The organism is Pantoea sp. y20, assembly GCF_054903455.1.
The window spans coordinates 3,336,962-3,394,632 of sequence record NZ_CM142816.1 but is presented as its reverse complement, the minus strand read 5'-3'; the positions used below and the strand labels follow the sequence as shown (position 1 = coordinate 3,394,632).

The window sequence follows — 57,671 nt, the reverse complement described above, 5'->3', positions numbered from 1 at the left end:
CTGAATCCTCAATGACAATACATTTGGCAGGATTTATTCTTTCTCCAGTCATATCATCAATGATTGAATGCCAATCTGTCGTAGACATCGTTATGTCAGAGAAGAGGCAATCCTTGCCTATGGTGATTGATGCGCCTTCAGTAGCAACAATAAGTACATGACGATTCATTGCTGTTTGATCTCCGATTTCAATTTTAGATCCAGCACCAATAAAGTAACGTCCGCGAATGTAGGTTTTTTTACCAACTTTCCATTCACCGTTACCATTTTCCATATTAATAGATACATTATTTAATATGCATCCTTCGCTGAAAGTAATGCTGGAGTTCTTACCTGATTGAAAATTTAGACTGAAATCACCTAAAACTTTTTCGGGTTTACCTATAACAACATTTCCTGCTGCAATGAAGCTTGCAATCTGTTTCTCATAACTATCATTCATAACAACGTTGATCCTATTCATTTTAAGTGTTTTTCGATTGCAATCACTATAAAGAAGCTTTGTCATTCTTTTTACGTCATGACTTTACGAGATGAAAAATGATGATAGAAATTCATTTAATCTTTCACTGTAACCATCATGATTAAATTCATTAGAGCTAAAGTCATTCGCACAAAATGAATGTGGGAGATTATTGTCTTTTTTGCCATTAATAAGCGCTCGATAGAAACTGCCTGATGCAGGAGAACGGATATTAAAATAAAAACAGATGTCCAGATTCGGCGCGGATTTACCCAGAATATATTGATGATATGGAACGAGGAAGGTAGCAACATTTAAGTCATTCTTCGCTCTGAATTTGTTTTTGGAAAATGCAGCGATTTCATGTTGAAACATAGACGTACTTTCTTCAAAAACAGATTTAATCAAAGGGACATACGTATGAGTCAGTGTATTCTCAAATCGAGCAGCAAATTTTGATTCCAAAATACCGTTACAATTTTGACATGCTGATAACGTTGCTGTTGTTCTTTCTTTACCTGGAGAATATGAAGTACTTTTGTTACTGACAAATAAACTCGCTATCCCATTTGACTTGAAGAAATGCTCAGGGGTATTTTTTTGAGCGACAAAGAAGTCATCATTAAAGTAAATAAAGTGTTCTGATAATCCCTTAATTTTGTGTAGGTAAGCTTCAATTACATGTGAGTTAAATGTGGGCAGATATTGTTGTGGAATGATTTCGGAATGATCAACTAACACCACTCTATCCTTGAGGCTATCTGGAATTAATGGTGTTTGATGGTCAGTGACTATAAATATCCTGTTTACCCACGGTATATTTTTTTCAATACTGAGTAGGGAGTAATAGAGTTCATTATGGTTACTGAATCTTGATTCTTCAGTTGCATAAAGTGCATATGATATATTTGCATTGCTGTGCAGCCTTTTTTTTTGCAACCATGCTGAATCATTTGCATCGACCCAGGTGTATACAACATCGATTTTGAAGTTAGGTTTGAAGGAAGATATTGAGTTTTGTAAAGCACTAACAATAATACCTTCTGTTGCATTGATTATATTGTTATGATTTAAGATTAAAGGGTGTCGTTTTAGTAGGTAGTCTCTCAAAAAGAGTATTGGTGCTCTTTTGAATTTCCTGATTTTTCTAAGAGAAATAGTTAGCATCTTATTGGGTTTCATTTTTAAAATTAATCCACCCTGTAAATTTTGAGAATGGACTAATTTATTTTTTTTATTTCAATGACTCAATTCCTGCTTCACGGATAAATAGTGTTCGTCACGTGAAACATGAGGAACAATCGTATCTAAAAACATAGCATAGTCATCGTTTTTATCATTCATCTTGTTGAATGTTACGGCGAGAGGACATCGTTTCGAGCCATGCACAGATTGTATCCAGATGAATTTTTCTTCATATCCTCTATCAAGCAGGGCAAACTGAATGGGTGATTTAATTATACTTTGCTCTCCCTTAGTCATAGTGTTAGAAATGGGTAAGAACTCGAATAAGTAATCGTGTGGGTTACTGACAGACTCAAGTATGTTGTTGTAATGACAAAGTTGCATATTATCAACGCAACAGAATTTTTCAGCGGGTGAAAAATTATAATCAAATTCACAGAAGTGTTCTGCGAAGGTGTTTTTTACTCGGTCGATGTTTCTTTTTTTATTCTTAATAAAAGTATAAGGAATACCCGTTGGAGATATAAAATCTTTATTCGTAACCTTCTTAAGGAATAGAAAGTTCAAATCTATAAATATAAATAATTCTCGTTTTGGACTGATGTTTCTTATCTTATTTTTGAAAGCCTCACTGTAGTTTTTAAAAACACTTATGTCACTGTTGTTGCTTATTATACTTTGGCTAATGTATGAGAGACTTTTAAAATTAGTGTACTTAATAATACTACGATACTGATACCTTACTAAGCTTTCTTTGAATTTTATTTTATCACTTATAGTGTCGATGACTATTAAATGAATGTTTAATTTTTCATTATCATATTTTAGTAATGGAGGCTCAGTGATTGTTTCAACCGTTGGCGTTGTGTTTACTGCATTAATTATTTCTTTTGATCTTCCACCCAGAATATTCTTAAAAGCATCCTTAACGAAAAGACCGGGGGTATTTAATAATTTTGATGTTTTAGTCATCATTCACACTCCTTTAATAGCTTATCCATAACTTTAGATATTTCGTATTTTTCAAGATAGGTTTTTCGACTGTTCTCTCCAAGTTGAATTAGTAAGTTCTCATCAGCCATAAGTCTTTCCATGTTCATGGCAAAGTGTTGTGTATCAAAACAGGGAGAAACTAAAGCGTTATATTCATTCACCAGGAAATCTTTAGGACCATAGCCTATATCATAACTAACCACAGGTTTGCTCATGCTAAAGCTTTCAATATAGACCATCCCAAAAGCTTCTTTAGCAGATGTGAGTGCGCAGAATGCACTATTGTAGATCTCTTCATAAACTAATGATGTCGGTGGATGAATGGTAACTTGCGATGTTAAACCTAGCGTTGAAATCTGATTGATAAGGTTTTCTTTTTCATCACCGTCACCAAAAATGTCTAAAATCCAATCTGGGAATTTTTTTGCTATTTTTGCAAAAGATTCTATTAATAAATTGAATTGTTTTAGCTCAACCAAACGACCAAAAGAAACAATTCTTTTCTTCTGGATATCCCTACCCGATTGTGAAATTAGTGGAAACTTATCTTCGAGTCCATTTGGAATGGGAGTAACCTTACTAATTCCTTGAGCATTGTACTCTTCTTTTTGAAAAGAGGTGAGAGTAAGTACCTTATAAGCTTTAGGATAGTTTCTTAACAAAGTTATCTGTATTTCTTTAGAGTGTGAGCTAAATTCACGATGTTCTTGAACAATGACTTTATTCGACTTATGGGCATGCTTGATGATATTCACACATAGGCCTGGGAATGTGCCTATAATTATTGCGTTCTTAATAGTTTTTAAAATGCTTACCAGTTTGAAGTCTGTCAACAAAGATAAGCCATTATAAAGATCTTCTGATTTTTTAAAAATCTTTGAAGAATATTGAGCGAGGTGATTATCCAGCTTTGTGCGGAACTTGCCATTGCTGCGTGCGTCATTGAGATATTCAATACGTACACTGGGATCAAGTTGTAGCTTAGGTGTATCACTGGTGCGCCGCATTGAGATAATGGATACCTGATAGCCAACAGAAACCAGATAATTTGTCTGGTTTATAACTGTTTGTACTGTTCCACCTACGCCATAGATATTATAACAGCAGTAAACAATGTGCTGTTGTTTATTGGCAATCACTTTATCCAGAAATTTATTGGTTTTATTGAAATTTTCATAATCACGGATGACTTTAAGGAAATCCTTTCTGGCTCGATGTTTGATCTTGAAATCAATGCTTTTGTCTGAAAATAGGTCTTCAAGTTCATCAATAGTACGCACGACTGAACCGTTGAATTCATAGGGGGATTTTAAAAAATGACCTCGTTCAAACTTGTAATTATCATAGTCAAATTGTAGGAAAATAACCGGTGTTTTTATCAGGTTAAATTCAAAGGCAATTGATGAGTAATCTGTTATGCAAACAGCAGTATCTTTTAATACTACTGAAAAGTCATCGTGCCCGACAAATGAAATAGCCCCATCAAAGAGTTTTTCTATCATTGGTTTAAGATGGAGTATTTTTTCATGCAAATAAAATGCAATGTTTAAATTTCTTTTATTTGCATAATCTATTATTCCTTGGCTGTTTTTAATCTGCTGGACTATGTCTAAAAATGGATTGTCATCGCCAGGTTTTGTCCACTCTTCACGCCAGGTAAAAAAGAATAATATGTTTTTTTCATTTTTCTTCTTCATTGGTAGTAGCTCATGTCGCGACAAGCCACTATTGATCACTCTTTTGTCGAGGAAACCAATATTCAGTATGAGTTTCTTTAGCGCCTGTAAATCATCTACCTCAACAGAATTTTTGTTAACGTAATATCGCTGGAGTAGCAAGATATAGAAATCTTCCAGGTTATTCCTGGAAAAAAAGTCATCGTAGTGTGGTATTTTGTATTTGATGGCTAATCTTTTTGTTTGGTTAATATCTTTTTGTGTTTGTAGTGTATTGATAACGATATTTTTCTCTGACTTCAACGAAGTGCTAAAATATCTTATTCTACCGTTGTAGTGACCTTTAAATATGAATATTCTCTTGTAAGAGATGATTCCGTGTTGAAGGTATACGATGGGAGCCCAGCCCTTTTCTAATGGTTTTTTATTAAAAGAGGGGAAAGTATCAAGATATCCGTCATTAAGCAGGAGGTAGTCTGCATCATAAAATATCTTATGATGTTTTTTGCTATCCTTAAGTATGATGTTTTTATTAAAAGGTAAAAGTTTTTCTATGTCGACATTCTGTTTGCTATAAATGAAAAAAGTGTTTTTAAATCCTGACTTCATTCTATGCTGAAAATAACAAAAGCCATTATCACGGGCTTGCAGCCCTCCTTTTTCTCCAATGAGTATCAACAAATCTTGATGTTCGATTCCCTTCATTTCTCTTACCTAAAATAGATTGTTGTAAAATGATCAGCGGTGTTATTTATATTGGAATAGTATTTTTGTTATTTTCACTTCTTAAGTAAGCCTCAATAGCATCATTTACCGAGTCATAATAATTGACATGATTATCCCTACCAATGAAAATAGCTGCGTCACAATACTCTTTGAGCGTACTTAAGCTATGCGACACCATCAAAAAACTCGCACTTTTATGTCGTTCCTGGAACATCCTTGAGCATTTTTCTTTAAAGCGCGCATCACCTACCGCGGTGACCTCATCCACAAGATAATAATCAAAATCAAAAGCCATGCTTAAACCAAAACTTAATCTTGATTTCATTCCGGATGAATAAGTTTTGATCGGCATATTGAAGTATTTACCCAATTCAGCAAATGACTCAACAAAATCTATTTTCTCTTTCATCTCACTATGTTTGGCATATAAACGCGCGACGAATTTAACGTTTTCCCTACCGCTAAGACTGCCCTGAAAACCGCCAGTAAGGCCAACCGGCCAGGAAATCGTTTTATTGGTAGTGATTGCGCCGCTATCAGGCCGGTCAATACCACCAATCATGCGCAGTAATGTTGATTTACCTGCGCCATTTCGGCCAACCAACGCCACACTTTTTCCACCTGGCAGAGTGAGGTTCAAATCTTTAAACACGAAGTGCCGGCCTGATGAGGTGCGGTACGACTTTGTGAGATTTTCAATCTTAATCATGAGGTCAGCATTGCCTCTTCACGGGTGCGATAGATGGCAAGCCCCAAAAATAATGTCGTTAGTGTGAGAATGGCGAGATAAACGAGGCTGACGCCTTCGCTACTATAGCCCGGCATCACGGCTGCTCGGCTAAGTTCCACCACATGTAGAATGGGATTCCAGAGTAGAAATGGCCAGTAATCTTTCGGCACTGCGTGCAGTGGAAACATTATTCCCGAGATGAAATAGAGCGGTTTAAGGAGAATTGGCAAAAGCTTCTGCGTTTCTGTGTAGGTTTTACCTATCACCATAAAAATGAGTCCAGCGCCACATGAGAAAATAATCAAAAGACTCCATGCACCCACTAATTGCAGTAGATTTGCCACAGAAAAATACTCCCCGGCAGCCCAAACAATCAACATCAGAAATATATAGACAGTTACGTAGATAATCGTCTCTAACATCGCCCTTGCTAAAACAGTATCGATGGGTTTAACCGGTCGATAATTAAATAAGCCTTGGTTCGCGTCAATTGCTCCAAGTGATCGAGTAGAGATATTAGAAAAAATGAAAAAGGGAATGATCCCATTAAGTAAGAATACAGGGAAGGAAATGTCTGGCATTGTCCTATGCATGATGAAGCCAAAAATGGCCATCAATATTAATAAATGGGCTGATGGTTCTAGTATCGCCCAGAGATACCCCAAACGGAACTTACCGAATCTGGTTCTTATCTCTCTAAAAAACAATGCGTTAATCGTGGCGCTTTGTACATTTAATCCACTTCTTGCCATTTAAAACTCACAGTATTCTTGATTAATAGATATGCTACCGCCCTTGGCTTAACAGTTACCAATGCGCTGAAGATAAGATAATAGATAATAAGCAGACTCGAATGGTCGCGTTGATTTGCCATCTACAGTTAGCTGATTAAATGGGTTGTTATTTGATTTGTATCGTATTTGCTACTTTTCAATCGATGAAATTATTGCCTGCCTTCCTATGAAGATAATTGAGAAAAGGCTCAATTTTCCTTATTCACTTTGCTCAAAACATTCTTGATTAAATTATTATCGTTTGTGGTTTCAAGCTCTCTCCAGCCGAAATGATTGACCTTGATTTTTCTGGAGGCTTACCACGTCAAAGCATTGATTGCACCCAACTTCAATCTTCGTAATAATCACGCCCATCTATCCCTTCCTCGTAGTATTTACGTTGAGGGGATTTTTTTCATCTATACCTAAACAGACCTATCGACTTACGGATCTTAAGAGGACCAGTTATGCATAACACCTTGGGCAATCAGTATGATAACTCATTGGTTTCTAACGCTTTTGGTTTCATGCGCTTCCCCCTCAACTTCCAGCCTTACGACAGTGACGCTGAGTGGGTGATCACCGGTGTTCCTTTCGATGCCGCGACCTCCGGTCGTCCAGGCAGCCGTTTAGGTCCGGGGGCAATCCGCCAGATTTCCACCAACCTGGCGTGGGAAGGCTGTCGCTGGCCGTGGGATTTCGATTTGCGCCAGCGTTTGAACGTGGTGGATTGCGGCGATCTGGTTTATGCCTTTGGCGATTCACAAGACCTCTCGGACAAACTGCAGGCGCACGCCGAGAAACTGCTGGCGAACGGTAAGCGTATGCTGACCTTTGGCGGTGATCACTACGTCACGCTGCCGCTGCTTCGTGCACACGCTAAGCACTTCGGCAAAATGGCGCTGGTGCATTTCGATGCGCACACCGATACCTATTCCAATGGTCCTACTTTTGATCACGGCACCATGTTCTTCACCGCGCCAAAAGAGGGTTTGATCGATCCGCAGCACTCTGTACAGATCGGTATTCGTACCGAGTTCGATAAGAGCTTGGGCTTCAACGTGCTGGATGCCGCGCAGGTCAACGATCGCAGCGTTGATGACATTCTGGCGGAAGTGAAGCGTACCGTTGGCGATCTGCCGGTGTATCTGACCTTTGATATCGATTGTCTGGATCCCGCCCATGCACCGGGCACCGGCACGCCAGTGATTGGCGGCTTGAGCAGCGATAAAGCCACCAAGCTGATTCGCGGTTTGCAGGGCATGAATATCGTCGGTATGGATTTGGTGGAAGTGGCGCCGGGCTACGATCACGCCGATCTGACCTCGCTGGCCGCAGCCACACTGGCGCTGGACATGCTGCACGTGCAGGCGGCAAATAAAGGTTAATCCTTTCTCCTGCGGCTACACTTATTGGCGGTTAATTAATCTGCGGAGGCGACTATGGGTTTACTGGACGATTTAGTAGGATCGCTAGGAAACAGCAACGGAAGCGGGCAGGGCAACCAGATGCAACAGCTGATGGCTATCTGGAACTGGGTGCAGGAACAGGGCGGCGCTGAAGTGCTGCTGCAGAAGTTTCAACAGGGCGGACTCGGGCAGGTGCTGAATAGCTGGCTTGGCAGCGGCAGTAACATGTCGATTGATGGCGGCGAGATTCAAAATGCGCTTGGCAATGATCAGCTGCAGTCGCTGGCGGATAAGCTCGGCACCGATGTACAGGGTGCGTCCGGTACGCTGGCTGCCTTATTGCCGCAGGTGATTGATAAGCTATCGCCGCAGGGCCACATTAAGACGTCGAATACCCAGGATTTGGGTGCGATGGTGGATGGATTGTTTAAGCGTTGAAGGTTGTTTTTTTTGATCTTTGCTTACTGTCACCCATCCCGGCCTTCCCCCATTCATGGGGGAAGGAGACGCAGCTAAATGCAGCTTCCTCACTGACATGTGGCAGCATCTTCCTCCCCCATTCATGGGGGAGGACCGAGGAGGGGGACAGCAAGCACGATCTATTTCCCAGCCGCAATACGCTCACGAATATGCTGGGCGCGGGCTTCCGAATCCGGATGCGAGTCAAACATCGAACTCTGTCTTCCTTGCTCCAGTTTCGTTAGCTTCTCAAAGCTGGTCGCTAATCCCATCGGATCGATGCCGCGCTTTTTCAGCAGGTCGAACGAGTAGTCATCGGCTTGTGTTTCCTGAGTTTGCGAGAATTGCGCATTCACCAGCTTTTCGCCCATTTCACCCAATTGTGATTGTGACAGCGAGCCAATTACGCCGCCGACGGAAGCCGCAGCGGTGCGCGTTGCGGTGGTCGTCAGCGCCACCTGCATCGCTTTGCGCGTATGGCCCAGCGCGACGTGGCCCATTTCATGGCCCAGCACACCTTCGACTTCGTTATCGGTCATCATATCCATCAACCCGCTATAGACGCGGATACAACCGTTCGCCATCGCCCAGGCGTTAACGTCTTTGGTCTGATAAACCTTGTAGTTGGCAGGCACGCCGTTGATGTTGTCGCCTAGCGCCGCCGCGATTTTGTTCAGGCGCTGCTGGTATTCACTGTTAGCGGGCGCAACCTGATTGTCTTTATCCATCTGCGCACAGGATTGATCGCTCAACTCTTTTACCTGCGTATCGTTCAGCGCATAGGCCTGATAAGCCTGCGCACCCGATTGTAGCAGCGCATTGTTATCAAACCCCTCGCAGCCGCTCAGCAGCGAAGCCATTCCCAGAGCAACAATTGTGGCTCTCATTTTCATATCGGCATCCTTTGGGTAACAAGGTAAAGAAAACAAACACCTGAAACTGGCCCAGGTGTTTAAACGCTTTGGTTATAGCTCGCATGTTGTTCAATGACTAGCAGACAAGCCCGGAAATGCAAACGGTTACCCGTGATTTAGCACCCAGATGCATGTACTTTTGTCCTGATTTTCATGTACATTGATGTGCGACTTTTTTCTCGCTTCGCCTTATAACTGATTAATTACAATAAGTTAAGCGTGGCGGAGCATTAATCCGACCTGGAGTAGAAGATGCCCTCTCGTAAAGAGCTTGCCAACGCCATTCGCGCGTTAAGTATGGATGCAGTACAGAAAGCCAATTCGGGACATCCGGGTGCCCCAATGGGCATGGCGGACATTGCCGAAGTGCTGTGGCGTGACTTCCTGAACCATAACCCTACTAACCCGCTGTGGGCAGACCGCGACCGCTTTGTGCTGTCGAACGGTCACGGCTCAATGCTGATTTACAGCCTGCTGCACCTCACTGGCTACGATCTGCCAATGAGCGAGCTGCAGAACTTCCGTCAGCTGCACTCTAAAACTCCAGGCCACCCGGAATACGGCTACACCGCAGGCGTTGAAACCACCACCGGCCCGCTGGGTCAGGGCATCGCTAACGCAGTGGGTTTTGCCATTGCCGAGCGCACGCTGGCGGCGCAGTTTAACCGTCCGGGTCATGACATCGTAGACCATAACACCTACGTGTTTATGGGCGACGGCTGCATGATGGAAGGCATCTCACACGAAGTCTGCTCCATCGCCGGCACCCTGAAGCTGGGCAAACTGGTTGCCTTCTATGACGACAACGGCATCTCCATCGACGGTCACGTTGACGGCTGGTTCACCGACGACACCGCTAAACGTTTCGAAGCGTACGGCTGGCACGTGGTGCGCGGCGTGGACGGTCACGATGCGGACGCGATTAAGAAAGCGGTGGAAGAAGCCAAAGCGGTTTCCGACAAGCCTTCACTGCTGATGTGCAAAACCGTGATTGGCTTCGGTTCGCCAAACAAAGCCGGCACGCACGACTCGCACGGCGCGCCGCTGGGTGCCGACGAAATCGCGCTGACCCGCAAGCAGCTCGGCTGGAACCACGGTCCGTTTGAAATCCCTTCTGATATCTACGCGCAGTGGGATGCCAAAGAAGCCGGCCAGGCGAAAGAGTCGGCGTGGGACCAGAAGTTTGCCGCCTACGCCGCCGCGCATCCGGAACTGGCTGCCGAGTTCAAACGTCGCGTCAACAATGAGCTGCCGGCGAACTGGGCCAGCGAGTCGCAGAAGTTCATCGAGCAGCTGCAGGCCAGTCCGGCGAAAATCGCCAGCCGTAAAGCCTCGCAGAACGCCATCGAAGCCTTCGGCAAAATCCTGCCGGAATATCTGGGCGGCTCCGCTGACCTCGCGCCGAGCAACCTCACCATGTGGTCCGGCTCGAAGCCAATCAACGAAGATGCGGCGGGCAACTACATCCATTACGGCGTGCGCGAGTTCGGTATGACCGCGATCGCCAACGGTATCGCGCTGCATGGCGGTTTCCTGCCGTACACCGCCACCTTCCTGATGTTCGTCGAGTACGCGCGTAATGCCGCACGCATGGCCGCGCTGATGAAAATCCGTCAGATCATGGTGTACACCCACGACTCAATTGGTCTGGGCGAAGATGGCCCGACGCATCAGCCGGTTGAGCAGATGGCCAGCCTGCGCGTGACGCCAAACATGAGCCTGTGGCGCCCGTGCGACCAGGTTGAGTCAGCGGTAGCGTGGAAGTACGCGATTGAACGCGTGGACGGCCCGTCGGCGCTGATCTTCTCGCGTCAGAACCTGGCGCAGCAGGATCGTAGCGCTGAGCAGCTGGCTAACGTGGCGCGCGGCGGTTACGTGCTGAAGGACAGCGAAGGCACGCCTGAGCTGATCCTGATCGCCACCGGTTCAGAAGTGGAGCTGGCGGTGGCAGCGTTTGATCAGCTGACGGCGGAAGGCCGCAAGGTGCGCGTGGTGTCTATGCCATCCACCGACGCCTTCGACAAGCAGGACGCGGCTTACCGTGAATCCGTGCTGCCAAAAGCGGTTGCCGCACGCGTGGCGATTGAAGCGGGTATCGCGGATTACTGGTTCAAATACACCGGCCTGAACGGCGCGATCGTCGGTATGACCACCTTCGGTGAGTCGGCGCCTGCGGATCAGCTGTTCAGGGAGTTTGGCTTCACCGTTGAGAATGTGGTGAAAACGGCGAAATCGATTCTGTAACTTTGTGCAGTAAATTGCGCCGCTACCGGTTATGCATCGCCTGTAGCGGCGCGATTCATCGCGCACACCTGCAATGCAGGCGTATCTAACCTGAAACGGTTCAATTATTCCTGCAGTAATAATCCGCCAGAGCAAAATTTGTGACGTAGATCCAATATTCAGCCACTCACTTGATCGCAATCATTCCCGTTATTCCTCTCTTGCATTACTCTAGCTGAACCGTTTCAGTCGTGAGCGAAATCGTGCATCTCACTCGCGCGGGTAAGCAATAATTCCCTGTACAAACCGGTGTGAAACGCTCAGGCTAATCGGCACGTTTTTTCGGGTGTGGTTGAAGGTAGAGATGACCGTTCGCGTAGCAATAAATGGTTTTGGTCGTATCGGGCGTAATGTGTTGCGTGCCCTGTATGAAACCGGTCGCCGGGCTGAGATCACCGTGGTCGCCATTAATGAGTTGGCAGACGCCGCCGGTATGGCGCATCTGCTGAAGTACGACACCAGCCACGGCCGTTTTGCCTTTGATGTGCGCCAGGAGCGCGATCAGCTGTTTGTCGGTGACGACACCATTCGCATCCTGCATCTGGCCGAAATAGATGTGCTACCGTGGCGCGAGCTGAGTGTCGATATCGTGCTGGATTGTACCGGAGTGTACGGTAGCCGCGCTGATGGCGAAGCCCATTTACAGGCGGGCGCGAAGAAAGTGTTGTTCTCGCATCCGGGCGGCAACGATCTCGATGCCACTGTCGTGTTCGGTGTTAACGAACAAGCTCTTAAACAAACTGACCGCATTGTCTCCAACGCATCCTGCACCACCAACTGCATTATTCCGGTGATCAAGTTGCTGGATGACGCCTTTGGCATTGAGTCGGGCACCGTGACCACCATTCACTCGGCGATGCACGATCAGCAGGTGATCGACGCCTATCACAGCGATCTGCGTCGTACCCGCGCCGCCAGCCAATCGATCATTCCGGTAGATACGCGTCTCGCTGCTGGCATTACCCGTATTTTTCCGAAATTTAACGATCGCTTTGAGGCGATTGCCGTGCGCGTGCCCACCATCAACGTGACAGCCATTGATCTGAGCGTGTCGGTGCGCGAAGCGGTGAAGGCGTGTGAGGTCAACGCGTTGCTGCAAAACGCGTCAGAAGGGGCGTTTCGTGGTATAGTTGACTATACGGAATTACCGTTAGTCTCAGTAGATTTTAACCATGATCCGCACAGTGCCATAGTCGATGGCACGCAAACGCGGGTCAGTGGTCATCACCTTATCAAAACGCTGGTTTGGTGTGACAACGAATGGGGCTTTGCTAACCGCATGATCGACACCACGTTAGCAATGGCCGCAAGCGGTTTCAGGTAAGACGCGGACTGCGTCTGGCAAAACTTATGAGAATCAACGAGAGGGTTCACCATGTCTGTAATTAAGATGACCGATCTGGATCTTGCTGGTAAACGCGTTCTGATCCGTGCCGATCTCAACGTGCCAGTGAAAGAAGGGAAAGTGACGTCAGATGCACGTATTCGTGCTTCTCTGCCTACCATCGAAGCGGCGTTGAAACAGGGCGCGAAAGTGATGGTTACCTCTCACCTGGGTCGTCCGACCGAAGGTGAATACAACGAAGAGTTTTCCCTGCTGCCGGTTGTTAACTACCTGAAAGATAAACTGAACGGCACCAACGTTACCCTGGCAAAAGATTACCTCGACGGCGTTGAAGTCGGCGCGGGCGAATTGGTTGTGCTGGAAAACGTGCGCTTTAATAAAGGTGAGAAAAAAGACGAAGAAGGGCTGTCGAAGAAATATGCCGCACTGTGCGACGTGTTCGTGATGGATGCCTTCGGTACCGCGCACCGCGCACAGGCTTCTACCCACGGCGTGGGCAAATTTGCCCCAATCGCATGTGCCGGTCCGCTGCTGTCAGCTGAGCTGGAAGCGCTGGGCAAAGTGATGAGTAATCCAGAGCGTCCGCTGGTTGCTGTGGTTGGCGGTTCTAAAGTGTCGACCAAATTTGATGTGCTGCAGTCGCTGGTGAAGATTGCTGACACCGTGATTGTCGGCGGCGGTATCGCGAATACCTTCGTTGCTATCGATAACAACGTCGGTAAATCACTGTACGAGCCAGACTTCGTCGAAGCAGCAAAAGGTCTGCGTGATCAGTTTGGTATCCCAGTTCCTACTGATTCTCGCGTAGGCACGGAATTCTCTGAAACTGCCCCGGCAACCGTGAAAAAGGTTTCCGAAGTGGCGGATAACGAAGAGATTATGGACTTCGGCGACGAAACCGCACAGGCGATGGCCGCGATTCTGAAAGGCGCGAAAACCATTCTGTGGAACGGTCCGGTTGGCGTGTTCGAGTTCCCGAACTTCCGTAAAGGTACCGAAATCGTGGCAAATGCAATCGCCGATAGCGATGCATTCTCAGTGGCAGGCGGCGGCGATACGCTGGCTGCAATCGATCTGTTCGGTATCGAAGATAAGATCTCTTACATCTCAACCGGCGGCGGCGCATTCCTCGAGTTCGTGGAAGGTAAAAAACTGCCAGCAGTTGCTATGCTGGAAGAGCGCGCGAAGCAGTAACTCTTTGGGGGCGACGCTTGGGCGTCGCCTGAAGGCTAGCCCTTTATGGGGCACACAAATCGCAATCCCTTCGGGGATGAACGGTAACGAAACGGGACACAAACATGTCTAAAATTTTTGATTTCGTAAAACCCGGCGTTGTCACTGGTGACGACGTTCAGAAAATTTTCCAGGTAGCGAAAGAGAACAAATTCGCTCTGCCAGCAGTTAACTGCGTCGGCACGGATTCTATTAACGCGGTATTGGAAGCTGCGGCCAAAGTGAAAGCGCCGGTCATCGTTCAGTTCTCCAATGGTGGTGCTGCCTTCATCGCCGGTAAAGGTTTCAAAACCGACAAGCCGCAGGGCGCGGCTATCTTCGGCGCTATCGCGGGTGCATACCATGTGCATCTGATGGCTGAACAGTACGGTGTGCCAGTAATCCTGCATACCGACCACTGCGCCAAGAAACTGCTGCCGTGGATCGACGGTCTGCTGGACGCGGGTGAAGAGCACTTCAAGAAAACCGGTAAGCCGCTGTTCTCTTCTCACATGATCGACCTGTCTGAAGAGTCACTGGAAGAGAACATCGAGATTTCTTCTAAGTATCTGGCGCGCATGGCCAAACTGGATATGACCCTGGAAATCGAACTGGGTTGTACCGGTGGCGAAGAAGACGGCGTGGACAACAGCCACATGGACGCTTCTGCGCTGTACACTCAGCCAGCAGACGTTGATTACGCTTACACCGAGCTGAGCAAAATCAGCCCACGTTTCACCATCGCTGCTTCATTCGGTAACGTGCACGGCGTGTACAAGCCAGGCAACGTGAAACTGACGCCAACTATCCTGCGTGATTCTCAGGAATACGTGACTAAAAAACACAACTTGCCGCATAACGCGCTCGACTTCGTGTTCCACGGCGGTTCTGGTTCATCTCCAGAAGAAATCAAAGAATCAATTGGTTACGGCGTAATTAAAATGAACATCGATACCGATACCCAGTGGGCAACATGGGACGGTATTTTGAAGTTCTACAAAGAAAACGAAGCATATCTGCAAGGCCAATTGGGCAACCCTAAAGGCGTGGATAGCCCGAACAAGAAATACTATGATCCACGCGTATGGCTGCGCTCAGCACAGGCTTCCATGGTGACTCGCCTGGAGCAGGCTTTCAAAGAGCTTAACGCTGTCGACGTACTGTAATTTTTCCGTACAGTATAAAAAAGGCCCGCAAGGGCCTTTTTTTATGCGTCTCATCCAGAAAACCCCACGAATTCAGGCCATTTTTGGCGCTTCGCCTTATTTTTGTTTACCCTTGTATTCGGAGTGTCGGAGTCAATCTGGCAGTTTTTGGCAATTTCCCGCGGGAAACTCAACAACAGGGCTAACAAATGGAAGATTTACATGTCGTTGATGGCATTAATAGTGCTGGTGGATGGCTGATACGTAATCAGGCGTTGATCCTGAGCTATGCGGTCAATATTGTGGCGGCCATTATTACCATCATCATTGGTATGTTCATTGCGCGCATCGTCTCCAATGCGATTAACCGCGTTCTGCTGGCGCGTCATATTGATGCCACTGTGGCAGATTTCCTTTCTGCAATGGTGCGCTACGGAATTATCGCTTTTACCGTCATTGCTGCACTGGGACGCGTTGGCGTACAAACCGCCTCTGTGATTGCCGTGCTGGGTGCTGCTGGCTTGGCTGTGGGTTTGGCGCTGCAAGGTTCGCTGTCCAACCTGGCTGCTGGCGTGCTGTTGGTGACCTTCCGCCCGTTCAAAACCGGTGAGTTTGTCGATCTCGGCGGCGTGATGGGTACCGTACAGAACGTGCAGATTTTCTCCACTACGCTGAAAAGCGCTGATGGCAAAATCGTGGTGGTACCCAACGGTAAAATTATCGCCGGCAATATCGTTAACTATTCACGTGAACCGATCCGTCGCAACGAGTTCATTATTGGTGTGGCTTACGATGCGGATGTCGATCAGGTTATTAGCCTGTTGCGTGAAGTGGTTGATGCGGACGAGCGCGTACTGCAAGACCTCGGCGTACAGATCGGCCTAAATGAACTGGCGGCTTCATCGCTCAACTTTGTGGTGCGTTGCTGGAGTAAAAGCAGCGATCTGCAAAACGTCTATTGGGATCTGATGAAGAACTTCAAACGTACGCTGGACGCGAACGGCATCGGTATTCCTTACCCGCAGATGGATGTGCATCTGCATCAGGTGAAGAGCGAGCAACAACAGCCTGCACACAGCGAATAATAGAGAAGGGCACCTGCGGGTGCCTTTTTTATTACTCATGCTAATAGCCTATTAAATATTTCAATTTCCTCTAATATCGTCGCGTCACTATACTGCATCGCATCTCCCCAGTTATTAAGGTTATTTCCGTGTTATCTGTTTATTTACAAGGGCTTGCCCTTGGTGCTGCGCTGATTTTGCCGTTAGGCCCGCAAAATGCTTTTGTGATGAATCAGGGCATTAAGCGCCATTACCACCTGATGACCGCATCGCTGTGTACCCTTAGCGATATTGCGCTGATCTGTGGTGGGATTTTTGGCGGCAGCGCGTTGCTGAATCAATCGCCTCTCTTACTGATGCTGATCACTTGGGCGGGCGTGGCGTTTTTGCTGTGGTACGGTTGGGGCGCGCTGCGCGCTGCATGGCAAGGTGATGTGTCGCTGGCATCTGATGCGGAGATAAAGCAAGGTCGCTGGCGCATCATCGCTACTATTCTGGCGGTGACCTGGCTCAATCCGCACGTCTATCTCGACACCTTTGTGGTGCTCGGCAGCCTCGGTAGCCAGCTTCCGTCTGAAGACGCGCGTCGTTGGTTTGCATTTGGCACCGTGAGTGCCTCAATTATTTGGTTCTTCGGCCTGGCGCTGCTGGCCGCGTGGCTGTCGCCGCGGCTGCGCACCGTGCGGGCGCAGCGCATTATCAATTTGCTGGTCGGCGGCGTGATGTGGTTTATCGCCATTCAGCTGGCGCGTCAGGGCATTGCTGCACTCTAATGCAGATGTAATCCGTACAGTGCGGGCAGCGCGCCCGCACTGGCGAGCAACTCAAGTCGAATCTGGCTAAAACTCACGCCTTCTGGTACCAAGTGATGACACAGCGAGTGATGATTTTCCGTCACGTCTGCCAAAAGCATCTCATCCAGCCATACGCGATAATGCGTGGTGCAGTGCGGCGTCACAGCCAGCGCGTGGCCCATTTGCACCGTTTCCATCGCATGGTCGAAGTCGTTGTCAAACAGCAAGGTAATGTGTTTCGCCTGCTGCGGTTCATTCCAATGCCAGCTGACGTTGGGATGAGTGTCATCCTGCGCCGGCACCCAGCAGTTAGTGTGCTGTTCCGGCCGCAGCTTGCCGTTGAGCAGATAGTCGCGGTGCCAAAGCTGCAGCGGCGTTTCCAGCGCAAAGGCCAGCAGGATTTGCTGTGGAGCCCGGCGCGGCAGCCAGAAATCAAACTCATCAACGCCGTAATCGCCATCGTTAATCTGGCGTGTGCGTTTCGCCACGCGCGGATTGAGACTGTTGAACACCATCATCACGCCCGGCAAACGCTGGCTGGTTAATGCAACCTCAATCGCAGCGTTCTCCTCAAAGGCGATAAACAGATAGCGATCGCAATCGGCGCGATAATCAAAGCTCAGTCGATAAGTGCCTTGCTCAGTAACCGTGATACTTTGCGTGCTCAGTTGGCAGTCGCCGCAGGTATTGGCCGGATTAGCGCTGGTGAGCAGCGATACCTGTAATTTCTGCGCGTTGGCGGCGCGCAGCTGCACGCTGATTGCCGGCAAGCGTTCGCCCGCTTTGAGCGGCAGCAGCAACGCACAGCGAGATTGCAGCGGCTGCCAACCGGCATCGGCGGGCAGGGCGCGCAACTCTAAGGTGCTGCTCACCGTGACATGCGCCTGGCGCGCTGGGTTGGCCAACGGATGTCGCGGGATAAACGCACCCTGACGCAGCAGATGCTGCTGCAGCTGCCCAACGCGCTCAGGCTGCGCCAGTTCGGCGGGCGTGATCTGCTGTTGCTGGCACAGCGCCGCCGCGCGGCCCACCACTTCGCCCAGCACGCCGCAGGTGCACATGACGCGTGCGCTGCCAAAGGCGACGTGCGTAGCGGAGATCAATCGGCCGGTGAGCAGCAGATTGTCCAGCGACTGGCTGTAGAGCGCGCGGAAGGGAATGGTGTAAGTCCCTTTGCTGTGGAACTGACGACAGCCATCGTGTTCGCTGTAGACGCCGTCGGCCGGATGCAGATCAATCGACCAGCCACCATACGCCACTGCATCATAGTGATCGCGTTGTTCGATGATGTCCTGCTGGCACAGCATCGTCTCGCCGAGAAAACGCCGGCTCTCGCGCTTGCCGGGAATCAGGCCCACCCATTCGATGGTGAGGTTATCGGCATCGGGAAATTCACCGGAGTTTTTGATGTAATCCCACACGCCCCAGACAATTTTCCACAGTTCCCACTTGATGGTTTCGCTCTCATGCACGGTATCGAGCCGTCCGCCCCACTCCAGCCACCATAAATCGCAGCCGTTCAGCTCTGAACTCAGCCGTTTATAGCGCGGAATGGCGGTGATCTCTTTTAGTGCGAAAGAGGGCGCAACGAAGCGTACCGGTTGTGCCGTGCGCTTGGTGTAGAAGTAAATCGAATGTCCGAGCTTATGGCCGAAATTCTCGCCCGGCGCCATCTTCTCGCCAAACTCCTCCACGGATTCCGCGCCCACGCGATGCGCTGCACCGGCCAGATAGCCCAATACGCCATCGCCGCTGGCATCGATAAATTGTGTAGCCGAAACCTGATAACGCGTTTGATTAATGGCATTGAACGCCTGCACTGACAGCAAACGGCGGCCAGATTTTTCGATATCGGTCACCACCGTATTGAGCAGCAAAGTCACGCCGGGCTGCGCCTGTACGATGTCCAGCAGCACCATATCGAACAGTACCGGATTGCCCTCTTTATTGCGCCACAGGTTCTCCTCCATGATCTCGCCCATGATGCCGCCTTCGCGCGCCCAACGATTGTTATTGCCCATGTGTGAGGTCGCACCGTTGGCCCACAAGCGCACTTCGCTGGAAGCGTTGCCGCCCAGCACCGGGCGATCCTGAATCAGCACCACATCAAGGCCATCGCGTGCGGCGGCCAGCGCGGCACACACGCCCGCCAGTCCACCGCCGACGATCAGTAACTCCGCTTGTAGTCGTTGTTGCGGAAAGTGGCGCTCATTTTGCGTAGAGAAAGTCTGCATCATTTCATTCCTCTGACTCTAAGGCTAAGATTGGAGTTTGCCCGCCGCAGGTGATCTATGTCTTCTCAACCGAACCAAAGCCTGATTGACGGTATTCGCTGTCTGCAATATCTGGTGTCCAGTGATAAGGCCGTGGGTTGCCGTGAACTGGCGCGCCAGATGGGGATGAACAGCACGCGTGTGAATCGATTGCTGATGACCATGGCGTCGATTGGACTGACGACGCAGGATGAGCATCGACGCTATCTGCCTGGCCCCGGTATTCACGCGCTGGCGGCACAGGCGATTCGCGGATCTTCGCTGTTCGCGCAGGCGTTGCCGCAGCTGGAACGCCACGCGCCGCGGGATATCGTGGTGGCGCTGGGCGTGCTGTGGGAGGATCAGGTGATCTATATCTGGCACTCGGAACCCGGTGAACGCATCAACGCCAGCCAGGCGCTGGCCGGTTTCCGCATGCTGCCCGCATGGCAATCGGTGATTGGCGTGTCGTTGCTGGCGGCGGAAAGTGACGAGGCGCTGCGCCCGCGTTTTAGCGAAGAACAGTGGCTGCAAATCGCGCCGCTGCTGGCGCGTAAGCGTGCTGAGGGTTACCTGATCTGGCACCGCGATGATGGCGAAATCAGCATGGCGCAGCCGATTGATCACAATCGCGCGGCATTGGCGTTCGCCAAAATCTGGCAGGACGATGAGGCGCACCTCGCGCAGCGCCTGCAACAGTTGCAATCGCTGGCGCAAACCGTGTTCACCCCGCGCTAACATGATCGATTTTCCCGACAATAAACAGGTAACTGCAGATGCCAATCGCGGCCAGCACGGCGATAAATGCCAGGGCTGGCGCGAAGTTATCGCCGTCGATTAACGCACCAATGGCAATCGGCACCACGATGGATGACAGCGCACCGGTAAAGTTAAATACGCCGCCCGCCAGACCAATCAAGTGGCGCGGCGCCAACGCCGTGACAAACACCCAGGTAATGGTCGCCAGGCCGTTGCCGAAAAACGCCAGCGACATAAACAGAATAATCAGCGTGGAATTGTTGGTGTAATTGGCGCCAAGGATAAACAGCGTCAGGAACAGGCCGAGAATCACCGGTAGCTTGCGCGCCACGCTGGCGGAGATACCGCGACGTATCATGCGATCTGAGGCAAATCCGGCCAGCAGCACGCCACAGAAGGCGGCGAAGTAGGGCACCGAAGCAACATAGCCGCTCTTGATGAAGCCCATGTGGCGATACTCCACCAGATACGTCGGGAACCAGGTGAGGAAGAACCAGAAGGTGGCGGAAATGGTGAACTGGCCAATGTAGATGCCGACCAATTTACGACTGCGGAACATCTGCGCCAAATCGCCCCAGCGCGCTACGGGCTGCTGCGAATTTTGTCGACTCTCCAGCAACGCACCGTTGTCACGCAAATAGCTGAGCTCAGCTTTTGACACGCCTTGATGCTGATTCGGCTCGCGGTAGAGCCAATACCACACCAGCGCCCAAATCATCCCCGCAAGTCCGGTGATCAAAAACAGTCCGCGCCAGCCAAAAGCATCCTGCAGATGAAACAGCAGCGGCGTCATACACGCCAGGCCGACAAACTGCGCTGAGGAGTAAATGCCGATGGCACTGGCGCGCTCTTGCTCCGGAAACCAGCTGGAGATCACCCGGTTGTTGGAGGGCATCACCGGCGCTTCAAAAGCACCGACGCCGAGCCGCAGACCAAATAGCGCGCCAAAGCTGTTGGCAAGCGCGTGCAGCGCGGTGATCAGCGACCAGGCAAATAAACCGACGCCATAAACGACGCGCGCGCCAAGGCGATCGATGAGGAAGCCGCCGGGAATCTGTAGCGCAGCGTAGATCCAGCCAAAGGCGGAAAAGATCAATCCCATCTCCATGGGCGAGAAGCGCAATTCGCCAGCCATTGCCGTAGCGGCAACCGACAGGTTAGTGCGATCCATATAGTTGATAATGATGTTAATAAACACCAGACCGAGCATCAGAAAGCGCGTGCGTCCCGCGCGAGCGCTGGCAACGGTTTGGCTAAGTGGCTGTTCTGTCATTGGCAACTCTCCCGAACTCAGAGGTGTTTCTTTAATAGAAACGAATAAGTGTTTTATTGGCGAATCCGTACAGCTAAATTTGCGATCGCGGCTACGTTAAAAAGGAGATTGCTCGAACTTTTGAGCCGTTTACTAATCAGATAAGCACACATGTTAATGTGTTTTGGGTTTAGCCATAATGGCGACCTGCAAATTGAATCCCTCAAGGAGGACTTTCGTGAAACTGAAAGCACTGGCGCTGGCCGCCGTAATGAGCACGGGCGCACTGTCCGGTTTAGTTCAGGCAGGCGAATTGCCGAATGGACCGCATGTGGTGACTTCTGGACAGGCAAGCGTTGATGCCACGCCAGATCTCGCGACGCTCGCGATTGTGGTGAATGTTTCGTCGAAAGACGCGGCAGAAGCTAAGAAACAAGCTGATGACCGCGTGGCGCAATATTTCGATTTCCTGCAAAAGAACGGTATCGAGAAAAAAGATATTGATGCGGCAAACCTCAGCACGCAGCCAGAGTACGATTACACCAAAGAAGGTAAGTCGGTACTGAAAGGCTATCGTGCCGAGCGTCAGGTACAGGTAACACTGCGCCAGCTGGACAAACTCAACGAGCTGTTGGATGGCGCGTTAAAATCTGGCCTGAATGAAATTCGTTCGGTCGAGTTAGGTGTGGCGAATCCGGACAGCTATAAAGAGAAGGCGCGTAAAGTGGCCATCGCGAATGCTACGCAGCAGGCTAACGCGCTGGCAGAAGGGTTTAACGCTAAATTAGGTTCGGTTTACAGCATCCGCTATCACGTGGCGAACTATCAACCGATGCCGATGGCGCGCATGTATAAGGCCGCCGCAGTACAAGCTGATACCACCGCGCAGCAAACTTACGAGCAGCAGAGCATTCACTTTGACGATCAGGTGGATGTCGTCTTTGAAATCAAACCAAACACGCCGTAAGGTTTGATATCAGGTCGCCATGAAGGGCGACCTGAATCTTTACGCTGGCAACACATCCTGACGCAGCACGCGATGTCCGTGCGCAATCAGCGCGTCGGTCACGCTGCGCATCAAACGACTTTCCGGCGCAAACCGGTGCCAGTACAGCATACGACGCTGATACAGGCCTGGCGTCAAATCCACCAGTTCACCTTGCGCTAACTCGCGCTCAATCTGCAGATGCGGAATCATACAGCACACCGAACCCTGACGCGCCAGCTGCACAAAGGCTTCTGACGAGTTAACGATGTGGCAAGGCACGCTGCCCGGCGACAGGTCAAAGTTCTGCTGTAAAAACGCCTGATGCATATCGTCCAGATGATCAAATGCCACCGCCGGCGCTTTCAGCAGCGCAGAGCGTGTTACGCCGTTCGGGAAATAGCGAGCAGCAAAATCAGGTGAGGCGCAGAAGAGATAATCGAGCGCACCCAGTTGATCCACCAGACAGCTTGGCAGCGGCTGCGGCTGAATACTCACCGCGCCGACCACTTCACCGCGACGTAGACGTTCCTGCGTGCGGGTTTCATCTTCTACCTGCAAATTCAGGCGCACTGGCGAATCGGCCAGCACGTCTTTCAGCGCGGGCAGCAGCCAGGTGGCCAGGCTGTCGGCGTTGACCGCCAGCGACAGCAACAGCGGCGTGGTTCCACCGTTATCATCACCTAGCCACTCCTCTTCCAGCAGTTCAACCTGATGCAACAACGCCAGTAACTTTTGTCCCTGCTCGGTCGGACGCGGCGGCACGGTGCGCACCAGCAGCGGCTGACCAAATAAATTTTCCAGCTGTTTAATACGCTGCGAAACCGCCGATTGGGTAATGCAGAGTTTTTGTGCCGCACGCTCAAAGCCGCGCTCGCGAATCACAGCATCCAGCGCCTGAAGCGTTCGATAATCCGGGCGTTTCATTGTTGTTCTCTCTCGTTCAGGGTGGACATTACTATGCCATAAAACTGTCAAATTGTGCTGCGGCGCATTTTTGCGGGCTGGCTTCCAAAGCGTTAAATCGGCTGTCTAACAGTCGCGCTTTTTTACAGCGCCTTGTTTTATACTACGCGCACTTCGATGTCGCACAGGTTTTAAACATACCATGACCCAGGATGAACTGAAAAAAGCGGTAGGTTGGGCAGCTCTGCAGTACGTAGAGCCCGGCTCCATTGTCGGCGTAGGCACGGGTTCAACGGCGGCGCATTTTATTGATGCACTCGGCACCATGAAGAATCAGATTGAAGGTGCGGTTTCCAGCTCGGAAGCCTCAACCGAGAAACTGAAAGCGCTGGGTATTCACATCTTCGATCTCAACGAAATTGATGAACTGTCGGTGTATGTTGATGGCGCCGATGAGATCAATCCGCAGATGCAGATGATCAAAGGCGGTGGCGCAGCGCTGACGCGTGAGAAAATCGTTGCGGCGGTGGCGAAGAAATTTGTCTGCATTGCCGATGCATCGAAAGAAGTTGATGTGCTGGGCCGTTTCCCGCTGCCGGTTGAAGTGATTCCGATGGCGCGTTCGTATGTGGCGCGTGAACTGGTCAAACTCGGCGGCTTGCCGGAGTATCGCCAGAACGTCATTACCGACAACGGCAACATTATTCTCGACGTGCATAATCTGCGTATTCTCGATCCCATCGAGCTGGAAAAAACCATTAATGCGCTGCCGGGCGTAGTGACCGTTGGCCTGTTTGCGGGACGTGGTGCGGATGTCGCACTGATTGGTACCGCAGAAGGCGTGAAAACCATCGTAAAATGATCTGTCCGGCGCGCGTGATGCGCCGGTTATTTCCATCCGCAAAATATCTTTTCTCACCAGACTGAAATTTGGTGACTTATGTCACAAAAGATTCATCAGCAGTAAGTTCGTACTTCGTCCATTAAGGATGTCACGATTTTGTACGGCATTGTGCTGTCTCCGCGTGGGCGCGTGCTGGCTCCCAGGCAATCGTTTGTATTGCTGCGCACGAAATTTTTGATATTTTGACAGAAGGCTACCTTATGGTAGTCCTCATTGAATTCTGAATAGGGTCGGGAAATGGCAAAGGTATCACTGGAAAAAGACAAGATTAAGTTCCTGCTGGTGGAAGGCGTTCACCAGAGTGCGCTGGAAAACCTGCGTGCAGCAGGCTACACCAACATCGAGTTTCACAAAGGCGCGCTGGATGCGGAGTCGCTGAAATCCTCCATCCGCGATGCGCACTTCATTGGTATCCGTTCCCGTACCCAACTGACTGAAGAGATCTTTGCTGCCGCAGAAAAGCTGGTAGCAGTCGGCTGCTTCTGTATCGGTACTAACCAGGTTGATCTCGCTGCAGCGGCGAAACGCGGTGTGCCGGTGTTCAACGCGCCGTTCTCCAACACCCGTTCTGTTGCAGAGCTGGTGATTGGCGAAATGCTGCTGATGCTGCGTGGCATTCCGGAAGCCAACGCCAAAGCGCACCGTGGCATCTGGAATAAAGTCGCCAACGGTTCGTTTGAAGCTCGCGGCAAGAAACTGGGCATCATCGGTTACGGCCACATCGGCATGCAGCTGGGTGTACTGGCAGAAAGCCTCGGTATGCACGTGTTCTTCTACGATATCGAAAGCAAGCTGCCGCTGGGTAACGCCACTCAGGTGCGTCATCTCTCCGATCTGCTCAACATGAGCGACGTGGTCAGCCTGCACGTTCCTGAAACGCAATCCACTCAGAACATGATTGGCGCGGAAGAGCTGGCGCTGATGAAGCCGGGTGCGCTGCTGATCAACGCCGCGCGCGGTACCGTGATCGATATTCCGGCGCTGTGTGATGCCCTGGCGAATAAACATCTGTCTGGTGCCGCTATCGACGTCTTCCCGGTCGAGCCTGCGACTAACAGCGACCCGTTTAACTCACCGCTGTGCGAGTTCGATAACGTGATCCTGACGCCGCACATTGGTGGTTCAACGCAGGAAGCGCAGGAAAACATCGGTATCGAAGTGGCTGGCAAGCTGGCGAAATACTCCGACAACGGTTCTACGCTGTCTGCGGTTAACTTCCCGGAAGTCTCACTGCCGATGCATGCGGCAAGTGCTAGCCGTCTGCTGCACATCCATGAAAACCGTCCGGGTGTGCTGACCGCTATCAACCAGATTTTTGCCGAGCAGGGCATCAACATCGCCGCGCAGTATCTGCAAACCACGCCAATTATGGGCTACGTGGTGATCGATATTGATGCTGAGCAGGATGCAGCGGATAAAGCGCTGCAGGCGATGAAGGCGATTCCGGGCACCATCCGAGCCCGTCTGCTGTACTGATTAAACAGGGCGCCATTGGCGCCCTTTGTTTTTCCTGCTCACGCTTCCCACTGCCACAGTTTCGATGGCGTCAGTATCGCGGGGAGCGGCACATCCCAGGCGGCAACCGGCAATGCTTCTACGCGCTGACAATCATGTGCGATGCCCACCGGAAGAAAACCATGCTGCTGCCAGTTTTGCAGCGTGCGATCGTAGAATCCGCCACCCATTCCCAAACGTTGGCCAGCATAGTCAAACGCTACCAGCGGCACCAGCATCACATCCAGCTGATCCAGCGTGGCCAGTTGCGTGATATCCAGCGGCGGTTCCGGGATGCGAAGTTTATTTGGCGCGAGTGGCGTTTCTGGCGTGTAACGGATAAACAGCAGATTGCCCGGCGAGAAGGGATGAAGCACCGGTAAGTAAACCTGCTTTTTTTGCTGCCAAAGTTTGGCGATCAGCGGGCGAGTGTTGATCTCTCCATCGACAGATAAAAACAGCGCAATGCGTTGGGCATTAGCGACCGGTGCAATGTTGATGGCGTGTTCAGCCAACTGATCGGCGGCTTGTTCCTGTTGCTCAGACGTGAGATTACGGCGCAAATGGCGCACATGCTGACGGATGTCTTGACGGTCGAGAAGGGAGGGCGCTGGCATGATATCTATATCCCCGGAATAATCGCTTCTTAAAAGCGATTATATCATGCGAACCGGGGAAACAGACTTGCTACTAAATGGAGATCTCCGAGATGCCGCCGCAGGCTGTAACCCTTGAACCCTTGGTTCAAGGTGAACATGCCGTCACAACTATTAGGCTTCTCGGACGGACCGAGCATGCGCACAAATTGTGGAGCGTCACATTCTGTTGGTATGAAATATCGGCTCAGGGGACTAGCCCGCTTGCAAACATCTCAGAGAAAATTTACTTCACCGTCACTCTAACATGAGGACCATGAAGCTTTATTCAAAATTAGGGCCCTGGCGGTCAGTTATGCGACCTTGCTCTACTAACGCTTGTTCAATGGTCTGCTGCAGCATGCGGATACGTTGTTCCATGTTTGCTGCATAGTCGCGCGTCTTACCTTTCTCTTGTGCCAACTCGTGGCAGATGTTTAACGCGGCGATGAACACCAGTTGCTCTGTATTGGTGACTCTAGTGCGAACTTTTAAATCTTGCAACCGTTGATTGAGATCCTCTGCGGCCAGATTCAGCGCATCTTGCTGTTCAGGCGGGCAATTCACTCTTAACGAACGACCAAAAATTTGAATATCTACTGGTTGTGCAGACATGCCACCATCCTAACTGATTACTTCGATCGCATCTCCCTTACCGGTCAATGGGTTGGGAGGTGCGAAACTATATATACCCGAGTTATAAGTTACAACCCCTTTTCTGGAAACCCAGAGGCACCTGGTGGTAGCATAACACGAACTTATTCTGCCAACGACGACCAAAGCTTATGTCTTTACAGAACGCAACGCCGAGTTACAACGCGCTGGCCGCGGCCCTTTCACAGCAGGGCGTGGGCATGACGCCAGCCGAAATGCATGGTCTCCTTTCCGGGATTCTGTGCGGCGGCAATCAGGATACCAGCTGGAAAACCATGGTTCACGATCTCACCAACGAAGGCATGGCGTTTTCGCAGAGCCTGTCTCAGCCGCTGCAGGCGCTGCATGAAAGCCTGGCGACCACGCTGGAAGACGAAGGTTTTATGTTCCAACTGATGTTGCCGGAAGACGATGACATCACGGTATTCGATCGCGCGGATGCGCTGGCCGGTTGGGTAAACCACTTCCTGCTCGGTTTGGGTGTCACGCAGCCTAAGCTGGAGAAAGTGACCGGCGAAACTGGCGAAGCGATTGACGATCTGCGCACCATCGCACAACTTGGCTATGACGAAGATGAAGATCAGGAAGAGCTGGAGCAGTCACTCGAAGAGGTGATTGAGTACGTGCGCGTTGCCGCTCTGCTGTGCCACGACACCTTCACGCGTCCGCATCAGCCAACGGCACCAGAAGTACAGAAACCTACGCTACATTAAGCGCGTCAATGCGGGTGCGTTGTGGCCCGTCTTCAACAGGGAGTGCAAACATGATTACCTTGGATACGTTTCAACAACGTCGTCAGGCGCTGATTGCCCGCATGGCGCCAGGCAGTGCGGCGTTAATTTTTGCTGCACCTGAAGTGACGCGCAGCAACGACACCGAATACAGCTTTCGTCAAAACAGCGACTTCTGGTACTTCACCGGTTTTAATGAACCGCAGGCGCTGCTGGTCTTAATCAAAAGTGATGATAAGCACAATCACAGCGTGCTGTTCAATCGCGTGCGTGACCTGACGGCCGAAATCTGGTTTGGTCGCCGCCTTGGCCAGGATGCCGCACTGGCGAAACTGGGAGTCGATCGCGCTTTGCCGTGGGATGACCTCGGCGAGCAGCTGCATCAACTGCTTAACGGCCTGGATGTGGTTTACCACGCGCAGGGCGAATACGCAGAAGCCGATCAACTGGTGTTCAGTGCGCTGGACAAACTGCGTCGCGGCTTCCGTCAAAACCTTAGCGCGCCCGACACAGTTACCGACTGGCGTCCGTGGGTGCACGACATGCGCCTGTTCAAAAGCGCAGAAGAGATTGAGATTCTGCGCCGCGCCGGAAAAATCAGCGCGCTGGCGCACACGCGAGCGATGCAAGCCTGTCGTCCGGGCATGTTCGAATATCAGCTGGAAGGCGAAATTCATCACGAATTCAATCGCCACGGCGCGCGTTTCCCCTCGTACAACACCATTGTCGGTTCGGGCGAAAACGGCTGTATTCTGCACTACACCGAAAACGAATCGGAAATGCGCGATGGCGACTTAGTGCTGATTGACGCAGGCTGTGAATTCCACGGCTACGCGGGCGATATCACCCGCACCTTCCCGGTCAACGGCACCTTCAGCGAGCCGCAGCGCGCCATCTACGACATCGTGCTGGCTTCGCTCTACAAAGCGTTGTCGATGTTCCGTCCGGGCATCAGCATCCATGACGTTAACGACGAGGTGGTGCGCATAATGATTACCGGCCTGGTCGATCTCGGCATTCTGGATGGCAACATCGATACGCTGTTTGAAGAGCAGGCGCATCGTCCGTTCTTCATGCACGGTTTGAGTCACTGGCTGGGGCTGGATGTGCACGATGTCGGCCATTATGGCACGCCAAGCCGCGACCGCGTGCTAGAGCCGGGCATGGTGCTGACGGTTGAGCCTGGCTTGTATATCGCGCCAGATGCCAAAGTACCGCCACAATATCGCGGCATTGGCATTCGCATCGAAGATGACATCGTCATCACCGCCGACGGCAACGAAAATCTCACCGACAGCGTAGTCAAAGACGCTGACGCGATTGAAGCCTTGATGGCGGCGGCACGTCACGCATGAGCATTTTGATTGCCGGCGGCGGCATGACCGGTGCGACTCTGGCGCTGGCGATTTCACATCTGACGCAAGGCCAACTGCCGGTTACCCTGATTGAGCGCAGCCAGCCCGACAGCCGCGCGCATCCCGGTTTCGATGGACGGGCGATTGCCCTGGCGGCTGGCACCTGTCAGCAGTTAGCGGATATCGATCTGTGGCGCTCGCTGGCCGATTGCGCCACGCCCATCACCGATATTCACGTTTCCGATCGCGGTCATACCGGCTTTGTTTCGCTTAAAGCGCAAGATCATCAGTTGCCTGCGCTCGGTCAGGTGGTTGAACTGTTTGATGTCGGCCAGCGGCTGTTTCAACGCCTGCAAAAAGCGTCAGGCGTCACGCTGCGCTGCCCGGATCATGTAACTTCGGTAGCGCGTACGGCGGATAATGTGAAGGTGATGTTGAACAGCGGCGAACAGCTGGCAGGCGCATTACTGGTGGCCGCCGACGGTTCGCGTTCACCTTTAGGCGCGTCCTGCGGTATCACCTGGCAACGCGACGATTATCAGCAGTTGGCGGTTATCGCCAACGTGTCGACGCAGTTGCCGCATCAGGGCCGCGCCTTTGAGCGCTTTACCGAATACGGCCCGCTGGCGCTGTTGCCGATGTCTGGCAACCGCATGTCGCTGGTGTGGTGCCACCCGCTTGAGGCGCAAGCAACGATTAAGCAGTGGGATGATGCGACCTTCCTGCAAGAACTGCAGCGCGCATTCGGCTGGCGTCTGGGGCGCTTCACGCATACCGGTCAACGCGAGCATTATCCGCTGGCGCTGCAAACCGCTGAACGTCAGGTGACACATCGTCTGGCGCTGGTGGGCAACGCGGCGCAAACGCTGCATCCAATCGCCGGACAAGGCTTCAACCTGGGTCTGCGTGATGTGATGTCGCTGGCGGAAACGCTGGCAGGCGCATATCGTCAGCAGCAAGATCCCGGCAGTTTCGCGGTATTACAGCATTTTGCCGCGCGACGTCAGCCCGATCGTGCCGCCACTGTTGGCGTCACTGACGGTTTAGTCCGACTGTTTGCTAACCGCTATGCGCCGTTGGTAGCAGGACGAAATCTTGGGCTGGTGGCGATGGACCATCTGCCTTGGCTACGAAATCCACTTGCCGCGCGCACGCTCGGCTGGGTTAAGCGTTAAGCACGAATTAAGGGGCAGCAATGCAAACTTTTGATGTGGCAATTGCCGGAGGCGGCATGGTGGGTTTGGCCGTCGCCTGCGGACTCCAAGGCAGCGGCTTACGCGTTGCCGTGCTGGAAAAAGCACCCGAGCCACAGTTTGATCCGGCGGCCAATGCGTCGATTCGCGTCTCCGCCATCAACGCTGCCAGTGAACGTCTGCTGCAAAAGCTCGATGTCTGGTCGAGCATTCTGGCGCTGCGCGCCAGCGCCTATCACGGCATGGAAGTGTGGGATCAGGACAGCTTTGGCTCAATCAGCTTTGATGACGAGCAGCAGGGTTTATCGCATCTTGGCCATATTATTGAAAACGAAGTGATTCATAGCGCGTTGTGGCAGCGTGCCAGTCAGAGCAGCGATATTACGCTGTTTGCCCCGGCGCAGCTGCAGCAAGTGGCGTTTGGCGACAACGAAGCCTTCATTACGTTGCAGGATGGCAGCATGATGAGCGCACGTTTGCTGGTGGCGGCCGACGGCGCCAATTCGTGGCTGCGCGATAAAGCGGATATCCCGCTGACTTTCTGGGATTACGAGCATCACGCGCTGGTGGCGAACATCCGCACCGATATGCCGCATGATGCAATTGCGCGTCAGGTGTTTCACGGCGACGGTATTCTGGCGTTCCTGCCGATGCAGGATCCACACTTATGCTCGATCGTCTGGTCGCTCGCGCCACAGGAAGCGGCACGCTTGCATTCGATGCCGGAAGCGCTATTTAATCAGCAGCTGTCGGTGGCGTTTGATATGCGTCTTGGCTTGTGTCAGGTCGAGAGTGAACGTAAAACCTTCCCGTTGACGGCACGTTATGCGCGTAACTTTGCCGCGCACCGTTTGGCGCTGGTCGGCGATGCCGCCCACACCATCCATCCGCTGGCCGGGCAGGGCGTAAATCTCGGCTTTATGGATGCGGCTGAATTAATTGGTGAAATTCGTCGATTGCATCAGGAAGGCAAAGACATTGGTCAGCATCTCTATCTGCGTCGCTATGAGCGCAGCCGCAAGCACAGTGCGGCGATGATGCTGGCGGGGATGCAGGGTTTTCGCGAGCTGTTTGCCGGCACCCATCCCGCGAAAAAGCTGCTGCGTGATGTTGGCCTCAAGCTCGCCGACACGTTACCTGGCGTTAAACCGCTGATGCTGAAACAGGCGATGGGGCTTAACGATCTACCCAGATGGATACGCTAATCATCTCAGCTAACGGCGCCCCATTGGGCGCCGTTTTTCTTTGCTGCACCCCAATGATGCAGCGATGCACCGCGATCGCGCCTCGTTTGATTTATTCTAATTTGACGCCTTAATTCGCATTAGATTAATTCATGTCACGGCCCTGCGCATGCCGGACCATTTCTTAATCCTGTGGCGTGTATTCCCTCAATTTGCTGCATGAAAGTAATTTAGTCGTATTTTGTGCGAGGCTAATCACAATAATGCAGTGATTTATGCTGGGCGCTGTTCGATGATTTGATGAAAGGTGGTAGTGTTTCGCCCTCGTTTTCCTCATAGTTAATTGCCACATTAGGTGATAACTTCAGCACAAAGAGAACGTTTGCGTCAGCCTCATTAGGCGACGCAGGCGCGTCACACTCACTTGTCTTCACAGGATGGTTATGACTCAGCAAACGCCTCTATTCGAACAGCATCAGGCAAGCGGTGCACGCATGGTGGACTTCCACGGCTGGATGATGCCGCTGCATTACGGCTCGCAAATGGATGAGCATCACGCGGTGCGTAACGATGCCGGCATGTTTGATGTTTCCCACATGACCATCGTCGATTTGCGCGGCGCACGTACCCGCGAATTCCTGCGCTATCTGCTGGCAAACGATGTCGCCAAGCTCACCCAGCCGGGCAAAGCCCTGTATACCGGCATGTTGAATGCCTCTGCTGGCGTCATTGATGATTTGATTGTTTACTTTATGAGCGAAGATTTCTTCCGTCTGGTGGTGAACTCCGCTACGCGAGAGAAAGATCTAGTCTGGATTAAACAGCATGCGCAGCCGTTTGGCGTTGAGCTGACCGAACGTGACGATCTGGCGCTGATTGCGGTGCAAGGTCCAAACGCGCAGCAGAAAGCACAAACGCTGTTGAGCGCCGCTCAGCGTGATGCCGTTGCCGGCATGAAACCCTTCTTTGGCGTGCAGGCCGAAAACCTGTTTATCGCTACCACCGGCTACACCGGCGAAGCGGGTTATGAGATTGCCATGCCAGCGACTGAAGCCGCCGCTTTCTGGCAGCAGCTGTTGGCCGCAGGCGTTAAACCGGCTGGACTCGGTGCGCGTGACACGCTGCGTCTGGAAGCGGGCATGAACCTGTACGGTCAGGAGATGGATGAGGGCGTTTCGCCGCTCGCCGCCAATATGGGCTGGACCATCAGCTGGGAACCTGCCGATCGCGATTTCATTGGCCGTGATGCCCTGCAAGCGCAGCGCGAGCACGGCACCGAAAAGCTGGTTGGCCTGGTGATGACCGAAAAAGGGGTGCTGCGTAACGGGTTAACGGTGCGCTTCACCGATCAACAAGGTCAGCCGCAGCAAGGTATTATTACCAGTGGTTCCTTCTCACCAACCCTGGGTTACAGCATCGCGCTGGCGCGTGTGCCAGCCGGCATTGGTGAGCAGGCGATTGTGGAAATCCGCAACCGTGAAATGCCAGTGAAAGTCACCAAACCGATTTTTGTTCGCGCCGGTAAGCCGGTTGCCCAGTAATTTTTTTTCAGGAGAAATGGCCAATGAGCAATGTGCCAAATGAATTGAAATACCGCGATAGCCACGAATGGGTCCGTAAAGAAGCCGACGGCACCTTCACTGTGGGTATCACCGAACACGCACAGGAACTGCTGGGCGATATGGTGTTTGTCGATCTGCCAGACGTCGGTGCTACCTTCTCGGCCGGTGATGACTGCGCCGTTGCGGAGTCGGTAAAAGCGGCTTCAGACATCTACGCGCCACTGAGCGGTGAGATTGTGGCGGTGAACGACAATCTGGGCGATTCGCCAGAGCTTGTGAACAGCGCGCCGTACGCCGATGGTTGGCTGTTCCGCATCAAAGCCAGCGACGAATCAGAACTCGACGCGATGCTGGATGCCGATGCCTATAAAGCCGCAATCGACGAGTAACCGGTAGTGGCAGAAGGTGGCGCGCTGCGTCGCCTTCTTTTTTATCTGCCTGATTTAACGCCATTTTTGTAACCCAGCCCGATTCAGGATTTACTGCAAATGACCCAGACTCTCAGCCAGCTTGAACACAACGGTGCTTTCATTGAGCGCCACATCGGTCCTACGCCGGAACAACAGGCCTTAATGCTGGAAGCGATTGGTGCCAGTTCGCTCTCCTCATTGATCAGTTCTATTGTGCCTGCCGACATCCAACTGCCAGGCCCGCCTGCAGTAGGCATTGCAGCGACCGAGCAGCAAGCGCTGGCAGAGCTGAAAGCCATTGCCAGTCAGAACCAACGCTATAAATCCTGGATCGGCATGGGCTACAGCGCGGTGATCACGCCGCCCGTCATCCTGCGCAATATGCTGGAAAATCCAGGCTGGTACACCGCGTATACGCCGTATCAGCCAGAAGTGTCGCAGGGCCGTCTTGAGGCGCTGCTCAACTTCCAAACTCTGACGCTGGATCTGACCGGTCTGGACATCGCTTCCGCGTCACTGTTGGACGAAGCGACCGCTGCTGCCGAAGCAATGGCGATGGCCAGGCGCGTTAGCAAACTGAAAACCGCCACCAAATTCTTCATCGCCGATGACATCCATCCACAGACGCTGGATGTGGTGCGCACCCGCGCAGAAACCTTTGGTTTTGAACTGATTATTGATCGTGCTGACAAGGCGCTGGATCACGATGATCTGTTCGGCGTGTTGCTGCAACAGGTGGGTACGCACGGTGAAGTGCACGATTACCGCTCACTGATTGCCGAGCTGAAAAGCCGCAAAGTGGTGGTGAGCGTAGCCGCAGATTTCATGGCGCTGGTGCAGCTAGAGGCGCCGGGCAAGCAGGGCGCAGATATCGTCTTTGGTTCTGCCCAGCGTTTCGGCGTGCCGATGGGTTACGGCGGACCACACGCCGCGTTCTTCGCCAGCCGCGACGAGCACAAACGCTCGATGCCTGGTCGCATTATTGGTGTATCGCGCGATGCCGCCGGGAACACCGCGCTGCGTATGGCGATGCAAACCCGCGAGCAACATATTCGTCGTGAGAAAGCCAACTCCAACATCTGTACATCGCAGGTGCTGCTGGCGAATATCGCCGGTCTCTACGCGGTGTATCACGGTCCGGTTGGCCTGAAACGCATTGCCTCACGTATTCACCGTCTGACCAGCATTCTGGCCGCGGGCCTGCAAAACGGTGGCCTGAAGCTGCGCCACAACAGCTGGTTCGATACGCTGACGGTTGAAGTGGCCGATAAAGCGGCGGTGCTGAACCGCGCGCAGAGCTTCGGCGTCAACCTGCGCAGCGATATCCACAATGCGGTTGGCATTACGCTGGATGAAACCACCGCCCGTGAAGATGTGCTGGCGCTGTTCGCCATTCTGTTGGGCGATGCGCACGGTCAGGACATTGATGCGCTGGATGCCGCTGTTGCTGCGGAAAACAGTGCGATTCCGGCTGGTCAGGTGCGTGAAAGCGCCTTCCTGACGCACCCGGTGTTCAACCGTCATCACAGCGAAACTGAGATGATGCGCTACATGCACAGCCTGGAGAAAAAAGATTTGGCGCTGAACCAGGCGATGATCCCACTCGGTTCGTGCACCATGAAACTTAACGCCGCGGCGGAGATGATTCCAATCACCTGGCCGGAATTTGCCGAACTGCATCCATTCTGCCCGGCTGAGCAGGCGTCGGGTTATCTGCAGATGATTGGCCAGTTGTCGCAATGGCTGGTGCAGTTGACTGGCTACGATGCGCTGTGCATGCAGCCCAACTCAGGTGCGCAGGGCGAATACGCCGGCCTGCTGGCGATTCGTCGTTACCACGAAAGTCGTAACGAAGGCGGCCGTAATGTTTGCCTGATCCCGAGCTCGGCGCACGGCACCAATCCGGCATCGGCGCAGATGGCGGGCATGTCAGTTGTGGTGGTGGCGTGTGATAAACAAGGCAACATCGATCTTGGCGATCTGCGTGAGAAAGCCGCGCAGGTGGGTGAGCAGCTGTCGTGCATCATGGTGACCTATCCGTCAACACACGGCGTTTATGAAGAAACCATTCGCGAGGTGTGCCAGATCGTGCATCAGCACGGCGGCCAGGTGTATCTCGACGGCGCCAACATGAATGCGCAGGTCGGTATCACCACGCCAGGTTATATCGGCGCGGATGTATCGCACCTTAACCTGCACAAAACCTTCTGTATCCCGCACGGCGGTGGCGGTCCGGGTATGGGGCCAATCGGTGTGAAAGCGCATCTGGCACCGTTCGTGCCGGGTCACAGCGTGGTGCAAATTGATGGCGTGCTGACGCAGCAGGGCGCGGTATCTGCCGCACCGTTTGGTAGCGCATCGATTCTGCCAATCAGCTGGATGTATATCCGTATGATGGGCGCAGAAGGTCTGAAGCAAGCGAGTTCGGTGGCGATCCTGAACGCCAACTACATTGCCAGCCGTCTGCAATCGGCCTATCCGATTCTGTATGCCGGCCGCGATGGCCGCGTGGCGCACGAATGTATTCTCGACATTCGTCCGCTGAAAGAGCAGACCGGTATCAGCGAGCTGGATATTGCTAAGCGTCTGATCGATTACGGGTTCCACGCACCAACGATGTCATTCCCGGTTGCGGGAACGCTGATGGTTGAACCCACGGAATCGGAAAGCAAAATCGAGCTGGATCGCTTTATCGATGCGATGCTGGCTATTCGCATGGAAATCGATCGCGTTGCCGATGGCGAATGGCCGCTGGAAGATAATCCGCTGGTGAACGCACCGCACACGCAGACAGAAATCGTCGGCGACTGGGCGCATCCGTATACCCGTGAGCTGGCCGTATTCCCGGCCGGTAGCGCCAATAAATACTGGCCGACGGTGAAACGTCTGGATGATGTATTTGGCGATCGCAATGTCTTTTGTTCGTGTGTACCAATGAGCGAATACCAATAATTTAGCCGTCATACTTTGAGCCACAGCGGCGTTGGCTGCGCTCATTCACCCCGGTCACTTACTGATGTAAGCTCCCGGGGATGAATGAACTTGCCGCCTTGCTGTAACTCAAATTATTTAGGCTAAAGTAGCGGGTGATATTTATGAAAGGGCCGATTGTTCGGCCCTTTTTTGTGGAGGCAAAAATGGATCTGGCTTTGATTACCGGCGGTAGTCGCGGCATTGGACGCGCAACCGCACTATCGCTGGCGCAGGCGGGTTATCGCGTGGCGATCAACTATCGTCAGCGTGCAGCCGAAGCGGCAAGCGTGGTGGCAGAGATTGAAGCGCAGGGCGGCAGTGCGTTTGCGCTGCAGGCCGATATTGGCGATGAAGCGCAGGTCATACGTATGTTTGCCGAATTGGACCAGCAAGAGGGCGTGCTGCGAGTGCTGGTGAATAATGCCGGTATTTTGTTTACCCAATGTCGGGTGGAAGATCTGGATGCCGAACGTATTCAGCGCGTATTCGCCACCAACGTTACCGGCACGTTCATCTGCTGTCGTGAGGCGGTAAAACGCATGGGCACGCATCATGGCGGCAAAGGGGGCGCCATCGTCAATGTGTCATCCGCTGCGTCACGTCTCGGTGCGCCAGGCGAATATGTGGATTACGCCGCTTCAAAAGGGGCGATGGATACGCTGACTAAAGGGCTGTCGCTGGAAGTGGCATCGCAAGGCATTCGCGTCAACAGCGTGCGTCCTGGCCTTATTTATACCGACATGCACGCCGATGGCGGCGAGCCGGGTCGGGTCGATCGCCTGGCGAGCACATTGCCAATGGGACGCGGCGGCCAGGCAGAAGAGATTGCTGCAGCAATTGTCTGGCTAGCGAGCGATGCCGCGTCTTATGTGACGGGCACCTTTATTGATGCGGCTGGCGGACGATAATCACCAAGCCGGTATCAATACCGACCCCATAAAACAGTATCCGTGCGAAGTGTCGCCATGCATGGCGACCGATTCATTCAAACCCTCGCCTGTCACACCCACTCACAGATTTATTTTAGCGTACATGTGTACTCTGAAAATTATCCCGGTTACTCTGGTTGCTCAGAAATAGCACACTCGCTTTTTCCGTTGTTCAGGAATCACCTCATGGTACAAACCCCAGTTATTGCTCAGGGCTACTCATTGGCAGAAGAGATCGCCAATAGTATCAGCCACGGAATTGGCTGCATTTTCGGCATCATCGGCCTGGCGTTGATGTTGACACAAGCCGTTGAATCCCAAGCTAACGTTACCGCGATCACCAGTTACAGCCTGTACGGCGGCAGCATCATTCTGCTCTATCTCGCCTCAACGCTGTATCACGCCATTCCCCATCAAAAAGCCAAATACTGGCTGAAGAAATTTGACCACTGCGCCATTTATCTGTTGATTGCTGGCACTTACACGCCGTTCTTGCTGGTGGGTCTCAATTCGCCGCTGGCACAAGGCTTAATGGTGGTGATCTGGAGCCTGGCGCTGGCCGGTATCCTGTTTAAAATCGCCTTTGCCCACCGCTTTGAAGCGCTGTCGCTGGTGACCTATCTCGGTATGGGATGGTTGTCGCTGGTGGTGATTTATCAGCTGGCGATCAAACTGTCGCCGGGCGGGATTTGGCTGCTGGCTGCCGGAGGCATTGTCTATTCGCTAGGGGTGATATTCTACGTCTCGCGCCGTATTCCTTACAGTCACGCCATCTGGCACGGTTTTGTGCTCGGCGGCAGCGTGTTGCACTTCTGCGCGATTTATTTTTACGTGATGTAAGCTCAATCCAGGTCGCCGAGAATGGCGACCTTATGTGTTTAGTACGGACTTTGCCCGCAATTATTCGGTTAATGAATACGGCAGCGGCTGAATGGTCAATTTGCCACTTTCGTCGCCTTCCACGCGCAATACGCTATTCGGCTCCAAATCATTATTCATCACCACCTGCACCCAAACGCTGCCGTCATCCAGCTGCACGCCGCTCAATACGGTGCCGGTGCGACGCCATTTATCGCCCATCTGCAGCTCCATCGAACCGCCAACCTCCGGCACTTTGCTGGCTTTACCTGCCAGCCAATAGAGTGCGCGTTTGTTCGCACCGCGGAATTTGGCGCGTGCCACCATTTCCTGGCCGGTGTAACACCCTTTTTTGAAGCTGATGGCATCCAGCGCCTGTAGGTTAGTGGCTTGTGGAATCAACTGCGCGCTGGTGGCGCTTTCAATCACCGGAATGCCCGCTTCAATATCCAGCGCCAGCCATTGCAGGCTGTCGTTGAACTGCGCTTCTCCCGCCAGTTTCTCTTTCAACGCATTCGCCTGTTCTGGCGTGGTCACCAGCAGGAAACGTTCGGCTGGCTGATCAAACCACAAAAGCGTGCTCTCACCTTGCTGTACTACCGGCGTTTCCGCATCCGGCAGTGTGCTGAATACGCCTGCCAGCGCGGCGCGCGCCTGGAAACCGGCAACGCCGAGCAGCACCGCTTCATCGTCAGCCACGATGGTGACTTTGGCGAACACCGCGTATTTCTTCAGTTCGGTAAGCTGCTGCTCACGCAGGTTGCGACGCACCACGTAAGCGTAACCTTCGCTGCGATGGAACAGACGAATGTTGCTCCACATTTTGCCTTTGGCATCGCAGTGCGCGGCGGGACGATGCTGCGTCTCGCCCATCGCCGCGACATCCAGCGTCAACTGACCTTGCAGATAAGACGTGCTGTCGTTGCCCTGCACCTTAACCAGCGCCCATTCGTCGAGCGAAATCAGGGTTAAAGGCAGGCGTGACGATGCAGCAGGCTGGCGAGGTGGAAGGGTAAAAATCGACATGTCTCTTTCCTGATTAATGAGGTAATAGGTTGCAATGGTAAAAGAGCAGTGCGGCTTTGCAACCTGTTTACTGAATATGGCGCACAAATCGCGTGATACCCATTGCAAACTGGGGGATGTAACACCGAGGTATTGCACAGGGTTAAGCACAGCGCCTGCAGCGAGAAAAAAAAGCAGGTACACTGAGCCCCACTGTTTTTAGTCATGGAACCTGAGACATGGAAATTAACGACAAAGCCCGCGTCCAATGGGCATGCCGTCGCGGCATGCTGGAGCTGGATATGGCTATCATGCCGTTTTTCAAATTTGAATATGATTCGCTGAACGACACCGATAAGCAGGTTTTTATCGCACTACTAAAGAGTGACGATCCCGATCTGTTCAACTGGTTGATGAATCACGGTGAACCGGTTGATCCCGAGTTCAAACGTATGGTGAAACTGATTCAGCAGCGTAACCGTGAACGCGGTCCGGTGGCAATGTGATCTGCGAGCGTCACGCAGTGCGCGCGCACTGAATGTGACGCTTTCTCTACTGTGCACCGGTTTGCTGCTGGCGCTGGAGTGGCCTGACGCGTGGGCGTGGAGCAAAGCGCCGGTGTTAGTGCTGCTGCTGGCGGAGTGCTGGCGTAACGAGCGCCGCTTGGTTCAGCGCGTAGGTCATTTGGTGCTGGACGTGAAGGGCAATTGGCTGTGGCGCGGTGTGCGCTGGCGAGCGGAACGTAAGGCGGATTGGTTGCCGTATGGCGTTTTGCTGGTGCTGCGTAATCAGCAGGGAAAACGCTGGCGGCTATGGTTAATGCATGACAACCTGCCGCCCGGTGAATGGCGCACGCTGCGCGCCTGCTGTTTTCTAAGGGATGGTCAAACGCTGCCTTAAAGCAGCGCTGCGGTTTCCGTCAGAATCTGTTCGCACCACTGCTCAATGCGCTCATCGCTCTGTTCGAACTGGTTAACATCGTCGAGCGCCAAACCGACAAACTGCGTGCCATCGGCGGTCAGCGGTTTTTTGCTGGTGAACTCATAGCCTTCCAGCGGCCAGTAACCCACAAACTGCACGCCCATCGGCTGCAGCAGTTCGTGCAGCATGCCCAGCGCATCAAGGAACCATTCGGCGTATTCGCCCTGATCGCCCATGCCGTACAGCGCCACGATTTTTCCGCGCAAATTCAGCGCCGGAATCTGTGGCCAAATCGCTTCCCAATCTTCCTGTAACTCACCGAAATCCCACGTCGGAATGCCGAGGATCAGCAAATCGTACTGCTCCATCAGCGACGGATCGTCATCTTTCAAATTGTGCAGCGTGACTAATTCTTCACCGATAAAGTCGCGAATCTTTTCCGCCGTCATCTCGGTGTAACAGGTGCTCGAACCATAAAACAAACCGATATTCATGCAATTAATGCTCTGTCTGAACCTGACTCGGGGGCAATTGTACCAGAAGCAGGCTACTTTCAGGCATAATGAGCACGATTTCACACGGGCGGAGAGTACAGTGCAGGACAGCGATCTGATCGAACAGTTTCTGGATGCGCTTTGGATTGAGCGTAATCTGGCGCAGAACACGCTCGCCTCTTACCGGCAGGATCTGCAAACGCTCACCGGCTGGCTGCATCACCACGATCGCACGCTATTAACGCTTGAAGCGCTTGATTTGCAGCAGTTTCTTGCCGAACGCGTTGAGGGCGGCTACAAAGCCACCAGCTCGGCGCGCACCCTCAGCGCCATTCGCCGCTTGTGCCAATATCTCTATCGGGAAAAAGTGCGCAGCGACGATCCCAGCGCGCTGCTGTCGGCACCGAAACTGCCGCAGCGTCTGCCGAAAGATCTCAGTGAAAACCAGGTCGAACGCTTGCTACAGGCACCGAGCATTGATGTGCCGCTCGAACTGCGCGACAAGGCGATGCTGGAGCTGCTGTACGCCACCGGTTTACGCGTAACGGAGTTGGTGGGTTTGACCATCAGCGATATCAGCCTGCGTCAGGGCGTGGTGCGCGTAATCGGTAAAGGCAACAAAGAGCGTCTTGTGCCGTTAGGTGAAGAAGCGGTTTACTGGATTGAATACTATATGGAACATGGTCGGCCGTGGCTGCTCAACGGGCAAACGCTGGACGTGATGTTTCCCAGCCAACGCGCGCAGCAAATGACGCGGCAGACCTTCTGGCATCGCATTAAACACTATGCGACCCTTGCCGGTATCGATAGCGAAAAGCTGTCGCCGCACGTGCTGCGCCACGCATTTGCCACACATTTACTGAACCACGGCGCCGATTTACGCGTCGTACAGATGTTGCTGGGCCACAGCGACCTCTCGACCACCCAAATTTATACGCACGTCGCCACTGAGCGCCTGCGTCTGTTACATCAACAGCATCATCCGCGCGCTTGAGATGCGGTAACAAGGATTTAAGATGAAAAAGCAGCTAACGATGCTGGCTCTGCTGGTCAGTGCATTCACTGGATTGGCGCATGCCGATGACAACGCTATTCAGCAAACGCTGAAAAAACTGGGATTGCAGCAGGCTGAAATCCAGCCGTCCCCGCTGCCGGGTATTAAAACGGTGCTGACCGAAAGCGGCGTGCTTTACGTCTCCGAAGACGGCAAGCACATGATTCAGGGCCCGCTGTATGATGTCAGCGGCACCCAACCGATCAACGTTACCAACCAGCTGCTGGACAAAAAAGTTACTGCGCTGGCGCCAGACATGATTGTCTATAAAGCGCCGAAAGAGCAGCACGTCATCACCGTGTTCACCGACATCACCTGTGGCTACTGCCGCAAGCTGCATGAGCAGATGGCCGACTACAACGCGCTCGGCATCACCGTGCGCTATCTGGCCTTCCCGCGTGAAGGTCTGAATGGTCAGGTAGAAAAAGCCATGCGCGCCATCTGGTGCAGCGCCGATCGTAACAAAGCTTTCGATGCAGCAATGAAAGGCGATGCGCCGCAGATGGATGCGCCAGCGACCTGCAAAATCAATATCGAGCAGCAGTACAAACTCGGCATCCTGTTTGGCATTCAGGGTACGCCAGCCATTCTCACGGATAGCGGCATGATGATTCCTGGCTACCAGGGACCGCAAGAGCTGAAGCAGGTGCTTGACGGCCAGAAGCGTGGCGGTTAACGCACAGTGATTCATTCTGTTGAATTGCGTCGGCGCGAAGCCGAGACCGAAGCCAGCTTACCCGCTGATTTGCCCCCTTTGCTGCGTCGCTTGTATCTGCAACGTGGCGTGAAAGAGGCGCTGGAACTGGAACGCGGCGCTAAACACCTGCTGCCGTGGCAAACGCTGGGCGGCATCGAAGCCGCCGTGACGTTGCTGCATCAGATGCTGCTGGCCGGCAAACGTATCGTGGTGGTGGGCGATTTCGATGCCGATGGCGCCACCAGCACCGCGTTAACCGTGCTGGCGCTGCGCAGCCTCGGCGGTAATGTGGATTATCTGGTGCCAAACCGTTTCGAAGATGGCTACGGTTTGAGTCCGGAAGTGGTCGAGCAGGCTAAAGCGCGCGGTGCGGAGATGATCCTCACCGTCGATAACGGCATCTCATCACATGCCGGAGTGGATACCGCGCATCAGCACGGCATTCCGGTGCTGGTTACCGATCACCACTTGCCGGGCGAAACCTTGCCCGCCGCCGAAGCGATTGTTAATCCGAACCTCAACGACAGCGAATTCCCCTCACGTTCGCTGGCGGGTGTTGGCGTGGCCTTCTATCTGATGCTGGCGCTGCGTGCGCACCTGCGTCAGCAAAACTGGTTTAGTGAGAGCCGAGCCGAGCCAAATCTGGCGGAGCTGCTGGATCTGGTGGCGCTGGGCACCGTGGCCGATGTGGTGCCGCTTGATGCCAACAACCGCATTCTGGTGTGGCAAGGTTTGAGCCGTATTCGCGCGGGCAAATGCCGTGCCGGGGTCCGCGCGCTGCTGGAGATTGCCAACCGCGATGCGCGCCAACTCGCCGCCAGCGATCTCGGTTTTGCCGTGGGTCCGCGCCTGAATGCTGCCGGTCGTCTGGATGATATGTCAGTCGGCGTGGCGCTGCTGCTCACCGAAGATATTTCCCAGGCGCGCATGCTGGCGAATGAACTCGATGCGCTGAATCAGACGCGCAAAGAGATTGAGCAGGGCATGAAAAGCGAAGCGCTGGCGCTGTGCGATGAGCTGGAGCGTCAGCATACCGATCTGCCGCTTGGACTGGCGTTCTACCATCCCGAGTGGCATCAGGGCGTGGTGGGGATTCTGGCGTCGCGCCTGAAAGAGCGCTTCCATCGCCCGGTGATCGCCTTCGCCCCCGCCGGAGACGGCACGCTGAAAGGTTCGGGCCGCTCAATTGCGGGTTTGCATCTGCGCGATGCGCTGGAGCGTCTCGACACGCTGTTCCCTGGCTTAATGATCAAATTTGGTGGTCACGCCATGGCGGCCGGATTGTCACTGGAAACCGCGAAGTACGAGGAGTTCCGTGCGCGATTTGCCGCGTTGATTGATGAGTGGCTGGATGGCGAAGCGTTGCAGGGCGTGATTTGGTCGGACGGCGAACTGCATGCGCAGGAGTTTACCCTGCATACTGCCGAAATGCTGCGCGAGGCCGGTCCGTGGGGCCAGGCATTCCCGGAGCCGGTGTTCGATGGCAAGTTCAAGCTGTTACAACAGCGGTTAGTGGGCGAGCGTCATTTGAAAGTGATGGTCGAGCCGCTCGGCGGCGGCCCGCTGTTGGATGGGATTGCCTTCAACGTGGATACCACGCTGTGGCCAGACAGCAGCGTGCGTCAGGTGCAGCTGGCCTATAAGCTGGATATCAACGAATACCGCGGCAATCGTTCGGTGCAATTGATCATCGATCACCTTTGGCCGCTGTAGTTCACTACCAAAACGCGCAATGCATCGCGCCGCTACCTGTGCACGTATCCGTAGCAGCGCGATTTATCGCGCTCAGTTGACCGATTAAACGTTTATCAGAAACTCACATCCACACCGCCGCGCAGCACTTTTTCGTCACCGCGATCGGCGAAGTGCTGATCGGCGCGCAGGAACAGGCGCGCGCGTGACGTCTGCGCCACATCCAACCGCACACCTAACCACTGCGAACGGCGATCAAGCTGCATGCCGGGAATCGTGAAACGGTTCTGGTCATCGCCAAATCCGCCCCAGCGCGCGCTGACATCCATCGACGGATTGTTGAATGCGTACTGATATTCGCCATAAAGACTCAGCATGCTCCACAATCCAGCCGACCAATCCTGCCGTGCGCTGATACTCAAACCGCTATAACCGACGCTGCGTCGATAGCTGTCGCCGTCGCCGCTTAGACCAAACGCGCTGCCCTTATCCTCAAACGCACCGGTATCCAGCCCGGTTTCACGCCAGCCGAGATAGGGTTCGAGGCGATAATTCTCCTCAATTGTCCAGCGATAGCCGCTTTGCAGCGCCGCCTGCCAGCTGTTGCTGCTGGTGGTCGATGACACCGGCGAAGCTTCATCCAGCAACACCAGACGCTTTAACTCATCGCGACCATGTTGATAGCTGAGATTGCCCTGCAGATACCATGCTGGCGTCAAATCGTAGCGGCCATACAGCATCGCGCCTTGCAGGCGATTACGGCTGGTGCCGCCGCTTTGGTCGTAGGTTGAGTCGATCTGATTCTGCGTCCAGGCCACGCCCACACGCAGACCAGAAATACCCAAATCGCTATCCACGCCCAATGCGGTAAGCGTGTTGCGGTAATCGGTGCCGAGGTAGCCCGCCTGATCCAGTGAACCGCGCAGTTGACCGCTCTCCAGCCAGAAACCGTAACGATTGTCAGCGCTGGCATCGGCGATACGGTTACTCAACAGGCGGCTTTGATAATCCAGCGCGTTAAACAGTACCGCGTTGCTGGAAGCGTGCGCCTGACCGGAAAGTGAATTGATGGCGGCCTGCGCACTGCGGGCATCTGCCAGCGACTGAAACGCTCCTGCTGCGCCCAGCGCTGACTGCTGCGCACTGCTCAGTGAACCCTGTTGCTGCCAGCTGTCCGCTACGCTAAACGCCTGCTCCAGATTCGCGGCCGTTTGCTGAGTGCTGGCGCTGTTCATGCCCAGCGCTGCCGCTACTGCTGCGGTATTTTTACGCGTCAGCTGGCCAGTGACGCTGTTAGCGTTGTAGCTGACCGAACCATCAAGAAACACGCCAGTATTGACCTGGCTGAACTGACCGCTAACACCCGCATCGCTGGTCAGCAGCGTTTCCTGCTGTTTCACCACATAAGTTGATGAGGGGGGCGCGAGGTTCATCGTGCCGTCCAGCGTCGAGTGGCCCGCTACACGCAGCGGGCTGTTTAACGCGATATTGAGCACGCCATTACTGCGTTGCTGGTAATCGCCTTGCACCTGCAAACCGCCGTTGACCGTTCCCTGATTGAGTAAGCTGCCGCCAATCACACCGCTGCCACCTAAAGTGCCACTGCCGCTGACGTTGGCACTGCCAGCAATCGCACCCTCAATCAGCAACGTATTGGCGGCAACGCTGGTCTGGCCGAGGTAACTGTTGTTAGCGGTTAACCGTAGCACGCCGCCATTATTGGCGCCGTCGAGTATCAGGCCACGATCGCCGCTGATGGCATTCGAGAAGACATAGCTACCCGCATCCAGGCTGGCGTGAAAATCATTGGCCCAGAACATTGCCGGACCGTTGAGCGCTTTCGCCTGGTTGAGGTCGCCCCAGCCGAAGGTGTTGTTGTAAGGCCGCCCGTTGGCGCTATCCGCAGCGCCTGCGTAAGCATCACTGCGATAAGTGGCGGTGGTCAGCAACGTTTGCTGCAGGTTGTAGCCGCTCATCCACGGAAAGCGCTGCAACACTTGCGAAGCGGCCGCAGCGGCGCGCGGCGCGGCAAACGAGGTGCCGTAGCTGCGCGCATTCACCCAGGTACCATCGGCGTTCTGAAAGCGATAATCGGTGTATCCCGGTGCGCTCAGGCACCATGCCGCGGCGTTACCACAGGCATCAAACGGCCCGGTTAACGCCGCGCGGTTCGCCGTGTCGTATGAGGTGCTGTCCATCACGCCGGTAACGGCCAGCATATTCTTTTGCAACGCGCTGTCCTGATAAATCAGCGGCAGCTGCGCGTTAGGGGACGGTGTTGCAGTGCCGCCATTGCCGGTGATCACCACCGCCAAACCGTTAGCGGCCGCAATCTCACGCATGCTTTGCACCAGCACCTGATAGTGCGGCTGCGCATCGGATAGCGCCTGTGCGGAGGTTAAGCGCTCGTTGGAGGCATACGACATATTGAAAACCCGCACGCCCTGGCTCAGCAGGCCGCTCACCGCACGGGCGGTATCGTCGTATTGAAAGATATTGTTCTGCGATGCCTGCGCCACATACAGTGTGCTGCCCGGCGACAGGCCTAATAACGTCAGCGCCACCACGGTGCCGTGACCGTTAATGCCCTGATTATCATTCAAACTACTGCCGCCGCCGACGTAGCTGGTGAACTGCACGTTGGCGTAATTGATTTCACTGCGATCGGGCGATAACCCTGAATCAATAATGCCGACTTTGCTGGCATTGCCTGAAGCGCTGGGCTGAGCTGGCGTGGGTGTCTCAGGGGTGCCGGTGGTGGGCGAGGTTGCCGCGCTACCGCCACCTCCGCCGCCGCCACCGCCTCCGCAGGCGGTAAGTAACAAAGGCATTAACAAGGCAAGCAGGCGCGGTGAAGTGCGCAAACCGGGAATAAACATCGATACTCCTTCATGTCTCTCAGGACATGTTGTGCCCGCTCACGTTTACGGGCGCTGATTACTGTGTCATTCCCTGTCGAAGCTGCGCATTCCTGGCGATCGTGGTGACAAACGGTCTGGACGTCAGTGATGTCCATCGGGGGGATAGTCACTGAGCAAAATGATAAAAGGGCGCTAATAAATCGATAGGCTGAATATCAGCTGCTTAATGGCGTTATTTGAGACGTGTCTGCTTTCTTGCAGGAAATTTCTCACAAGACAATTCTTAATGATTTATCGTTATAAATCATGATCTTTAATGACGTCATCTGGCGCCAATTGCCTAATTTTTGCAGGAAAACTCCTAAGAAGGTTCTGAAGGCGAGGTATTTGCGGGGGTGTTTGGGAAAGCGTAGCGGGTAAAGCTTTCCAGAAGGATAAGAACTTTTTTTCTTACGGCGGAGGCGCGCTCACTCAGGCGGCGTGCAATGCTACAAAGTGCGCACACTTTCGGGTAAACTAGCGCGTTAGTTTTTATCTCCTTTCACCGAATCGTCAAAAAAGACTGAAAAGCCATGTTTGAAATTAATCCGGTCAAAAATCGTATCCAGGACCTCAGTGAGCGCAGCGACGTTCTTCGGGGGTATCTTTGACTACGATGCCAAGAAAGAACGCCTCGAAGAAGTAAACGCCGAGCTGGAGCAGCCTGACGTCTGGAACGAACCTGAGCGCGCGCAAGCGCTGGGTAAAGAACGTGCTTCACTGGAAGCGGTAGTGGAAACCTTAGATCACATGACGCAAGGCCTGGAAGATGTGCAGGGCCTGCTGGATCTGGCGGTGGAAGCTGACGACGAAGAGACTTTCAACGAAGCGGTTGCCGAGCTTGATGCACTGGAAGTGAAGCTGGGCGAACTGGAATTCCGTCGTATGTTCTCTGGCGAATATGACAGCGCCGACTGCTACATGGACATTCAGGCCGGTTCCGGCGGCACTGAAGCGCAGGATTGGGCCAGCATGCTGCTGCGCATGTATCTGCGCTGGGCGGAAGCCAAAGGCTATAAAACCGAAATTATTGAAGAGTCAGACGGTGAAGTGGCCGGAACCAAATCCGCCACCATTAAAATCATCGGCGACTACGCGTTTGGCTGGCTGCGTACCGAAACCGGCGTTCATCGCCTGGTGCGTAAGAGCCCGTTCGATTCCGGCGGCCGTCGTCATACCTCATTCAGTTCGGTGTTTATCTACCCGGAAGTGGATGACAACATCGATATCGATATCAATCCTGCCGATCTGCGTATCGACGTTTACCGCGCCTCCGGTGCGGGTGGCCAGCACGTTAACAAAACCGAGTCTGCGGTGCGTATTACCCACTTGCCGACCAACATTGTGGTGCAGTGCCAAAACGACCGTTCACAGCATAAGAACAAAGATCAGGCCTTCAAGCAGTTACGCGCCAAGCTGTACGAATATGAGATGCAGAAGAAAAACGCGGATAAGCAGGCAGCGGAAGATAACAAATCTGATATCGGCTGGGGCAGCCAGATCCGTTCTTATGTTCTCGACGATTCACGCATCAAGGATCTGCGTACCAGCGTAGAAACCCGCAACACCCAAGCGGTGCTGGATGGCGATATCGATCGTTTTATTGAAGCAAGTTTAAAAGCAGGGCTATAAGGAACCGACATGTCTGAACAACAACCGCAGAGCGCTGATGCCGCCCTTGAGTTAAACAACGAACTGAAAGCGCGTCGCGAAAAACTCAGCGCGCTGCGTGAAAAAGGCGTGGCGTTTCCTAACGATTTCCGCCGCGATACCACGTCCGATGTGCTGCACGCCAGCTATGACGCGAAAGAGAATGAAGAGCTGGAAGCGCTGGGCGTTGAAGTGAGCGTGGCCGGTCGTATGATGACGCGCCGCATCATGGGTAAAGCGTCATTCGCGACCCTGCAGGATGTCGGCGGCCAGATTCAGATCTACGTCTCACGCGACGATCTGCCAGAAGGCGTCTACAACGAGCAGTTCAAGAAATGGGATCTCGGCGATATCCTCGGTGCGCGCGGTAAGCTGTTCAAAACCAAAACCGGTGAGCTGTCGATCCACATCACTGAGCTGCGTCTGCTGACCAAAGCGCTGCGTCCGCTGCCGGACAAATTCCACGGCCTGGCCGATCAGGAAACCCGTTATCGTCAGCGTTATCTCGATCTGATCTCCAACGACGATTCGCGCAAAACCTTTAAAATTCGCTCACAAATCATGGCTGGCATTCGTCAGTTCATGGTTAACCGCGACTTTATGGAAGTGGAAACCCCGATGATGCAGGTGATTCCGGGCGGCGCATCTGCGCGTCCGTTCATCACCCATCATAATGCGCTCGATATCGATATGTACCTGCGTATTGCGCCAGAGCTGTATCTGAAGCGTCTGGTGGTTGGCGGTTTTGATCGCGTGTTCGAGATCAACCGTAACTTCCGTAATGAAGGGATTTCGCCACGCCATAACCCAGAGTTCACCATGATGGAACTCTATATGGCGTATGCGGATTACAAAGATCTGATCGAACTGACCGAAAGCCTGTTCCGTACGCTAGCGCAGGATGTGCTGGGCACCACGGAAGTGCCGTATGGCGAGCACAGCTTCGATTTCGGTAAGCCGTTTGAGAAGCTCACCATGCGTGAAGCGATCAAGAAATACCGTCCGGAAACTGACCTGAGCGATTTGGAAGACTTCGATAAAGCGGTAGCGATTGCCCAATCGCTGCACATCAAAGTCGAGAAGAGCTGGGGCCTGGGCCGCGTCGTTACAGAGATCTTCGAAGAGACCGCTGAAGCGCACCTGATTCAGCCAACCTTCATCACCGAATACCCGGCTGAAGTATCACCGCTGGCGCGTCGTAACGACGAGAACCCGGAAATCACTGACCGCTTTGAGTTCTTCATCGGCGGCCGTGAAATCGGTAACGGCTTCTCAGAGCTCAACGATGCAGAAGATCAGGCTGAGCGTTTCCTGCAGCAGGTGAATGCGAAAGAGTCTGGTGATGACGAAGCGATGTTCTACGACGAAGACTACGTCACCGCGCTGGAGCACGGCCTGCCGCCAACTGCTGGTTTGGGTATTGGTATCGACCGTATGGTGATGCTGTTCACCAACAGCCACACCATCCGCGACGTGATCCTGTTCCCGGCACTGCGCCCGACCGGTAAGTAGTATTTCGCCGCAGTCCCCCATCCCGGTCCGTGCTGGCTGTCCCCCTCCTCGGTCCTCCCCCATAAATGGGGGAGGAAGATGCTGCAAAATGTGAGTTCTGAAGCTGCATGTGGCAGCATCTCCTTCCCCCGATAGCGGGGGAAGGCCGGGATGGGGGACAGCCAGCACATTCTCCCCCCAACACAAAATTCCTGATGACAACCCGGCACGCTCTGTGCAGGATGGTTTTTTTCTTTTTCAGGGAATCACCATGAGTGCAAAAGCGGCAACGTTAGAGGGCCGGATTCGTCAGCACTGGGATCAACTCTCCAGCCACGAGCAGCGACTTGCCGATGTGCTACTCGCCGCACCAGGCCAGTTAGCCATGAACACCGCCACCGAACTGGCACACAGCGCGGGCGTGTCCAAAGCCACCACCACGCGCTTCTTCCGCCATCTCGGCTATGAAAGTTATGAAGCCGCACGTCGCCAGGCGCGTGACATGCAAAGCAGCGGATCACCGCTCTATCTGCAACCGGCACCCAGCGCGTCGCCGCTGGCGAGCATCATGCAGCAGCATCTGGAAAGAGAGATCGCCAACCTGGTCAACAGCTATCGCACGCTGGACAGAGAACAGCTGCAGCAGGCGGTCAGCGCCATCAGCCAGGCGCGACGCGTGGTGGTAATGGGCTGGCGCCACAGCCAAACCATCGCGCATCTGATCTATCGTGACCTGATCCATATTCACTCCGATGTGCGTCTGCTGCCGCGTCCCGGCGATTCGCTGGCGGAACATATAGCGGCGTTGACCGCCGAGGATGTGGTGATCTGCGTCGGTCTGCGTCGTCGCATGCCCGCGCTGGAGGCGGCGATGAACGCGCTGGCCGAGCGCAACGTGCCGATGTTATATATCGCCGACGTGCTCTCCGGCAAACCGGCGCGCCATGCGCAGTGGGTAATCCGCTGTCACACCGACAGCAGCCTGATTTTCGACAGCACCGCCGCGCTCTCTGGCGTGTGTAATCTGCTCTGTTCACTGGTGGCCCGGCAAATGGGTAAAGCCAGCAACGATCATCTCGCGCAAATCGAAGCGCTGCACCAATCCCTCGACGAACTGGAATAATGCGCCTTGCTGGCGCATTGTGCGCCAGAAAAATCACCAAAACGGTGCAATTCTGTCCAGTGCCCACCCATCCAATTATCCCCGTCTTACCGTGTGTGAAATCATAGAAACTAAAAATAAAAATTAAGAAACAAATGTTTCCATTTGATTTTATTAAATAAAATCTATTTTTTATCAGGTCTCCCTGCATGGTAGTGAAAAAGCTGGCACAAAATATGCTCAGTAGAAAATGACATTTCACCAACACCAGGGAAACACCATAATGAAAAAAACAGCACTGCTGATTGCCGCACTTCTCTCTGTCGGCACCATGGCGCAGGCACAAGCCGATACGCTGGCCGACATCAAAAGCAGCGGCAAAATTACCGTCGGTATCGATCCAACCTTTCCTCCCTACGAATACACCGATGACAAAGGTGAGATCACCGGTTACAGCGTGGCGATCATGCAATCCTTTGCCAACGATCTCGGTGTGAAACTGGAGTTTCAGAAAACCGCCTTCAGCGGCATTCTGCCGGGCCTGATTTCGGGCTCCTTCAATGCCGAAGGTTCATCCCTCAACGTCACGGCGGAACGCGCGAAGAAAGTGCTGTTCACCGTGCCGTACAGCAAAACCGTCAACGGCGTGCTGGTGCGTGAAGCCGAAGCGAAAACCTTCAGCGGCAAAACCCTGAGTCCGGAAAGCTTGTCGGGTCTGCGCGGTGCGGTGAAAACCGCCAGCGTGCCAGAGCAGCTGCTGAAGGGCTTCAATGAGCAGTTGAAGAAGGAGGGTAAAAAACCGATCACCATCATCAATGTCGATTCACTCGATCAAACCGTCAGCACCTTGATGACCAAACGCGCCGACTTCGTTTATGACGACATCTCGGTACTGGCGCCGGTAGCAAAAAAATATGCCGGCAAAGTGGCGCAGGTGGGCGAAGTCGGCCCGTCGCAGTGGATGGGCTGGGCGACTCGCAAAGAAGATGGCAGCCTGAACAAAGCGATTAGCGACCACATCCTGGCGATGCAGAAAGACGGCGAACTGACCAAACTGCAGCAGCAATATCTCGGCACCACCTTTACCGTGCCCGCCAGCGACTTCATTCCGCAGGAGTAATTATGTGCCAGTCCAACCTGACGGTGCCTGCCGGCTTTGGCAAAACCTTCCGCGTGCGCAAGGGCCAGTTTATTACCGTGATTGACAGCGAAGGGCAGCAGGCGGCCGATTTTGTCGCGGTGAATGCCGATGACCTGAACGAGAAGCTGTCGCCGGTGCACACGCGCCAACAGCTGCGCTCGCTGTTCTTTAAGCCGGGCGACGCGTTGTGGTCGAGTGAAAACCGCCCGATGCTGCGCATTCTTGCTGACAGCATCGGCATCCACGATGCCAACGTACCGGCCTGCGATCGCACCCGTTTCAGCATTGATTTCGGTGTCGAAGGGCATCGCAACTGCGTCGATAACCTGCTGGAGGGGATGAAGGCGTTTGGCGTCACCTACTTCTCGCTGCCGGAGCCGTTCAACCTGTTCCAGAACGGCCCGGTCACCGCCGATGGCCGCATGGAAGTGACCGATCCCAACAGCAAAGCGGGCGATAGCATCACCTTTGAAGCGCTGTGCGATCTGATCTGCGCGGTCTCATCCTGCCCGCAGGACATTATTCCTGGCAACGGCCTGCAGGTGACGCCAATCGACATCGTGGTCAGCGACCATTTTCACGCTCAGGAGATGAATCATGCTGTTAATGCGTGAAAATTATGAAGAAACCGCCGTGCGCACGCTGGCTGAACCGGTGCAGGTTGCAGCGGGCAGCATCGGTTCTATTCGCGTGCTGCGCGGTCAGTTGTTGCGCATCACCGCTCAGGGCGACGGCGCGGTGGCTTCGCTGTTTGGCTTTAACCTGGCCGATCCCGCCGTGTGGCTGTCGGTGCATCACACGCGGGTGTTTAGCAACAGCTACCTGCTCGGTTCCGGCATGCGTCTGGTGAACAACCGTCGTCGTCCGATGATGGTGCTGGGCAAAGACAGCGTGAAGCGTCACGACCTGCTGTTGCCGGCCTCCACCACGGCGTTTCTTGCTGAGCGCGGTTATCCGGACGAAGGTTGCCTCGATGCGCTGCGCGGCGAGCTGGCGCGTCTGGGCATGGTGGTGCCGAAGCTGCCGGATCCCATCAATCTGTTTATGCACGTCAAGCTGACGCGAGAAGGCGAGATTCTGCCGGAAACCAACCTGACCCAAGCTGGCGACAGCATTACCTGTCGTGTGGTGATGGACACGCAGTTCATCGTCTCCGCCTGTAACACCGGCATTGAGGGCAACGATCGTCCCGCGCCGCTGCTGCTGTCAGTGGCGGAAAACCTGCACGACTTTAACGCGGAGTAACGCATGGGGCTGGATCAACAGGTAGTGGCCGCGCTGCCGGAACTCGGACACGGCCTGCTGATGACGCTGGTGCTCACCGTGCTGGCGTCATTAGTCAGCGTGGTGATGGGGCAGCTCGGCTGCTTCCTGCAGCTGCGTCGAGCCTGGATCTGGCGCGCCATCGGGCGTTGCTATGTCAGCGTGATGCGCGGAACGCCAGCGATTGTGCAGCTGTTTGTGGTGTTTTTCACCTTGCCGCGGCTGGGATTGGGCGGTCAGCCGATGCTGGCGGCGGTGATTGCCATTGGCCTCAACAGCGGCGCGTACGTGGCGGAAATCCTGCGCGTGAATCGCAGCCTGGTGACGCGCGGACAGCTGGAAGCGTCGCGCACGCTGGGTCTGAGCCGCCTGCTGACGTGGTGGTACGTCATCAATCCCCAAGTGATGCGCGCCAGTCTGCCGATGCTGGTGAATGAATTCACCATTCTGCTGAAAACCACGCCGCTGGCGTCGGTGGTGGCGCTCACTGAACTGACCTACGCCGGACAGATCGTCATCGCCCGCACCTACGAAGCCACGCAGGTGCTGCTGCTGGTGGCGGCCGGTTATCTGCTGATCGCCATGCCGTTAATTGCGGCGGCGCGTCGTTTAGAAGCGAAGCGGAGGTTAGCGTAATGGATTGGCAGGCAATTATCACCTCTTTGCCGTCGCTCGGTGACGGCCTGCTCGCCACCTTGCAGCTTTGTCTGGTGGCGGCGCTCTGCTCGCTACTGTGGGGCGCGCTATTGGCCGTGCTGCTGATGCGTGCCTCGCGGTTCTGGCTGCGTTTGCTCAATCTTTACAGCGGCTTAACCCTCGCGCTGCCGCTGCTGGTGGTGATTTATCTGCTCTATTTTGTGTTGCCGGAATATGACATCACGCTGTCGTCGCCGGTGGTGGGCGTGCTGGCATTGACGCTCTACTACGCGCCTTACATTGCGCAGGTGATCCGCTCGGCGATTGATGCGCTGCCGCAAGGGCAGTGGGAAGCGTGCCGCGTGTTGGGCCTGAGCCGCAGCGAACAACTGCGTGACGTGGTGCTGCCGCAAACGCTGCCGCAGATGTTGTCGCCGCTGGTCGGGCTGATGATCGGGTTGATTAAAGACTCCGCGCTGCTGTCGATTGTCTCGGTGCAGGAGTTTATGTACGCCGCCAAACAGGCGATTTCGGATACCTACGCGCCGCTGGAGATCTATCTCACGGTGGCGCTCTGTTACTGGCTGCTCAACAGCATTATCGACTGGCTGGCGCGCGGCCTTGAATCTCGCATGACGCGCTATCGTCGTGCCATGCAGCATTAATCAGGAGAACAACATGTCGGCTGAATTTCAGCATCGTGAAGCGATGACCATCCCGGCGCGCTACGGCAAAGCGGTGCGCCTGAAGAGAGGTGAAGCGGTGCAGGTGATTAACCTGCACGGCACGCAGGTGGTGGATTGCTGGGCGTACAACGCTGAGGATGTGAGTGAATATATGTGTATGGAGGCGACGCGCGTGTGGAATCAGCGTCTCAATCCCAAAGTGGGCGACAGCTTTATCACCAGCCAGCGCCATCCGATTTTGACGCTGGTGGCGGATACCTCGCCAGGCGTGCACGACACCTTTATGGCGGCCTGCGATGCGCGTCGTTATGAGCTGCTCGGCTGCACCGAACCGCATCGCAACTGCCATGACAATCTGTTTGAAGGCATGCGTGAGCTGGGCGTGACGCTGCCGCATGGCAATCTGGCCTCGTTTAATATCTTTATGAATATTCAGGTGCAGCCGGATGGCATCACGCTGAAGACGCTGCCGGTGGTGACGAAGCCGGGTGACTATATTGTGCTGCGCGCCGAGATGGACTGTTTTGTGGCGTTTTCCGCCTGTCCGCAGGATATCGTCAGCATTCAGGGGCAGGGCGACAACACCCCGCGCGATGCCGAACTGCGTATCCTGACCAGCGGTTTCCCGCAGGTGCAGGTGCAGGGGGCGTGGGTTCCGGCTTGACTGTGCACGCTGTCCCCCATCCCGGCCTTCCCCCATGAATGGGGGAAGGAGACGCTGCCACATGCAGCTTCAGAACTATCATATTGCAGCATCTTCCTCCCCCATTTATGGGGGAGGACCGAGGAGGGGGACAGCAATCACCGACCGAGGAGGGGGACAGCCAGCACCGACCGAGGAGGGGGACAGCCAGCACGATCTAAGACTTCACCACCCCATCCAGCCACGCCTGAAACCGTGCGTACGGCACATACAGCGCCACATTCTTAAACAGCGTTTTGCCGCTTTTATTGTCATCAATCTGGCTGCTGTAACCGACAATCACCCCCGCCAGCGTATCATCGCTGGCGTTATACACCGCGCCGCCGGACATACCTTTCACCACGCCGGCATTGGCCGCCACCACCACACAGCTGGCTTTGTTCCAGTCATTCGCCAGCGTGGTATTGATCAGATTCTTGCCGCTTGACGCTACCGGCATCGCGGAAATAAAGCTGTAGCCATACAGATTCACGTCGTCGCCGATATGGCTATTGCGGAACGGCGGCGGCAAATTGGCTTCGCTGTTTTTATGGTACACCACGGCGATATCGCATTCGGGATGCCAGGCTTTCACCCGATAGAGTGAATACTTCGCCACGTGGGCCGCCGTCAGGCTGTATTCGGGCGTGAGAGGGATGGTGGTGCCAAGCGCACCAATGCCCAGCACCGTTGGAATGCCGGTGACGGTCATATCGACGCGTTTTGCTGCTTCTTTGCTGTATTCGTAATGCCCAACAGAGCAGCCGCTTAGGCAGCCAACCGTTAGCGCGATGAGCCATCGCATACGCTTTCCCCTCGATTTTTGACACCCCATAACCGGGCAATCCATTGAGGTATCGGCAGTGCACGTCCATCCTTTACTGTTTGATTTTGCGCCAAAAGCTGACTCACTGTGATAACGATCACATCCTTCTCAAGCGTAGCGCGGAAACCTCCATCTGTCTCAATGGTTAGTCAGTGACATTTTCGCGCGCAGGGATTATTGCTACAGGCGCAAAATAGTCTTGCGGCGCGCAGGGTGGTTGGCATGGAAGGGCTATGCTTTAATAACAATGTGACGCAGTTCAAATTTTAATAAGCGTCTGTTGTCACCGTACTGCGTTCGCAGTGCGGCCCGTCTGCAAAAAATTATTTGGAGAGTGTGTTATGCCTGTTGCATTACTGGCGCTGGCGCTGAGTGCGTTCGCCATCGGCACCACGGAATTCGTCATTATGGGATTGCTGCCCGAGGTGGCGGGCGATCTGCAAGTGACCATTCCTTCTGCGGGATGGCTGATCAGCGGCTATGCGCTGGGCGTTGCCATTGGCGCGCCGATCATGGCGTTGCTGACCGCCAAACTGCCGCGTAAACGTACTCTGATTCTGCTGATGATCATCTTCATCATCGGTAACGTGCTCTGTGCATTGGCCTACACCTACAACCTGCTGATGCTGGCGCGAGTGGTGACGGCGCTGTGTCACGGTGCGTTCTTCGGCATCGGTGCAGTGGTGGCGGCGAGCCTGGTCGCACCAGGTAAACAAGCTTCTGCCGTGGCGTTGATGTTCACCGGTTTGACGCTGGCCAACGTGCTCGGCGTGCCGCTCGGCACCTGGTTTGGTCAGATGTTTGGCTGGCGCGCCACCTTCTGGGGCGTGGCGATCATCGGCATCTTCGCCTTTATCGCGCTGATGGTGAGCCTGCCGACCAACAAAGAAGAGAAGCCGGTGCATCTGGCAAGTGAAATCAGCGCGCTGGCCAACGGCAAACTGTGGCTGTCGCTGCTGATGACGGTATTCTTTGCGGCGGCGATGTTTGCGCTGTTTAGCTACATTGCCCCGCTGCTGTTGCAGGTGACCGGTATCTCGGATCGGGGTGTTAGCTGGACGCTGTTCCTGATTGGCGCGGGTCTGACCGTCGGCAACATCCTCGGCGGCAAGCTGGCCGACTGGAAAGTGTCGTTCAGCCTGATCCTCAGCTTTGTGCTGATTGCGGTGTTCTCGCTGCTGTTCAGCTGGACCAGCCATGCGCTGTGGCTGGCGGAAATCACGC

At 53.6% G+C, this 57,671-nt stretch carries 52 protein-coding genes and 1 other RNA gene (2 of these 53 running past the window's edge); 36 read left to right on the top strand and 17 right to left on the bottom strand.

Going from position 1 to position 57,671, the window contains the following annotated elements:
* The 6 genes from ACYAC5_RS15785 to ACYAC5_RS15760 form a co-directional block, all read right to left on the bottom strand.
* On the bottom strand, positions 1–442 hold the 5' portion of the coding sequence (locus ACYAC5_RS15785) for an acyltransferase (protein WP_192412055.1). The gene continues 200 nt to the left of window position 1, outside the view; only the first 442 of its 642 coding nucleotides appear in the window; it begins with the start codon at positions 440–442; its stop codon lies beyond the left edge, outside the window.
* A gap of 84 nt (positions 443–526) precedes the next feature.
* Complete coding sequence (locus ACYAC5_RS15780) at positions 527–1,645, bottom strand: Stealth CR1 domain-containing protein (protein WP_312464385.1); 1,119 nt, start codon at positions 1,643–1,645, stop codon at positions 527–529.
* 57 nt (positions 1,646–1,702) lie between these two features.
* Positions 1,703–2,623, bottom strand: coding sequence for a hypothetical protein (locus ACYAC5_RS15775; RefSeq protein WP_137386410.1), 921 nt, complete (start codon positions 2,621–2,623; stop codon positions 1,703–1,705).
* The gene (locus ACYAC5_RS15770) at positions 2,620–5,022 is read right to left on the bottom strand and encodes a glycosyltransferase (RefSeq protein WP_462062002.1); all 2,403 of its coding nucleotides are present in this window, start codon (positions 5,020–5,022) and stop codon (positions 2,620–2,622) included. Before ACYAC5_RS15770 ends, ACYAC5_RS15775 begins: the two co-directional genes overlap by 4 nt.
* A 46-nt stretch (positions 5,023–5,068) precedes the next feature.
* Complete coding sequence (locus ACYAC5_RS15765; protein ID WP_309833396.1) at positions 5,069–5,752, bottom strand: ABC transporter ATP-binding protein; 684 nt, start codon at positions 5,750–5,752, stop codon at positions 5,069–5,071.
* Entirely contained in the window at positions 5,749–6,525 is a 777-nt protein-coding gene (locus ACYAC5_RS15760; RefSeq protein ID WP_137386407.1) for an ABC transporter permease, read from the bottom strand. The genes ACYAC5_RS15765 and ACYAC5_RS15760 overlap by 4 nt, the downstream gene beginning before the upstream one ends.
* 488 nt (positions 6,526–7,013) lie before the next feature.
* Between ACYAC5_RS15760 and speB the strand changes: the two genes are divergently transcribed.
* Together speB and ACYAC5_RS15750 are read left to right on the top strand one after the other, a co-directional pair.
* Positions 7,014–7,934, top strand: a complete 921-nt coding sequence (gene speB, locus ACYAC5_RS15755) for an agmatinase (protein WP_101761932.1) — start codon at positions 7,014–7,016, stop codon at positions 7,932–7,934.
* 54 nt (positions 7,935–7,988) lie between these two features.
* On the top strand, positions 7,989–8,393 hold the full coding sequence (locus ACYAC5_RS15750) for a YidB family protein (RefSeq protein ID WP_192236431.1): 405 nt from the start codon (positions 7,989–7,991) through the stop codon (positions 8,391–8,393).
* A 161-nt stretch (positions 8,394–8,554) separates the two neighbouring features.
* On the opposite strand, the gene loiP is transcribed toward ACYAC5_RS15750, so the two are convergent.
* Complete coding sequence (loiP, locus tag ACYAC5_RS15745) at positions 8,555–9,307, bottom strand: metalloprotease LoiP (RefSeq protein WP_462062001.1); 753 nt, start codon at positions 9,305–9,307, stop codon at positions 8,555–8,557.
* 273 nt (positions 9,308–9,580) lie between these two features.
* On the opposite strand from loiP, the gene tkt reads away from it, so the two are divergent.
* From tkt to argO, 6 genes are all read left to right on the top strand, one after another.
* Positions 9,581–11,572 carry a transketolase gene (tkt, locus tag ACYAC5_RS15740; RefSeq protein ID WP_462062000.1) on the top strand — a complete coding sequence of 664 codons (1,992 nt, stop codon included), beginning with the start codon at positions 9,581–9,583 and terminating at the stop codon, positions 11,570–11,572.
* Positions 11,573–11,915: 343 nt separating this feature from the next.
* Positions 11,916–12,935 carry an erythrose-4-phosphate dehydrogenase gene (gene epd / locus ACYAC5_RS15735; RefSeq protein WP_462061999.1) on the top strand — a complete coding sequence of 340 codons (1,020 nt, stop codon included), beginning with the start codon at positions 11,916–11,918 and terminating at the stop codon, positions 12,933–12,935.
* Between the two features lie 51 nt (positions 12,936–12,986).
* Positions 12,987–14,150, top strand: coding sequence for a phosphoglycerate kinase (gene pgk, locus ACYAC5_RS15730; RefSeq protein WP_101761937.1), 1,164 nt, complete (start codon positions 12,987–12,989; stop codon positions 14,148–14,150).
* 104 nt (positions 14,151–14,254) lie between these two features.
* The gene (fbaA, locus tag ACYAC5_RS15725; protein WP_309833404.1) at positions 14,255–15,334 is read left to right on the top strand and encodes a class II fructose-bisphosphate aldolase; all 1,080 of its coding nucleotides are present in this window, start codon (positions 14,255–14,257) and stop codon (positions 15,332–15,334) included.
* Positions 15,335–15,522: 188 nt separating this feature from the next.
* Complete coding sequence (gene mscS / locus ACYAC5_RS15720) at positions 15,523–16,398, top strand: small-conductance mechanosensitive channel MscS (protein ID WP_309833406.1); 876 nt, start codon at positions 15,523–15,525, stop codon at positions 16,396–16,398.
* A 128-nt stretch (positions 16,399–16,526) separates the two neighbouring features.
* Entirely contained in the window at positions 16,527–17,150 is a 624-nt protein-coding gene (argO, locus tag ACYAC5_RS15715) for an arginine exporter ArgO (RefSeq protein ID WP_110868000.1), read from the top strand.
* On the opposite strand, the gene ACYAC5_RS15710 is transcribed toward argO, so the two are convergent.
* Complete coding sequence (locus ACYAC5_RS15710; RefSeq protein ID WP_405042191.1) at positions 17,147–19,405, bottom strand: FAD-dependent oxidoreductase; 2,259 nt, start codon at positions 19,403–19,405, stop codon at positions 17,147–17,149. The two genes, argO and ACYAC5_RS15710, sit on opposite strands and share 4 nt — an antisense overlap.
* 57 nt (positions 19,406–19,462) lie before the next feature.
* On the opposite strand from ACYAC5_RS15710, the gene ACYAC5_RS15705 reads away from it, so the two are divergent.
* Positions 19,463–20,161, top strand: a complete 699-nt coding sequence (locus tag ACYAC5_RS15705; RefSeq protein WP_101761942.1) for an IclR family transcriptional regulator domain-containing protein — start codon at positions 19,463–19,465, stop codon at positions 20,159–20,161.
* On the opposite strand, the gene ACYAC5_RS15700 is transcribed toward ACYAC5_RS15705, so the two are convergent.
* Positions 20,148–21,455 carry an MFS transporter gene (locus ACYAC5_RS15700; RefSeq protein WP_309833410.1) on the bottom strand — a complete coding sequence of 436 codons (1,308 nt, stop codon included), beginning with the start codon at positions 21,453–21,455 and terminating at the stop codon, positions 20,148–20,150. The genes ACYAC5_RS15705 and ACYAC5_RS15700 overlap by 14 nt on opposite strands.
* A gap of 217 nt (positions 21,456–21,672) precedes the next feature.
* Between ACYAC5_RS15700 and ACYAC5_RS15695 the strand changes: the two genes are divergently transcribed.
* Positions 21,673–22,401, top strand: coding sequence for an oxidative stress defense protein (locus ACYAC5_RS15695; protein ID WP_101761944.1), 729 nt, complete (start codon positions 21,673–21,675; stop codon positions 22,399–22,401).
* Between the two features lie 39 nt (positions 22,402–22,440).
* Here the strand turns inward: ACYAC5_RS15695 and ACYAC5_RS15690 are convergent, their stop codons facing one another.
* Positions 22,441–23,346, bottom strand: a complete 906-nt coding sequence (locus tag ACYAC5_RS15690) for a LysR family transcriptional regulator ArgP (RefSeq protein WP_007890292.1) — start codon at positions 23,344–23,346, stop codon at positions 22,441–22,443.
* Between the two features lie 181 nt (positions 23,347–23,527).
* Between ACYAC5_RS15690 and rpiA the strand changes: the two genes are divergently transcribed.
* Together rpiA and serA are read left to right on the top strand one after the other, a co-directional pair.
* Positions 23,528–24,187 carry a ribose-5-phosphate isomerase RpiA gene (rpiA, locus tag ACYAC5_RS15685; RefSeq protein ID WP_280172036.1) on the top strand — a complete coding sequence of 220 codons (660 nt, stop codon included), beginning with the start codon at positions 23,528–23,530 and terminating at the stop codon, positions 24,185–24,187.
* A 279-nt stretch (positions 24,188–24,466) separates the two neighbouring features.
* Positions 24,467–25,705 carry a phosphoglycerate dehydrogenase gene (gene serA / locus ACYAC5_RS15680; protein ID WP_192236441.1) on the top strand — a complete coding sequence of 413 codons (1,239 nt, stop codon included), beginning with the start codon at positions 24,467–24,469 and terminating at the stop codon, positions 25,703–25,705.
* A gap of 38 nt (positions 25,706–25,743) precedes the next feature.
* On the opposite strand, the gene ACYAC5_RS15675 is transcribed toward serA, so the two are convergent.
* The 3 genes from ACYAC5_RS15675 to zapA all read right to left on the bottom strand — a co-directional run bounded on the left by ACYAC5_RS15675 (position 25,744) and on the right by zapA (position 26,973).
* Positions 25,744–26,340, bottom strand: a complete 597-nt coding sequence (locus ACYAC5_RS15675) for a 5-formyltetrahydrofolate cyclo-ligase (protein ID WP_462061998.1) — start codon at positions 26,338–26,340, stop codon at positions 25,744–25,746.
* An 80-nt stretch (positions 26,341–26,420) separates the two neighbouring features.
* A non-coding RNA gene (ssrS, locus tag ACYAC5_RS15670) (6S RNA) lies at positions 26,421–26,604 on the bottom strand.
* A 39-nt stretch (positions 26,605–26,643) separates the two neighbouring features.
* The gene (gene zapA, locus ACYAC5_RS15665) at positions 26,644–26,973 is read right to left on the bottom strand and encodes a cell division protein ZapA (RefSeq protein WP_007890288.1); all 330 of its coding nucleotides are present in this window, start codon (positions 26,971–26,973) and stop codon (positions 26,644–26,646) included.
* 170 nt (positions 26,974–27,143) lie between these two features.
* Between zapA and ACYAC5_RS15660 the strand changes: the two genes are divergently transcribed.
* From ACYAC5_RS15660 to trhA, 9 genes are all read left to right on the top strand, one after another.
* Positions 27,144–27,725, top strand: a complete 582-nt coding sequence (locus ACYAC5_RS15660) for a YecA/YgfB family protein (RefSeq protein WP_101761948.1) — start codon at positions 27,144–27,146, stop codon at positions 27,723–27,725.
* Positions 27,726–27,775: 50 nt separating this feature from the next.
* Positions 27,776–29,098, top strand: coding sequence for a Xaa-Pro aminopeptidase (pepP, locus tag ACYAC5_RS15655; RefSeq protein WP_462061997.1), 1,323 nt, complete (start codon positions 27,776–27,778; stop codon positions 29,096–29,098).
* Positions 29,095–30,273 carry a 2-octaprenyl-6-methoxyphenyl hydroxylase gene (ubiH, locus tag ACYAC5_RS15650; protein ID WP_462061996.1) on the top strand — a complete coding sequence of 393 codons (1,179 nt, stop codon included), beginning with the start codon at positions 29,095–29,097 and terminating at the stop codon, positions 30,271–30,273. The genes pepP and ubiH overlap by 4 nt, the downstream gene beginning before the upstream one ends.
* Before the next feature lie 20 nt (positions 30,274–30,293).
* Positions 30,294–31,496, top strand: a complete 1,203-nt coding sequence (gene ubiI / locus ACYAC5_RS15645) for an FAD-dependent 2-octaprenylphenol hydroxylase (RefSeq protein WP_462061995.1) — start codon at positions 30,294–30,296, stop codon at positions 31,494–31,496.
* 422 nt (positions 31,497–31,918) lie between these two features.
* Positions 31,919–33,016, top strand: coding sequence for a glycine cleavage system aminomethyltransferase GcvT (gcvT, locus tag ACYAC5_RS15640; protein WP_462061994.1), 1,098 nt, complete (start codon positions 31,919–31,921; stop codon positions 33,014–33,016).
* Between the two features lie 23 nt (positions 33,017–33,039).
* Positions 33,040–33,426 (top strand): glycine cleavage system protein GcvH, encoded by a 387-nt coding sequence (gene gcvH, locus ACYAC5_RS15635; protein ID WP_101761953.1) that lies wholly within the window; start codon positions 33,040–33,042, stop codon positions 33,424–33,426.
* A gap of 99 nt (positions 33,427–33,525) precedes the next feature.
* On the top strand, positions 33,526–36,399 hold the full coding sequence (gene gcvP, locus ACYAC5_RS15630; RefSeq protein WP_210082042.1) for an aminomethyl-transferring glycine dehydrogenase: 2,874 nt from the start codon (positions 33,526–33,528) through the stop codon (positions 36,397–36,399).
* Between the two features lie 185 nt (positions 36,400–36,584).
* Positions 36,585–37,328, top strand: coding sequence for an SDR family oxidoreductase (locus ACYAC5_RS15625; protein WP_462061993.1), 744 nt, complete (start codon positions 36,585–36,587; stop codon positions 37,326–37,328).
* Positions 37,329–37,535: 207 nt separating this feature from the next.
* Positions 37,536–38,189 carry a PAQR family membrane homeostasis protein TrhA gene (gene trhA, locus ACYAC5_RS15620; RefSeq protein ID WP_176973605.1) on the top strand — a complete coding sequence of 218 codons (654 nt, stop codon included), beginning with the start codon at positions 37,536–37,538 and terminating at the stop codon, positions 38,187–38,189.
* A 60-nt stretch (positions 38,190–38,249) separates the two neighbouring features.
* Here the strand turns inward: trhA and ygfZ are convergent, their stop codons facing one another.
* Positions 38,250–39,233 (bottom strand): tRNA-modifying protein YgfZ, encoded by a 984-nt coding sequence (gene ygfZ, locus ACYAC5_RS15615; RefSeq protein ID WP_462061992.1) that lies wholly within the window; start codon positions 39,231–39,233, stop codon positions 38,250–38,252.
* Positions 39,234–39,451: 218 nt separating this feature from the next.
* Here ygfZ and sdhE point away from each other — a divergent pair, with 218 nt between their 5' ends.
* Both sdhE and ACYAC5_RS15605 read left to right on the top strand, forming a co-directional pair.
* On the top strand, positions 39,452–39,718 hold the full coding sequence (gene sdhE / locus ACYAC5_RS15610) for an FAD assembly factor SdhE (protein ID WP_101761958.1): 267 nt from the start codon (positions 39,452–39,454) through the stop codon (positions 39,716–39,718).
* Positions 39,693–40,112 (top strand): protein YgfX, encoded by a 420-nt coding sequence (locus ACYAC5_RS15605; protein ID WP_110867987.1) that lies wholly within the window; start codon positions 39,693–39,695, stop codon positions 40,110–40,112. The genes sdhE and ACYAC5_RS15605 overlap by 26 nt, the downstream gene beginning before the upstream one ends.
* Here ACYAC5_RS15605 and fldB read toward each other — a convergent pair.
* Positions 40,109–40,627, bottom strand: a complete 519-nt coding sequence (gene fldB, locus ACYAC5_RS15600; RefSeq protein WP_101761960.1) for a flavodoxin FldB — start codon at positions 40,625–40,627, stop codon at positions 40,109–40,111. The two genes, ACYAC5_RS15605 and fldB, sit on opposite strands and share 4 nt — an antisense overlap.
* A gap of 100 nt (positions 40,628–40,727) precedes the next feature.
* On the opposite strand from fldB, the gene xerD reads away from it, so the two are divergent.
* Genes xerD through recJ form a run of 3 tightly spaced genes read left to right on the top strand, consistent with a single transcriptional unit; the run spans position 40,728 to position 44,091 of the window.
* Positions 40,728–41,621: a site-specific tyrosine recombinase XerD gene (gene xerD / locus ACYAC5_RS15595; RefSeq protein ID WP_008108233.1), complete on the top strand. Its 894-nt coding sequence runs from the start codon at positions 40,728–40,730 to the stop codon at positions 41,619–41,621.
* 22 nt (positions 41,622–41,643) lie between these two features.
* Positions 41,644–42,357, top strand: a complete 714-nt coding sequence (gene dsbC, locus ACYAC5_RS15590; protein ID WP_101761962.1) for a bifunctional protein-disulfide isomerase/oxidoreductase DsbC — start codon at positions 41,644–41,646, stop codon at positions 42,355–42,357.
* Positions 42,358–42,363: 6 nt separating this feature from the next.
* Entirely contained in the window at positions 42,364–44,091 is a 1,728-nt protein-coding gene (gene recJ, locus ACYAC5_RS15585; protein WP_462061991.1) for a single-stranded-DNA-specific exonuclease RecJ, read from the top strand.
* A gap of 95 nt (positions 44,092–44,186) precedes the next feature.
* Here recJ and ACYAC5_RS15580 read toward each other — a convergent pair whose 3' ends face one another.
* Entirely contained in the window at positions 44,187–46,949 is a 2,763-nt protein-coding gene (locus ACYAC5_RS15580; protein WP_277974046.1) for an autotransporter domain-containing protein, read from the bottom strand.
* Positions 46,950–47,503: 554 nt separating this feature from the next.
* On the opposite strand from ACYAC5_RS15580, the gene prfB reads away from it, so the two are divergent.
* The 9 genes from prfB (at position 47,504) to ACYAC5_RS15535 (ending at position 55,603) form a co-directional block, all read left to right on the top strand.
* Positions 47,504–48,602, top strand: a protein-coding gene (gene prfB / locus ACYAC5_RS15575) for a peptide chain release factor 2 (protein ID WP_110867985.1) whose coding sequence is annotated in 2 segments (ribosomal slippage) — positions 47,504–47,578 and positions 47,580–48,602 — 1,098 coding nt in all. Because the reading frame shifts where the segments join, the coding sequence is not laid out codon by codon here.
* Positions 48,603–48,611: 9 nt separating this feature from the next.
* Complete coding sequence (gene lysS / locus ACYAC5_RS15570) at positions 48,612–50,132, top strand: lysine--tRNA ligase (protein WP_210081702.1); 1,521 nt, start codon at positions 48,612–48,614, stop codon at positions 50,130–50,132.
* 250 nt (positions 50,133–50,382) lie between these two features.
* Positions 50,383–51,234, top strand: a complete 852-nt coding sequence (locus ACYAC5_RS15565) for a MurR/RpiR family transcriptional regulator (protein WP_462061990.1) — start codon at positions 50,383–50,385, stop codon at positions 51,232–51,234.
* Between the two features lie 262 nt (positions 51,235–51,496).
* Complete coding sequence (locus tag ACYAC5_RS15560) at positions 51,497–52,333, top strand: transporter substrate-binding domain-containing protein (RefSeq protein ID WP_101761967.1); 837 nt, start codon at positions 51,497–51,499, stop codon at positions 52,331–52,333.
* 2 nt (positions 52,334–52,335) lie between these two features.
* Complete coding sequence (locus ACYAC5_RS15555; protein ID WP_101762022.1) at positions 52,336–52,968, top strand: DUF1989 domain-containing protein; 633 nt, start codon at positions 52,336–52,338, stop codon at positions 52,966–52,968.
* The gene (locus ACYAC5_RS15550; RefSeq protein ID WP_210081700.1) at positions 52,952–53,599 is read left to right on the top strand and encodes an urea carboxylase-associated family protein; all 648 of its coding nucleotides are present in this window, start codon (positions 52,952–52,954) and stop codon (positions 53,597–53,599) included. The genes ACYAC5_RS15555 and ACYAC5_RS15550 overlap by 17 nt, the downstream gene beginning before the upstream one ends.
* A 3-nt stretch (positions 53,600–53,602) precedes the next feature.
* Positions 53,603–54,253: an amino acid ABC transporter permease gene (locus ACYAC5_RS15545; protein WP_192412037.1), complete on the top strand. Its 651-nt coding sequence runs from the start codon at positions 53,603–53,605 to the stop codon at positions 54,251–54,253.
* A complete protein-coding gene (locus ACYAC5_RS15540; RefSeq protein ID WP_101761970.1) occupies positions 54,253–54,918 on the top strand; it encodes an amino acid ABC transporter permease in 666 nt (221 codons plus the stop codon). The genes ACYAC5_RS15545 and ACYAC5_RS15540 overlap by 1 nt, the downstream gene beginning before the upstream one ends.
* A gap of 13 nt (positions 54,919–54,931) precedes the next feature.
* Positions 54,932–55,603 (top strand): urea carboxylase-associated family protein, encoded by a 672-nt coding sequence (locus ACYAC5_RS15535; protein WP_277974040.1) that lies wholly within the window; start codon positions 54,932–54,934, stop codon positions 55,601–55,603.
* 196 nt (positions 55,604–55,799) lie between these two features.
* Here the strand turns inward: ACYAC5_RS15535 and ACYAC5_RS15530 are convergent, their stop codons facing one another.
* Positions 55,800–56,426, bottom strand: a complete 627-nt coding sequence (locus ACYAC5_RS15530) for a hypothetical protein (RefSeq protein ID WP_101761972.1) — start codon at positions 56,424–56,426, stop codon at positions 55,800–55,802.
* A 362-nt stretch (positions 56,427–56,788) separates the two neighbouring features.
* On the opposite strand from ACYAC5_RS15530, the gene ACYAC5_RS15525 reads away from it, so the two are divergent.
* A protein-coding gene (locus ACYAC5_RS15525) for an MFS transporter (protein ID WP_462061989.1) crosses the window boundary here: on the top strand, positions 56,789–57,671 show its 5' portion. Its footprint extends 281 nt past the window's final position; only the first 883 of its 1,164 coding nucleotides appear in the window; its start codon is at positions 56,789–56,791; the stop codon falls past the right edge of the window.

What these genes read in the sequence shown, in the direction of transcription:
- ubiH (WP_462061996.1), top strand. Translation starts at nt 29,095, where the DNA reads ATGAGCATTTTGATTGCCGGCGGCGGCATGACCGGTGCGACTCTGGCG.
- serA (WP_192236441.1), top strand. Translation starts at nt 24,467, where the DNA reads ATGGCAAAGGTATCACTGGAAAAAGACAAGATTAAGTTCCTGCTGGTG.
- ACYAC5_RS15555 (WP_101762022.1), top strand. Translation starts at nt 52,336, where the DNA reads ATGTGCCAGTCCAACCTGACGGTGCCTGCCGGCTTTGGCAAAACCTTC.
- ACYAC5_RS15765 (WP_309833396.1), bottom strand. Translation starts at nt 5,752, where the DNA reads ATGATTAAGATTGAAAATCTCACAAAGTCGTACCGCACCTCATCAGGC.
- zapA (WP_007890288.1), bottom strand. Translation starts at nt 26,973, where the DNA reads ATGTCTGCACAACCAGTAGATATTCAAATTTTTGGTCGTTCGTTAAGA.
- pepP (WP_462061997.1), top strand. Translation starts at nt 27,776, where the DNA reads ATGATTACCTTGGATACGTTTCAACAACGTCGTCAGGCGCTGATTGCC.
- ACYAC5_RS15625 (WP_462061993.1), top strand. Translation starts at nt 36,585, where the DNA reads ATGGATCTGGCTTTGATTACCGGCGGTAGTCGCGGCATTGGACGCGCA.
- ACYAC5_RS15660 (WP_101761948.1), top strand. Translation starts at nt 27,144, where the DNA reads ATGTCTTTACAGAACGCAACGCCGAGTTACAACGCGCTGGCCGCGGCC.
- ACYAC5_RS15775 (WP_137386410.1), bottom strand. Translation starts at nt 2,623, where the DNA reads ATGATGACTAAAACATCAAAATTATTAAATACCCCCGGTCTTTTCGTT.
- ACYAC5_RS15710 (WP_405042191.1), bottom strand. Translation starts at nt 19,405, where the DNA reads ATGCAGACTTTCTCTACGCAAAATGAGCGCCACTTTCCGCAACAACGA.
- rpiA (WP_280172036.1), top strand. Translation starts at nt 23,528, where the DNA reads ATGACCCAGGATGAACTGAAAAAAGCGGTAGGTTGGGCAGCTCTGCAG.
- ACYAC5_RS15545 (WP_192412037.1), top strand. Translation starts at nt 53,603, where the DNA reads ATGGGGCTGGATCAACAGGTAGTGGCCGCGCTGCCGGAACTCGGACAC.
- mscS (WP_309833406.1), top strand. Translation starts at nt 15,523, where the DNA reads ATGGAAGATTTACATGTCGTTGATGGCATTAATAGTGCTGGTGGATGG.
- fldB (WP_101761960.1), bottom strand. Translation starts at nt 40,627, where the DNA reads ATGAATATCGGTTTGTTTTATGGTTCGAGCACCTGTTACACCGAGATG.
- ACYAC5_RS15560 (WP_101761967.1), top strand. Translation starts at nt 51,497, where the DNA reads ATGAAAAAAACAGCACTGCTGATTGCCGCACTTCTCTCTGTCGGCACC.
- ACYAC5_RS15690 (WP_007890292.1), bottom strand. Translation starts at nt 23,346, where the DNA reads ATGAAACGCCCGGATTATCGAACGCTTCAGGCGCTGGATGCTGTGATT.
- trhA (WP_176973605.1), top strand. Translation starts at nt 37,536, where the DNA reads ATGGTACAAACCCCAGTTATTGCTCAGGGCTACTCATTGGCAGAAGAG.
- ACYAC5_RS15780 (WP_312464385.1), bottom strand. Translation starts at nt 1,645, where the DNA reads ATGAAACCCAATAAGATGCTAACTATTTCTCTTAGAAAAATCAGGAAA.
- ACYAC5_RS15760 (WP_137386407.1), bottom strand. Translation starts at nt 6,525, where the DNA reads ATGGCAAGAAGTGGATTAAATGTACAAAGCGCCACGATTAACGCATTG.
- ubiI (WP_462061995.1), top strand. Translation starts at nt 30,294, where the DNA reads ATGCAAACTTTTGATGTGGCAATTGCCGGAGGCGGCATGGTGGGTTTG.
- ACYAC5_RS15750 (WP_192236431.1), top strand. Translation starts at nt 7,989, where the DNA reads ATGGGTTTACTGGACGATTTAGTAGGATCGCTAGGAAACAGCAACGGA.
- gcvT (WP_462061994.1), top strand. Translation starts at nt 31,919, where the DNA reads ATGACTCAGCAAACGCCTCTATTCGAACAGCATCAGGCAAGCGGTGCA.
- ACYAC5_RS15700 (WP_309833410.1), bottom strand. Translation starts at nt 21,455, where the DNA reads ATGACAGAACAGCCACTTAGCCAAACCGTTGCCAGCGCTCGCGCGGGA.
- gcvH (WP_101761953.1), top strand. Translation starts at nt 33,040, where the DNA reads ATGAGCAATGTGCCAAATGAATTGAAATACCGCGATAGCCACGAATGG.
- pgk (WP_101761937.1), top strand. Translation starts at nt 12,987, where the DNA reads ATGTCTGTAATTAAGATGACCGATCTGGATCTTGCTGGTAAACGCGTT.
- epd (WP_462061999.1), top strand. Translation starts at nt 11,916, where the DNA reads ATGACCGTTCGCGTAGCAATAAATGGTTTTGGTCGTATCGGGCGTAAT.
- ACYAC5_RS15550 (WP_210081700.1), top strand. Translation starts at nt 52,952, where the DNA reads ATGCTGTTAATGCGTGAAAATTATGAAGAAACCGCCGTGCGCACGCTG.
- ACYAC5_RS15540 (WP_101761970.1), top strand. Translation starts at nt 54,253, where the DNA reads ATGGATTGGCAGGCAATTATCACCTCTTTGCCGTCGCTCGGTGACGGC.
- sdhE (WP_101761958.1), top strand. Translation starts at nt 39,452, where the DNA reads ATGGAAATTAACGACAAAGCCCGCGTCCAATGGGCATGCCGTCGCGGC.
- gcvP (WP_210082042.1), top strand. Translation starts at nt 33,526, where the DNA reads ATGACCCAGACTCTCAGCCAGCTTGAACACAACGGTGCTTTCATTGAG.
- tkt (WP_462062000.1), top strand. Translation starts at nt 9,581, where the DNA reads ATGCCCTCTCGTAAAGAGCTTGCCAACGCCATTCGCGCGTTAAGTATG.
- dsbC (WP_101761962.1), top strand. Translation starts at nt 41,644, where the DNA reads ATGAAAAAGCAGCTAACGATGCTGGCTCTGCTGGTCAGTGCATTCACT.
- loiP (WP_462062001.1), bottom strand. Translation starts at nt 9,307, where the DNA reads ATGAAAATGAGAGCCACAATTGTTGCTCTGGGAATGGCTTCGCTGCTG.
- lysS (WP_210081702.1), top strand. Translation starts at nt 48,612, where the DNA reads ATGTCTGAACAACAACCGCAGAGCGCTGATGCCGCCCTTGAGTTAAAC.
- ACYAC5_RS15535 (WP_277974040.1), top strand. Translation starts at nt 54,932, where the DNA reads ATGTCGGCTGAATTTCAGCATCGTGAAGCGATGACCATCCCGGCGCGC.
- ACYAC5_RS15705 (WP_101761942.1), top strand. Translation starts at nt 19,463, where the DNA reads ATGTCTTCTCAACCGAACCAAAGCCTGATTGACGGTATTCGCTGTCTG.
- ACYAC5_RS15580 (WP_277974046.1), bottom strand. Translation starts at nt 46,949, where the DNA reads ATGTTTATTCCCGGTTTGCGCACTTCACCGCGCCTGCTTGCCTTGTTA.
- fbaA (WP_309833404.1), top strand. Translation starts at nt 14,255, where the DNA reads ATGTCTAAAATTTTTGATTTCGTAAAACCCGGCGTTGTCACTGGTGAC.
- ACYAC5_RS15770 (WP_462062002.1), bottom strand. Translation starts at nt 5,022, where the DNA reads ATGAAGGGAATCGAACATCAAGATTTGTTGATACTCATTGGAGAAAAA.
- ACYAC5_RS15565 (WP_462061990.1), top strand. Translation starts at nt 50,383, where the DNA reads ATGAGTGCAAAAGCGGCAACGTTAGAGGGCCGGATTCGTCAGCACTGG.
- ygfZ (WP_462061992.1), bottom strand. Translation starts at nt 39,233, where the DNA reads ATGTCGATTTTTACCCTTCCACCTCGCCAGCCTGCTGCATCGTCACGC.
- ACYAC5_RS15675 (WP_462061998.1), bottom strand. Translation starts at nt 26,340, where the DNA reads ATGCCAGCGCCCTCCCTTCTCGACCGTCAAGACATCCGTCAGCATGTG.
- ACYAC5_RS15530 (WP_101761972.1), bottom strand. Translation starts at nt 56,426, where the DNA reads ATGCGATGGCTCATCGCGCTAACGGTTGGCTGCCTAAGCGGCTGCTCT.
- speB (WP_101761932.1), top strand. Translation starts at nt 7,014, where the DNA reads ATGCATAACACCTTGGGCAATCAGTATGATAACTCATTGGTTTCTAAC.